The sequence below is a fragment of the Catenulispora sp. GAS73 genome, assembly GCF_041262085.1.
Classification (GTDB): Bacteria; Actinomycetota; Actinomycetes; order Streptomycetales; family Catenulisporaceae; genus Catenulispora.
Window position 1 is genome coordinate 459,509 of record NZ_JBGCCM010000001.1, and the last position, 55,725, is coordinate 515,233.

57 protein-coding genes and 2 pseudogenes (2 of these 59 only partly in view) are annotated in these 55,725 nt (G+C 70.0%); 34 read left to right on the forward strand and 25 right to left on the reverse strand.

Annotated features, from left to right (window positions below; all coding sequences use genetic code 11):
* A protein-coding gene (locus ABH935_RS01915; protein WP_370375993.1) for a DUF1345 domain-containing protein crosses the window boundary here: on the reverse strand, positions 1-65 show its start. Its footprint begins 577 nt before the window's first position; only the first 65 of its 642 coding nucleotides appear in the window; the start codon lies at positions 63-65; its stop codon lies off the left edge, out of view.
* A 143-nt stretch (positions 66-208) separates the two neighbouring features.
* Between ABH935_RS01915 and ABH935_RS01920 the strand changes: the two genes are divergently transcribed.
* From ABH935_RS01920 to ABH935_RS01930, 3 genes are all read left to right on the forward strand, one after another.
* The gene (locus tag ABH935_RS01920; protein ID WP_370375994.1) at positions 209-532 is read left to right on the forward strand and encodes a hypothetical protein; all 324 of its coding nucleotides are present in this window, start codon (positions 209-211) and stop codon (positions 530-532) included.
* A 31-nt stretch (positions 533-563) separates the two neighbouring features.
* Positions 564-1,148, forward strand: a complete 585-nt coding sequence (locus tag ABH935_RS01925; RefSeq protein ID WP_370375995.1) for a TetR/AcrR family transcriptional regulator — start codon at positions 564-566, stop codon at positions 1,146-1,148.
* A gap of 110 nt (positions 1,149-1,258) precedes the next feature.
* Positions 1,259-2,518, forward strand: a complete 1,260-nt coding sequence (locus ABH935_RS01930) for an MFS transporter (RefSeq protein ID WP_370375996.1) — start codon at positions 1,259-1,261, stop codon at positions 2,516-2,518.
* 114 nt (positions 2,519-2,632) lie between these two features.
* Here ABH935_RS01930 and ABH935_RS01935 read toward each other — a convergent pair whose 3' ends face one another.
* From ABH935_RS01935 to ABH935_RS01945, 3 genes are read right to left on the reverse strand one after another with little or no spacing between them, the layout of a single operon-like run.
* On the reverse strand, positions 2,633-3,028 hold the full coding sequence (locus ABH935_RS01935; protein ID WP_370375997.1) for a hypothetical protein: 396 nt from the start codon (positions 3,026-3,028) through the stop codon (positions 2,633-2,635).
* Between the two features lie 23 nt (positions 3,029-3,051).
* Positions 3,052-3,456 carry a hypothetical protein gene (locus ABH935_RS01940; RefSeq protein WP_370375998.1) on the reverse strand — a complete coding sequence of 135 codons (405 nt, stop codon included), beginning with the start codon at positions 3,454-3,456 and terminating at the stop codon, positions 3,052-3,054.
* Between the two features lie 26 nt (positions 3,457-3,482).
* Positions 3,483-4,532 (reverse strand): LacI family DNA-binding transcriptional regulator, encoded by a 1,050-nt coding sequence (locus ABH935_RS01945; RefSeq protein WP_370375999.1) that lies wholly within the window; start codon positions 4,530-4,532, stop codon positions 3,483-3,485.
* 383 nt (positions 4,533-4,915) lie between these two features.
* On the opposite strand from ABH935_RS01945, the pseudogene ABH935_RS01950 reads away from it, so the two are divergent.
* The 4 genes and pseudogenes from ABH935_RS01950 to ABH935_RS01965 all read left to right on the forward strand — a co-directional run.
* A pseudogene (locus ABH935_RS01950) lies at positions 4,916-5,314 on the forward strand (discoidin domain-containing protein); the annotation flags it as partial.
* A 75-nt stretch (positions 5,315-5,389) separates the two neighbouring features.
* A complete protein-coding gene (locus ABH935_RS01955; RefSeq protein ID WP_370376112.1) occupies positions 5,390-7,714 on the forward strand; it encodes a discoidin domain-containing protein in 2,325 nt (774 codons plus the stop codon).
* 104 nt (positions 7,715-7,818) lie between these two features.
* On the forward strand, positions 7,819-8,214 hold the full coding sequence (locus ABH935_RS01960; RefSeq protein WP_370376000.1) for a hypothetical protein: 396 nt from the start codon (positions 7,819-7,821) through the stop codon (positions 8,212-8,214).
* On the forward strand, positions 8,214-8,381 hold the full coding sequence (locus ABH935_RS01965; protein WP_370376001.1) for a hypothetical protein: 168 nt from the start codon (positions 8,214-8,216) through the stop codon (positions 8,379-8,381). The genes ABH935_RS01960 and ABH935_RS01965 overlap by 1 nt, the downstream gene beginning before the upstream one ends.
* A 753-nt stretch (positions 8,382-9,134) precedes the next feature.
* Here the strand turns inward: ABH935_RS01965 and ABH935_RS01970 are convergent.
* Positions 9,135-11,480 (reverse strand): glycoside hydrolase family 65 protein, encoded by a 2,346-nt coding sequence (locus ABH935_RS01970; protein ID WP_370376002.1) that lies wholly within the window; start codon positions 11,478-11,480, stop codon positions 9,135-9,137.
* Positions 11,477-12,241, reverse strand: coding sequence for a beta-phosphoglucomutase family hydrolase (locus ABH935_RS01975; RefSeq protein ID WP_370376003.1), 765 nt, complete (start codon positions 12,239-12,241; stop codon positions 11,477-11,479). Before ABH935_RS01975 ends, ABH935_RS01970 begins: the two co-directional genes overlap by 4 nt.
* Positions 12,242-12,384: 143 nt before the next feature.
* On the opposite strand from ABH935_RS01975, the gene ABH935_RS01980 reads away from it, so the two are divergent.
* Positions 12,385-13,872: an MFS transporter gene (locus tag ABH935_RS01980; RefSeq protein ID WP_370376004.1), complete on the forward strand. Its 1,488-nt coding sequence runs from the start codon at positions 12,385-12,387 to the stop codon at positions 13,870-13,872.
* 52 nt (positions 13,873-13,924) lie between these two features.
* Here the strand turns inward: ABH935_RS01980 and ABH935_RS01985 are convergent, their stop codons facing one another.
* Entirely contained in the window at positions 13,925-14,677 is a 753-nt protein-coding gene (locus ABH935_RS01985; RefSeq protein ID WP_370376005.1) for a sirohydrochlorin chelatase, read from the reverse strand.
* Between the two features lie 458 nt (positions 14,678-15,135).
* Between ABH935_RS01985 and ABH935_RS01990 the strand changes: the two genes are divergently transcribed.
* The 3 genes and pseudogenes from ABH935_RS01990 to ABH935_RS02000 all read left to right on the forward strand — a co-directional run bounded on the left by ABH935_RS01990 (position 15,136) and on the right by ABH935_RS02000 (position 17,658).
* Positions 15,136-16,602 (forward strand): trehalose-6-phosphate synthase, encoded by a 1,467-nt coding sequence (locus ABH935_RS01990; RefSeq protein WP_370376006.1) that lies wholly within the window; start codon positions 15,136-15,138, stop codon positions 16,600-16,602.
* Positions 16,599-17,360 (forward strand): annotated as a pseudogene (otsB, locus tag ABH935_RS01995) (trehalose-phosphatase); the annotation flags it as partial. The gene ABH935_RS01990 and the pseudogene otsB, both read left to right, overlap by 4 nt.
* Positions 17,361-17,397: 37 nt before the next feature.
* The gene (locus ABH935_RS02000; protein ID WP_370376007.1) at positions 17,398-17,658 is read left to right on the forward strand and encodes a hypothetical protein; all 261 of its coding nucleotides are present in this window, start codon (positions 17,398-17,400) and stop codon (positions 17,656-17,658) included.
* A 4-nt stretch (positions 17,659-17,662) separates the two neighbouring features.
* Here the strand turns inward: ABH935_RS02000 and ABH935_RS02005 are convergent, their stop codons facing one another.
* The 5 genes from ABH935_RS02005 to ABH935_RS02025 all read right to left on the reverse strand — a co-directional run bounded on the left by ABH935_RS02005 (position 17,663) and on the right by ABH935_RS02025 (position 23,535).
* Complete coding sequence (locus ABH935_RS02005; RefSeq protein WP_370376008.1) at positions 17,663-18,148, reverse strand: ricin-type beta-trefoil lectin domain protein; 486 nt, start codon at positions 18,146-18,148, stop codon at positions 17,663-17,665.
* Between the two features lie 270 nt (positions 18,149-18,418).
* Positions 18,419-19,906, reverse strand: a complete 1,488-nt coding sequence (locus ABH935_RS02010; RefSeq protein WP_370376009.1) for a sensor histidine kinase — start codon at positions 19,904-19,906, stop codon at positions 18,419-18,421.
* Positions 19,903-20,613: a response regulator transcription factor gene (locus ABH935_RS02015; RefSeq protein WP_370376010.1), complete on the reverse strand. Its 711-nt coding sequence runs from the start codon at positions 20,611-20,613 to the stop codon at positions 19,903-19,905. The genes ABH935_RS02010 and ABH935_RS02015 overlap by 4 nt, the downstream gene beginning before the upstream one ends.
* Positions 20,610-22,823: an MMPL family transporter gene (locus ABH935_RS02020; RefSeq protein ID WP_370376011.1), complete on the reverse strand. Its 2,214-nt coding sequence runs from the start codon at positions 22,821-22,823 to the stop codon at positions 20,610-20,612. Before ABH935_RS02020 ends, ABH935_RS02015 begins: the two co-directional genes overlap by 4 nt.
* 100 nt (positions 22,824-22,923) lie before the next feature.
* Positions 22,924-23,535 carry an NAD(P)-dependent oxidoreductase gene (locus ABH935_RS02025; protein ID WP_370376012.1) on the reverse strand — a complete coding sequence of 204 codons (612 nt, stop codon included), beginning with the start codon at positions 23,533-23,535 and terminating at the stop codon, positions 22,924-22,926.
* 154 nt (positions 23,536-23,689) lie between these two features.
* Here ABH935_RS02025 and ABH935_RS02030 point away from each other — a divergent pair, with 154 nt between their 5' ends.
* From ABH935_RS02030 to ABH935_RS02040, 3 genes are all read left to right on the forward strand, one after another.
* Entirely contained in the window at positions 23,690-24,373 is a 684-nt protein-coding gene (locus ABH935_RS02030) for a TetR/AcrR family transcriptional regulator (RefSeq protein WP_370376013.1), read from the forward strand.
* A 164-nt stretch (positions 24,374-24,537) separates the two neighbouring features.
* Complete coding sequence (locus ABH935_RS02035; protein ID WP_370376014.1) at positions 24,538-25,257, forward strand: mechanosensitive ion channel domain-containing protein; 720 nt, start codon at positions 24,538-24,540, stop codon at positions 25,255-25,257.
* Between the two features lie 121 nt (positions 25,258-25,378).
* Positions 25,379-26,176, forward strand: coding sequence for a Rid family detoxifying hydrolase (locus tag ABH935_RS02040; RefSeq protein ID WP_370376015.1), 798 nt, complete (start codon positions 25,379-25,381; stop codon positions 26,174-26,176).
* 25 nt (positions 26,177-26,201) lie between these two features.
* Here the strand turns inward: ABH935_RS02040 and ABH935_RS02045 are convergent, their stop codons facing one another.
* Together ABH935_RS02045 and ABH935_RS02050 are read right to left on the reverse strand one after the other, a co-directional pair.
* Entirely contained in the window at positions 26,202-26,876 is a 675-nt protein-coding gene (locus ABH935_RS02045) for a response regulator (protein ID WP_370376016.1), read from the reverse strand.
* The gene (locus ABH935_RS02050; RefSeq protein WP_370376017.1) at positions 26,873-28,105 is read right to left on the reverse strand and encodes a sensor histidine kinase; all 1,233 of its coding nucleotides are present in this window, start codon (positions 28,103-28,105) and stop codon (positions 26,873-26,875) included. The genes ABH935_RS02045 and ABH935_RS02050 overlap by 4 nt, the downstream gene beginning before the upstream one ends.
* Positions 28,106-28,307: 202 nt before the next feature.
* Here ABH935_RS02050 and ABH935_RS02055 point away from each other — a divergent pair, with 202 nt between their 5' ends.
* A complete protein-coding gene (locus ABH935_RS02055; RefSeq protein WP_370376018.1) occupies positions 28,308-29,264 on the forward strand; it encodes an ABC transporter ATP-binding protein in 957 nt (318 codons plus the stop codon).
* Positions 29,257-30,024, forward strand: a complete 768-nt coding sequence (locus ABH935_RS02060; protein WP_370376019.1) for an ABC transporter permease — start codon at positions 29,257-29,259, stop codon at positions 30,022-30,024. Before ABH935_RS02055 ends, ABH935_RS02060 begins: the two co-directional genes overlap by 8 nt.
* Positions 30,025-30,092: 68 nt before the next feature.
* Here the strand turns inward: ABH935_RS02060 and ABH935_RS02065 are convergent, their stop codons facing one another.
* Entirely contained in the window at positions 30,093-30,392 is a 300-nt protein-coding gene (locus tag ABH935_RS02065; RefSeq protein WP_370376020.1) for a hypothetical protein, read from the reverse strand.
* A gap of 23 nt (positions 30,393-30,415) precedes the next feature.
* Positions 30,416-31,366 carry a YihY/virulence factor BrkB family protein gene (locus ABH935_RS02070; protein WP_370376021.1) on the reverse strand — a complete coding sequence of 317 codons (951 nt, stop codon included), beginning with the start codon at positions 31,364-31,366 and terminating at the stop codon, positions 30,416-30,418.
* 179 nt (positions 31,367-31,545) lie between these two features.
* Here ABH935_RS02070 and ABH935_RS02075 point away from each other — a divergent pair, with 179 nt between their 5' ends.
* Positions 31,546-32,415 (forward strand): class II glutamine amidotransferase, encoded by an 870-nt coding sequence (locus ABH935_RS02075; protein WP_370376022.1) that lies wholly within the window; start codon positions 31,546-31,548, stop codon positions 32,413-32,415.
* A gap of 12 nt (positions 32,416-32,427) precedes the next feature.
* Here ABH935_RS02075 and ABH935_RS02080 read toward each other — a convergent pair whose 3' ends face one another.
* On the reverse strand, positions 32,428-32,826 hold the full coding sequence (locus tag ABH935_RS02080; protein ID WP_370376023.1) for an ATP-binding protein: 399 nt from the start codon (positions 32,824-32,826) through the stop codon (positions 32,428-32,430).
* 294 nt (positions 32,827-33,120) lie between these two features.
* Here ABH935_RS02080 and ABH935_RS02085 point away from each other — a divergent pair, with 294 nt between their 5' ends.
* Together ABH935_RS02085 and ABH935_RS02090 are read left to right on the forward strand one after the other, a co-directional pair.
* Positions 33,121-33,444 carry an STAS domain-containing protein gene (locus ABH935_RS02085; RefSeq protein ID WP_370376024.1) on the forward strand — a complete coding sequence of 108 codons (324 nt, stop codon included), beginning with the start codon at positions 33,121-33,123 and terminating at the stop codon, positions 33,442-33,444.
* 2 nt (positions 33,445-33,446) lie between these two features.
* Positions 33,447-33,776 (forward strand): helix-turn-helix transcriptional regulator, encoded by a 330-nt coding sequence (locus ABH935_RS02090; RefSeq protein ID WP_370376025.1) that lies wholly within the window; start codon positions 33,447-33,449, stop codon positions 33,774-33,776.
* Positions 33,777-33,780: 4 nt separating this feature from the next.
* Here ABH935_RS02090 and ABH935_RS02095 read toward each other — a convergent pair whose 3' ends face one another.
* Positions 33,781-34,263, reverse strand: a complete 483-nt coding sequence (locus ABH935_RS02095; RefSeq protein WP_370376026.1) for a DUF6328 family protein — start codon at positions 34,261-34,263, stop codon at positions 33,781-33,783.
* Positions 34,264-34,503: 240 nt separating this feature from the next.
* Positions 34,504-35,250, reverse strand: a complete 747-nt coding sequence (locus ABH935_RS02100; protein WP_370376027.1) for a TetR/AcrR family transcriptional regulator — start codon at positions 35,248-35,250, stop codon at positions 34,504-34,506.
* A gap of 126 nt (positions 35,251-35,376) precedes the next feature.
* Here ABH935_RS02100 and ABH935_RS02105 point away from each other — a divergent pair, with 126 nt between their 5' ends.
* Together ABH935_RS02105 and ABH935_RS02110 are read left to right on the forward strand one after the other, a co-directional pair.
* Positions 35,377-36,378, forward strand: a complete 1,002-nt coding sequence (locus ABH935_RS02105; protein WP_370376028.1) for an aldo/keto reductase — start codon at positions 35,377-35,379, stop codon at positions 36,376-36,378.
* Between the two features lie 65 nt (positions 36,379-36,443).
* Complete coding sequence (locus tag ABH935_RS02110; RefSeq protein WP_370376029.1) at positions 36,444-37,055, forward strand: flavodoxin family protein; 612 nt, start codon at positions 36,444-36,446, stop codon at positions 37,053-37,055.
* Positions 37,056-37,285: 230 nt separating this feature from the next.
* Here the strand turns inward: ABH935_RS02110 and ABH935_RS02115 are convergent, their stop codons facing one another.
* Positions 37,286-37,852: a hypothetical protein gene (locus tag ABH935_RS02115; RefSeq protein WP_370376030.1), complete on the reverse strand. Its 567-nt coding sequence runs from the start codon at positions 37,850-37,852 to the stop codon at positions 37,286-37,288.
* Positions 37,853-38,052: 200 nt separating this feature from the next.
* Here ABH935_RS02115 and ABH935_RS02120 point away from each other — a divergent pair, with 200 nt between their 5' ends.
* A complete protein-coding gene (locus tag ABH935_RS02120; protein ID WP_370376031.1) occupies positions 38,053-39,237 on the forward strand; it encodes a sensor histidine kinase in 1,185 nt (394 codons plus the stop codon).
* Complete coding sequence (locus tag ABH935_RS02125) at positions 39,234-39,899, forward strand: response regulator (RefSeq protein WP_370376032.1); 666 nt, start codon at positions 39,234-39,236, stop codon at positions 39,897-39,899. Before ABH935_RS02120 ends, ABH935_RS02125 begins: the two co-directional genes overlap by 4 nt.
* Positions 39,900-39,943: 44 nt before the next feature.
* Here the strand turns inward: ABH935_RS02125 and ppgK are convergent, their stop codons facing one another.
* The gene (gene ppgK, locus ABH935_RS02130) at positions 39,944-40,681 is read right to left on the reverse strand and encodes a polyphosphate--glucose phosphotransferase (protein ID WP_370376033.1); all 738 of its coding nucleotides are present in this window, start codon (positions 40,679-40,681) and stop codon (positions 39,944-39,946) included.
* Between the two features lie 151 nt (positions 40,682-40,832).
* Between ppgK and ABH935_RS02135 the strand changes: the two genes are divergently transcribed.
* Positions 40,833-41,195 carry a DoxX family protein gene (locus tag ABH935_RS02135; protein WP_370376034.1) on the forward strand — a complete coding sequence of 121 codons (363 nt, stop codon included), beginning with the start codon at positions 40,833-40,835 and terminating at the stop codon, positions 41,193-41,195.
* Positions 41,196-41,210: 15 nt separating this feature from the next.
* On the opposite strand, the gene ABH935_RS02140 is transcribed toward ABH935_RS02135, so the two are convergent.
* Positions 41,211-42,263 (reverse strand): polyprenyl synthetase family protein, encoded by a 1,053-nt coding sequence (locus ABH935_RS02140; RefSeq protein WP_370376035.1) that lies wholly within the window; start codon positions 42,261-42,263, stop codon positions 41,211-41,213.
* 246 nt (positions 42,264-42,509) lie between these two features.
* On the opposite strand from ABH935_RS02140, the gene ABH935_RS02145 reads away from it, so the two are divergent.
* The 6 genes from ABH935_RS02145 to ABH935_RS02170 are packed head-to-tail and all read left to right on the forward strand — an operon-like array spanning position 42,510 to position 49,671.
* The gene (locus ABH935_RS02145) at positions 42,510-43,166 is read left to right on the forward strand and encodes an isoprenylcysteine carboxylmethyltransferase family protein (RefSeq protein WP_370376036.1); all 657 of its coding nucleotides are present in this window, start codon (positions 42,510-42,512) and stop codon (positions 43,164-43,166) included.
* Positions 43,163-43,828 carry a nitroreductase family protein gene (locus ABH935_RS02150; RefSeq protein ID WP_370376037.1) on the forward strand — a complete coding sequence of 222 codons (666 nt, stop codon included), beginning with the start codon at positions 43,163-43,165 and terminating at the stop codon, positions 43,826-43,828. The genes ABH935_RS02145 and ABH935_RS02150 overlap by 4 nt, the downstream gene beginning before the upstream one ends.
* Positions 43,825-46,695 carry a PEP/pyruvate-binding domain-containing protein gene (locus ABH935_RS02155; protein WP_370376038.1) on the forward strand — a complete coding sequence of 957 codons (2,871 nt, stop codon included), beginning with the start codon at positions 43,825-43,827 and terminating at the stop codon, positions 46,693-46,695. Before ABH935_RS02150 ends, ABH935_RS02155 begins: the two co-directional genes overlap by 4 nt.
* Entirely contained in the window at positions 46,692-47,600 is a 909-nt protein-coding gene (locus tag ABH935_RS02160; protein WP_370376039.1) for a hypothetical protein, read from the forward strand. Before ABH935_RS02155 ends, ABH935_RS02160 begins: the two co-directional genes overlap by 4 nt.
* Positions 47,597-48,901 (forward strand): cytochrome P450, encoded by a 1,305-nt coding sequence (locus ABH935_RS02165; RefSeq protein WP_370376040.1) that lies wholly within the window; start codon positions 47,597-47,599, stop codon positions 48,899-48,901. The genes ABH935_RS02160 and ABH935_RS02165 overlap by 4 nt, the downstream gene beginning before the upstream one ends.
* A complete protein-coding gene (locus ABH935_RS02170) occupies positions 48,898-49,671 on the forward strand; it encodes an AfsA-related hotdog domain-containing protein (RefSeq protein ID WP_370376041.1) in 774 nt (257 codons plus the stop codon). Before ABH935_RS02165 ends, ABH935_RS02170 begins: the two co-directional genes overlap by 4 nt.
* Positions 49,672-49,713: 42 nt before the next feature.
* Here ABH935_RS02170 and ABH935_RS02175 read toward each other — a convergent pair whose 3' ends face one another.
* Complete coding sequence (locus tag ABH935_RS02175; RefSeq protein ID WP_370376042.1) at positions 49,714-50,664, reverse strand: hypothetical protein; 951 nt, start codon at positions 50,662-50,664, stop codon at positions 49,714-49,716.
* 278 nt (positions 50,665-50,942) lie between these two features.
* On the opposite strand from ABH935_RS02175, the gene ABH935_RS02180 reads away from it, so the two are divergent.
* From ABH935_RS02180 to ABH935_RS02190, 3 genes are all read left to right on the forward strand, one after another.
* Positions 50,943-51,515 (forward strand): papain-like cysteine protease family protein, encoded by a 573-nt coding sequence (locus tag ABH935_RS02180; RefSeq protein ID WP_370376043.1) that lies wholly within the window; start codon positions 50,943-50,945, stop codon positions 51,513-51,515.
* 7 nt (positions 51,516-51,522) lie between these two features.
* Positions 51,523-52,398 (forward strand): hypothetical protein, encoded by an 876-nt coding sequence (locus ABH935_RS02185; RefSeq protein WP_370376044.1) that lies wholly within the window; start codon positions 51,523-51,525, stop codon positions 52,396-52,398.
* A 185-nt stretch (positions 52,399-52,583) separates the two neighbouring features.
* Positions 52,584-53,456, forward strand: a complete 873-nt coding sequence (locus ABH935_RS02190; protein ID WP_370376045.1) for a hypothetical protein — start codon at positions 52,584-52,586, stop codon at positions 53,454-53,456.
* Between the two features lie 2 nt (positions 53,457-53,458).
* Here the strand turns inward: ABH935_RS02190 and ABH935_RS02195 are convergent, their stop codons facing one another.
* Positions 53,459-53,938 carry a MarR family winged helix-turn-helix transcriptional regulator gene (locus tag ABH935_RS02195; RefSeq protein WP_370376046.1) on the reverse strand — a complete coding sequence of 160 codons (480 nt, stop codon included), beginning with the start codon at positions 53,936-53,938 and terminating at the stop codon, positions 53,459-53,461.
* 84 nt (positions 53,939-54,022) lie between these two features.
* Here ABH935_RS02195 and ABH935_RS02200 point away from each other — a divergent pair, with 84 nt between their 5' ends.
* Positions 54,023-54,925, forward strand: a complete 903-nt coding sequence (locus ABH935_RS02200) for an alpha/beta fold hydrolase (protein ID WP_370376047.1) — start codon at positions 54,023-54,025, stop codon at positions 54,923-54,925.
* Positions 54,926-54,941: 16 nt separating this feature from the next.
* Here the strand turns inward: ABH935_RS02200 and ABH935_RS02205 are convergent, their stop codons facing one another.
* Positions 54,942-55,725: the 3' portion of an SDR family oxidoreductase gene (locus tag ABH935_RS02205; protein WP_370376048.1), read on the reverse strand. The gene runs 113 nt beyond the window's last position; the window shows 784 of its 897 coding nt (coding positions 114-897); its start codon lies beyond the right edge, outside the window; its stop codon occupies positions 54,942-54,944.

Sequence of the window (55,725 nt, forward strand, 5' to 3'; positions counted from 1 at the left end):
GCGGCCGCCGCGGCAGCCGAGACCAGCAGCTTCGTCCGTGCCGAGCTGAAGCGTCGCGCTGTCACGTTCCGCCCTCGGTCATCGACATCTGCGCCTCCGATACGGCCGTGCCCGGGTCGCGGGGTTGAACCGCGGAGCCTCCTGCTGCCCTGCCCGCCTGGGAGTAAACAGCCGCGGATCGCCCGGCGTAGCCGGCCGGCATGCCCCGATGTGTACGATCGTACGCATCCTGTACATCGCCGACGACCCCGACAGCTTCGAGCAGTTCAAGCGAGCCGTGCGCCTGCAGGCGCAGTACGCGGCCGCCTACGTCGAGGACCCCGGCGAGGACTGCCAGCTCGGCCCGAACGTGCAGCTCCTCACCCCCGTGCACCCGGTGGAGCCGCAGCCGCGCAAGGACCGGCTGGAGTCCGCACGGCCGATCACCATCGGCGACAACAGCGTGATCGGCGCCGGGGCGGTCGTGACGCGGGACATCCCGGTCGGCTGCCTGGCGCTCGGCTCGCCGGCCCGCGTGGTCCGCAAGCTCTAGCCGGGGCCGGCGCGGCAATACGATGGACGCAATGGACGCAGACGCGACACCCTCAGGCGTGCGACCGGCCGCCGCCCGCAGCCGTCGCTTCGACCCCGATCGGCGCGCGCGCATCGTCGACGCCACGCTCGACGTGATCGCCGAGGTCGGCGTCGCCGGCGTCTCGCACCGGAAGGTCGCCGCGCACGCCGATGTGCCGCTCGGGTCGATGACGTACCACTTCGACGACATGGACCAGCTACTGCGGGTCTCCTTCGAGAAGTTCGCCGACACCATCGCCACGCGCTACGAGCAGTGGTTCCGGCAGGCGGCTGACGCCGACGAGGCACGCGCCGCGGTCGTCGGGCTCATCCACGCCGATCTGCTCGACTCGCAGCGCGAACTCGTGCTCACCACCGAGCTCTACACCCTGGCCGCGCGCAAGCCCGAATTCCGCACCCTGACCTGCGAGTGGATGGCCCGCAGCCGCCGCGCGCTGCGCACCTTCTTCGACGAGCCGACCACGCACATGCTCGACGCGCTGATCGAAGGGCTCTTCATCCACGCCGCGCTGGACACCGTCCCGCCCGAGCGCGCTCGCACCGCTGAGGCCGTGCGCCGCATCACCGCGGGCTGAGTTCCGGAACCGGAAACCCCTTTCCCGCAGCGAAGGCCTCAGTGTACGTTCGTACGTATCGTGATACGTACGAACGTACACAGTGCGCAGTTCTCCAGGGGGATCCCACCGTGGCATCAGCACTCGCCGACGATGAGGTCGCGGCCGCCCCGTCCGCGCTGCGCACGGTACTCGCCTCGCCGTTGTACCGCGGCGCGACCGTCGCGCTGTTCCTGTCCGGGCTCGGGATCTCCGCCGCCGCCCCGCAGATCACCCTGTTCCTGGTCGACGATCTGCACACCTCGCTGACCACGGCCGGCCTGTACTACCTGACGAACATCACCGCACCGCTGGCCGGCTACCTGATCGGGACGCGCTCGGACCGCAGCGGCAAGCGTCTGGGACTGTTCCGGGCGTGCGCCGCGGCGGGTGCCGTCGGCTGGTTCGGCATGGCCGTCTCGACTCAGGTGTGGATGCCGTTCGTGATCAGCGCCCTCGTCCTGGCCTTCGCCGGCGCGGCGGGGTCGCAACTGTTCGCCGAACTCCACGACAGCCTCCAGGAGACGGCCGACACCGTCGGCGCCGCCGGGGACGGAGTCGTCTCGATCGTGCGGATGGCGCTGACGGCCGGCTGGATCGTCGGGCCGGTGCTGGGTTCGCTGTTGGCCGCGACCGCCGGACCTCGCGTGATGCTGGCTACTACCGGGCTGTGCACACTCGCCCAAATCTTCCCCATGGGCTTCGCGCGCACGGCACGCACCGAGCGCGTCCGCGCCAGGCCCCACGGGCCCCGCGCGCAAGCCGAGCACGTACGGCGGCGCCCCGGACCGCGTGCCATGCTGCCGCTGCTGGCCTTCACGGGGCTGTACTGCCTCGTCTACGCCGGAGAGCCGATCAAGTACGGCTACCTCACCATCTACATGCGCACCGACATGCATCTGCCGACCGCGATCAGCGGGGCGGTCATCGCGATTCAGCCCCTCATCGAGCTGATCCTCATGCCGGTGGCCGTGATCGCCGCGCGCCGCATCGGCATGATGCGGCTGATGGTCTTCGGCGCCGGCTGCGGCGTGGGCGCGAACCTCTGCTTCGCCCTGACCGGAAACACAGCCGGCATGTTCGCCGGCCAGATCCTGATGGGCGGGGTGTGGGGCGTGTTCGCCGCGCTGGGCATCATCGTGGCCCAGCGGCTGCTGCCAGAGGCCGTCGCCACCGCATCAGCCATCTTCATGACGTCCCCGGCGGTCGCCAGTGCGCTCGGCGGGGTCACCGGGGGTCTCGGTGTCAACCTTCTCGGCCTGCCGCATGTGTTCCTGCTCCCGGCCGTCTTCGGACTCCTCGCCACTGCCGGCTTCGCCGTCATGAGCGGGTCCCGGCACGCCGTGACTTAACTTTACTGACTGGTACAGCTAAGGCGGAGCGCAGCGTCCCGACTCACGCGTCCTCAAAGGAGGGCCGCTCCTCCGACCCTCCCCCTGCGCGTTCGACAGCGCGGCGCTATTGCGTCAGCTCGGCTCGCCGTTGAGATAGCAGTCGGGCACCCAGCCAATCTGCCCGCTCACCAGGTCCACGCCGTGGTACCAATAACTCGTCGTCACGCCGTTGTCGCAGGTCGTCGACCGGCCGTTGGAGACGTAGTCGAGAGTCTTGAAGACCTGCCCCGCCGTGCCGGTGGCCACCTGCGTGGTGGGACTGTTCGGATCGTTCCAGACCCCGACGTTCCCCTCGGAGTAGTTGGTCGTCTCATCCAGACAAGCGCCCGGCTGATTGTTCAGGTTGTCGTAGAAATAGCAGCTGCCCGACGCAGCCGCAGCCGCCGAGGCAGGAACGGCAAGCGCGCCAACCCCACCGAGGCTCGCAACAGCGACGAAGAGGCTCGCAGCGATTCTGGGACTCATCATGCACTCAGTGTGATCGCGGACGCTTACAGATCGCTTTCACTCTTTACCGGCTGGCACCGGGTGGCTCTGTGGGTGACTACAACCTCCGGCACCAGCCCGACATATTGCTGAGACCAGCAGTCCGAATACTGCGTCGCCACTTCCGCACCGCAGTTGTCGCAGACCAGGTTGGGGCCGCTCAGACCGTCGAGGCCACAGCAGCCGCCGCTGCGGCGGGGCTCGGGGTGAGCCGTCGTCGAGGAGACGTCGTCGGGATGCAGCACGAACTCGCCAGTGTGCTGATTCACTGCGTAGGTCCCGCGCTGCATCCACGGCGGGAGGAACGTCTCGGCGCTCGGTGCCTCCTCGACGACTGGCGGGGGCAGCGGGACTTCACGCAGGTCGGCGCTGAGGTGCTGCTTGCAGCGGGAGCAGGCGAAGACGGTCACAGTGTGGTCACTCTATCGACACGCGGTCACGCCGATTCGCGAACCACCAGCGTCGGCTCGAAGATCCGCGACGTGACGCGCGGCTGCCGGTCGTCGATCTGCGCCAGCAGCAGCTCGGCCATCGCCGCGGCCATGTCCTCGATCGGCTGGCGCACCGTGGTCAGGGGCGGTCGGCAGGCCGTGGCCGCGCTGCTGTCGTCGAAGCCGATGACCGCCACGCGGCCGGGCACCGCTATCCCCCGATCGTGGAGCGCCAGCAGCGCGCCCTGCGCCATCAGGTCGTTGGCCGCGAACAGGCCGTCGAGATCGGGGTAGCGGTCCAGCAGCTCCCGCATCGCCTGCTCGCCGCTGTCGCGCGTGAAGTTGCCCTCCACGGCCGGCACGAACGCGTGCCCGTGCCGGGCCATCGCCTCGCGGAAGCCGTGGAGGCGGTCCTGGCCGGCCGGCATGTCCAGCGGTCCGGAGATCGTGGCCACCTGCCGGCAGCCCAGCTGCGCCAGCCGGTCGGCCGCCAGGCCCGCGCCGGCGTGCTGCGCGGCGTCGACGTAGCTGATCGGGATCGGCGTGGTCGGGCGGCGGGAGAGCACCGTGGGCAGGCCGGACTCGATCAGCATCGGCGGCAGCGGGTCGTCGGCGTGCGTGGAGATGAGCAGGACGCCGTCGACGTGCCCCTGGCGCAGGTAGTCGATCAGCTGACGGCGCGAGTCGTCGGTCTCGGCGAGCATCAGCACCAGGCTCACCGCGCGCGGACGCAGGACGCTGATGATCCCGCTGACCACCCGGCCGAAGAACGGGTCGGTGAACACCCGGCCCACGAAGGGATCGTCGAAGGACCGGTGCTCGGCCTCCGACACGACCAGCGCCACCGACCCCGTCCGGCGGGTCACCAGCGACCGGGCCGCCTGGTTCGGCACGTAGCCGGTCTGCGCCACCGCGGCCTGCACGACCTCCCGGATGCGGCGGTCGACGTTGCGGGTGTCGTTCACGACCCGGGAAACGGTCGCCCGCGAGACCCCGGCAACCCGCGCGACGTCTTCGAGCGTCGGTGCGCGCGGTATCCCCTCCTCGGCGGCCATGTCTCGTTTATAGCACGGGACGGAGAGCGCTCTCCGTCCGAGGCGACCCCGAGCCGGTTCCGAGCCGATCCCGAGCTGAACCCGAGCCGGTCCCGAACCGCTCCTGAAGCGTTTCAGAGCCCTCCCATCGAGTTTCGGTCGCAGAATCCGTTGACATCCCGGAAACTTCAGCGCGACGATCGCCCTTGCGAGAGAGCGCTCTCCGTGTTCCACGCACGACGACGGGGACCCATCCGCGCCGCCGAATCCCGCGGCGCGCCGCCAGAACGACCCCTGACCAAGCAGGAGATGTCATGAAGGCCTTCTCCTCCGGTGGGACACTCCATCGGAGACCTCTGATCCGCCCCCTGCACGCCGCGTTCCTGCTCCTGCTCGTCCTGAGCATGGCCGCCTACGCGGTCGTCGCGCCGTCGGCCGCCCACGCCGCCGACAGCCTGCTCTCGCAGGGCAAGCCCACGACCGCCTCGTCGCAGGAGAACGCCGGGACCCCGGCGGCCGACGCCACCGACGGCAACACCGGCACCCGCTGGTCCAGCGCCTTCAGCGACCCGCAGTGGCTGCAGGTCGACCTCGGCGCGACCGCCTCCGTCGACAAGGTCGTGCTGAACTGGGAGACCGCCTACGCCACGGCCTTCCAGATCCAGACCTCGAACGACGCCACCACCTGGACCTCGGTCTACTCCACCACCACCGGCACCGGCGGCATCCAGACCCTGACGGTCGCCGGCAGCGGCCGCTACGTCCGCATGAACGGCACGGCCCGCGCGACCCAGTACGGCTACTCCCTGTGGGAGTTCCAGGTCTACGGCACGATCGGCTCCGGCTCCGGCGGCGGCTGCGGCACGGCCAACGCCGCGCTGAACCGGCCGGCCACCGCGTCCTCGCTGGAGAACGCCACCTTCCCGGCGTCGGCGGCCGTCGACGGCAACCTCGGCACCCGCTGGTCCTCGCAGTTCTCCGACCCGCAGTGGCTCCAGGTGGACCTGGGCAGCACGCAGTCGATCTGCCAGGTCGTCCTGAACTGGGAGGCCGCCTCGGGCAAGGCCTACCAGATCCAGACCTCGAACGACGCCACCACCTGGACCTCGATCTACTCCACAACGACCGGCCCCGGCGGCACCGAGACGCTCAACGTGAGCGGATCCGGGCGCTACATCCGGATGTACGGCACAGCCCGCAACACCGCCTACGGCTACTCGCTGTGGGAGTTCCAGGTCCACACCGGCAGCTCCACCGGCGGGCCCGGCGTCACGGTCACCAGCCCCGGAAACCAGACCACGACCGTGGGCACCGCCGCGAACCTGCAGATCCAGGCCTCGGACTCGACCTCGGGGCAGACCCTGACCTACACCGCCACCGGCCTGCCGACCGGCCTGTCGATCAACGCCGCCTCCGGCCTGATCACCGGGACCGCGAGCGCGACCGGCACCTTCACCACCACGGTGACCGCCACGGACGGCACCGGCGCCAGCGGGACGGCGTCCTTCACCTGGACGGTGAACAGCATCGCGACCGGCTGCACCAACCAGCCGAACACGCCGAACTTCGGACCGAACGTCTACGTCTTCGACCCGAGCATGTCCAGCGCGAGCATCCAGTCCACGCTCGACTCGGTGTTCAACACCCAGAAGCTGAACCAGTTCGGCACCCAGCGCTACTCCCTGCTGTTCAAGCCGGGCACCTACAGCAACACCGCCAACATCGGCTACTACACCTCGATCCAGGGCCTGGGTCAGAACCCTGACGACGTCACCATCAACGGGGACGTCACGGTCGACGCCTTCGACGGGACCGGCAACGCCACGCAGAACTTCTGGCGCTCGGCGGAGAACCTGGCGGTCAACCCGTCGGCCGGCAACACCCGCTGGGCGGTCGCGCAGGCCGGACCGTTCCGCCGCATGGACATCCACGGCGGGCTCCAGATGTACCCGGCCAGCTACGGCTACGCCAGCGGCGGCTACGTCGCCGACAGCAAGGTCAGCGGGCAGGCTTCGAGCGTCTCCCAGCAGCAGTGGTACACGCAGGACAGCAACCTGGGCAGCTGGAGCGGGTCGGTCTGGAACATGGTGTTCTCCGGCGTGACCGGAGCGCCGGCGCAGAGCTTCCCCACCCCGCCGATGACGACGCTGGCCACCACGCCGACGTCGCGTGACGTGCCCTACCTGTACGTCGACTCCTCGGGCGCCTACCACGTGTTCCTGCCGTCGCTGCGGACCAACGCCTCCGGTCCCAGCTGGGCGAACGGCCCGACCCCGGGCACGTCGCTGCCGATGAGCCAGTTCTTCGTGGTCACCCCGAACAACACCGCCGCGCAGATGAACGCCGCCCTCTCCCAGGGCTGCAGCCTGTTCTTCACCCCCGGCGTCTACAACATCGACCAGACGCTGAACGTCACCAACCCGAACACCGTCCTGCTGGGCACCGGCTTCCCGACGCTCATCCCGACCAACGGCAACACCACCATCCAGACCGCCGACGTCGACGGCGTACGCATCAGCGGCCTGCTGCTGGACGCCGGCACAACCAACTCCCCGTCCCTCCTGACCGTCGGCACACCCGGCTCGTCGGCCAACCACAGCACCAACCCGACCTCCGTCCAGGACGTGTTCTTCCGCATCGGCGGCGACATCGCCGGCAAGGCGACGGACAGCCTGGTGGTCAACGCCAACAACACACTGATCAACGACATCTGGGCCTGGCGCGCCGACCACGGCAACGCGGGCACGGTGGGCTGGACCACCAACACCGCCGACAACGGACTGACCGTCAACGGCAACAACGTGCTGGCGACCGGCCTGTTCGTCGAGCACTACCAAAAGAGCGAGGTCGTCTGGAACGGCCAAGGCGGCGAAACGATCTTCTTCCAGAACGAGAACCCCTACGACCCGCCGAACCAGGCAGCCTGGATGAACGGCTCGACCAACGGCTACCCGGCGTACCAGGTAGCACCCAACGTCACATCGCACCAGGCATACGGCATGGGCAGCTACTGCTACTTCAACGTCAACCCGGCGGTGGTCAACGACCACGCCTTCGAGGCGCCGAACACCCCCGGCGTGCAGTTCCACGACCTGCTCACCGTCTCCCTCGGCGGAGTCGGCGTGATCCAGCACGTCATCAACGGAACGGGAGCGGCGACTCCGTCCAACACGACGCCTTCGGACGTCACCTCCTATCCGTAACCAACGAGATCGATGACTGAGAAAGGATGACGGAGGCCGCGGATCTGTATCTGATCCGCGGCCTCCGCGGCAATGCTGTCAGACCTCCATGCGACGCTCACAGGATGCTGAATATCGAGACGCTGCGACCCCTGGTCGAGGCCGCCTGGGGCCTGGACACGTGCGATCCAGTGGCACGCGACGAGTGGCGGCCGGAGAACCCGTCGGGCAGCCAGTGCGGGGTGACCGCACTCGTCGTCCAGGACCTCCTGGGCGGAGACCTGATCCACGGCGAGGTCCACATGAACGGCGCCAAAGTCTGGAACCACTACTGGAACCAGCTCCCCGACGGCGCCGAAATCGACCTCACCGCCGACCAGTTCCGCTTCCTCAACGGCGCCACCGTCACCAACAGCCAGGTGGTACAGCGCCCACCGGAAGGCCCCCGACGCTGCCGTGAGGAGTACGAGCTGCTGCGCGAGCGGGTACTGGCCGCCCTGGCAGCGGAAGAAGCCGGCTGATGGAGATCGATCCGGACGCCGCAGTGTCCTTCGCCGCGACGCACGCGCCGGAGGTACTCGCCGCCATCCGCGACGACAGCAACCGCGTGGAGATCTGCGACTGGCTGGCCAGGCACACCATGCCCGATGGCGGCGAGAGCCGAGGCCTTAGCCGCTGCGGGCGGTGACGGGCCAGCGCGGCCGGTGGTGCGGTGAGGGGGTCCGAAGGACCATGCGGGGTGTTGGTTCTGGGTCCCTCGCCGCGTCGGCGGGCTCTGCCAACCAGCCCGGTTTGGCGGTGTCAAGCCGGACGGAGGGCGACCACAGCAACAGCGATGCGGCTTGATTCCGCCAAACCGGGCTGGTTCCGTCTACGGCGACGACGCGGCGAGGGACCCAGAACCTCGGTGACCACAAGCAGCGACCGCCACCGACCAGCGCAACGCAGGCAACAGCGGATAGAAAGCCGAGCAGTCGCGGGCCGCCGCCCCCGAGCAGGTCGCGCGGGTCGCCCCCTCGCTGTAGAGCGCCCGCCGGAGGCCTCAAGGTGCCCACCACGCACGACGATTGCCGCCTACGACATGCGCAGTGACTCGGACCGGCGCGTGGTCTTGCACGCGCAAACCGCCAGCCGCCAGCGCACTGCCGCAGAAGCCTGAACCACAGCGCGGTCGTGCCAGCGAAAACCGGCGGCCGCCAGCGCGACATGCGGGGCACAACCGAACTGCGTCCCCCTGCGAGGTCATCAAACCGTGCGCGAAGCCGTAAAGATCGCCTGTAAAACCACAGACCGACCGCACCACGCCCACGACACCCACACCCACACCCACACCCACACCCACACCCACACCAACACCAACACCAACACCAACACCAACACCAAACTCAGAGGCCCCCAAAAGCCCCTCCAACAACCTCGCCCGCACCCCTGAAAACCTCACCTACTCCCTACGAACCGGCGCCCGCCCCACCGGCTGTCGAGGCGGCGTACTCACCGGTATCCGCGCGATCCGCCTAGTAACCGGCGCGCCTTCACCAACCTCAACAGCTTCGTCATGGTGCAGAAGATGCAGCGTAGGCCCGTCAATCAGCTGATAACTAACAGCCTCAGCGGTGACTTCGACACGAAGTCTGCTCTCGCGCACGCACAGGTTGACGGCGAGGCGGGTGATGTCCGCAGGCAGCCGGGGTTTGAAGCACAGCGTGCCGTCGTGCTCGCGCATCCCGGCGAGTCCTGCGACGAGCGCGATCCAGGTCCCTGCAAGGGACGCCACGTGGAGTCCGTCGCGGGTGTTGTGTTCGAGGTCGCCGAGGTCCATGAGGGCGGCTTCGGCGAGGTAGTCGCCAGCCAACTGCAGGTGTCCGACTTCGGCGGCGATGACGGCTTGCGTGCAGGCCGACAGGGAAGAGTCCCGCACGGTGAGGGTTTCGTAGTAGTCGAAGTTGCGGGCCTTCTGCTCGTCGGTGAAGGCGGCGGATCGCAGGTGCATGGCCAGGACCAGGTCGGCTTGTTTCACGACTTGTTTGCGGTACAGGTCGAAGTAGGGAAAGTGCAGCAGCAGCGGGTACTGCTCCGGGGTAGTGCCAGCGAAGTCCCAGGTTTCGTGGGTGGTGAAACCATCAGATTGAGGATGAATGCCAGCGGCGGAATCGTAGGGCACGTACATCGCCGCAGCCGCGTCACGCCAGGATGCCGCCTCCTCGACGTCCACACCATGTTCCAGAGCCCGGTCAGGATAGCGTTCGGCGACCACAGCAGCGCAGGTCAGATTGTGTTGCGCCATCAGGTTCGTATACACGTTGTTGTCGGCGATCGCAGAATACTCATCCGGTCCGGTGACCCCGTCAATGCGGAACCGGCCCTGCGAGTCGTGATGCCCCAACGACCGCCACAGCCGAGCGGTGTGGATCAGCAACTCCAGACCGGTGGTCTTCTCGAACTCAACATCGCCGGTAGCGCCGATGTAGCGGGTGACCGCATCAGCGATATCCGCGCTGACGTGGAAGGCGGCAGTACCAGCCGGCCAGTAGCCGGAGCATTCGGCCCCGGTAATAGTCCGCCAGGGAAACGCAGCACCCTTCAAACCCAACTGCCCAGCCCGCTCCAACGCCTGCGGCAGCGTATCGCAGCGCCACCGCAAAGCATCGGCGGCGGCATGCGGAACGGTGTAGGTCAGCACCGGCAAAACGAAGGTTTCGGTGTCCCAGAAAGCATGCCCGTCATATCCAGTGCCAGTCAGCCCCTTGGCCGGAATGGCCCGCCCCTCAGCCCTGGCCCCAGCCTGCAACACATGAAACAACCCGAACCGCACCGCCTGCTGAATCTCCGCATCCCCCTCCACCTCAACATCAGCCCGAGCCCAGAAATCATCCAAATAAGCCCGCTGCTCCGCAACCAACCCATCCCACCCAGTCTGAACCGCACCAGTCAGCGCAGCCTCAGCCTGAGCCCGAACCGCAGGCTCAGACCGAGCTTGCGACCACCCATATGCGACGTACTTGACCAGCCGCAACCGCTCCCCCGGCTGAAGCATCGCCGTGACCGTATACCGAGCCAGATCCTCAAAACACTCCACGCTCTCCTTCAGCGACGGCAGCGCCTGCACCTGGTGATCCATGGCGGCGGCGACCCGCAGCCCGGAAACAGCGGTCTGATGCACCAGCACCGCCCCAGCCGGACGGCTGCTGTGCTCCTCCGGCCGCAACGGCGCCTCCAGCACGGCCGCTGCCCGGGGATCGCCGGCAGCTCGCGGGATCTCCTCGTTGGCCACCAGCTCCGACTGGATGACCACCCACAGCTCGGAATCGACAGCCTCCACCTCATAAACGATCGCCGCGACCGACCGCTGCACCAACGAAACCATGCGCGCCGAACGCACCTTCACCCGCTTGCCAGCCGGCGACTCCCACTCCACCTGACGCTCCAGCAGACCGGTCCGGAAATCCAGAACCCGCTCATGCCCCAGGCAGCGTCCGTAGCGCAGGTCGAACGGAGAATCGTCGACCATCAGCCGGATCACCTTGCCGTTGGTGACATTGATGACCGTCTGCCCCGCCTCCGGATCCCCATACCCAGCCTCGGCATACGGCAGCGGCCGGGACTCGTACACACCATTGAGATACGACCCGGGCAGACCATGCGGCTCGCCCTCATCCAGGTTGCCGCGCCAGCCGATATGCCCGTTGCCCAACGCGAACACCGACTCGCTCTGACCCAACACCTCCAGGCCCAGCTCCGTCTCCCGCAGACTCCACGGCTCCACCGCATACGACGGATGCTGAATCACGACGGATCCGCCTTGCCCAACAGCTCGGCCAAGTCGGTCACGACCGTGTCGGCACCGGCATCGCGCAGCGCCTGGGCCTGCGCCTGCCCCACGCGATCGACCCCCACCACGAACCCGAACTTGCCGGCCTCCCCGGCCTGCACGCCCGCCAAGGCGTCCTCGAACACCGCGGCCTGACCGGGCTCCACGCCCAACGCCTTGGCCGCAGCCAGGTACGTGTCCGGAGCCGGCTTGCCCGGCAGGTGCTCCTCTTCGACGGTGACCCCGTCGATGCGAACTTCGAACAGGTCAGCGATACCCGCCGCCTTCAGCACGCTTTCGCAGTTCGCACTGGAGGACACCACCGCCCGATGCAACCCCGCCGCCCGCACAGCCTTCAGATACCGCACTGAACCTGCGTAGACGTGCACACCATCGGAGTCCAACAGCCGCAGGACGATCTCATTCTTGGCGTTACCCAAGCCGTTGACCGTCTCAGCACCCGGCGGGTCATCAGAAGACCCATCCGGCAGCTCGATATGCCGCGAAGCCAGAAAAGACCTGGTCCCGTCAGCCCGAGTCTTGCCATCGACATACGTGTCGTAGTCCGCCACCGGATCGAACGGCACGAAAGGACCCGGACGCGACCGCAGGAAGGCGTCGAACATCTCCTTCCACGCCCTGGCATGCACCGTCGCCGTCTCGGTGAGCACACCGTCCAGATCGAACAGACACGCCCGGATCTGCTCCGGAAGACCAGTCGTCGTAGATGCGTCATCCATGGGCCCCTGTTGTCCAGACCCGGAAATTGCTAACACGCGCGACGCCGCTTTCCGGGTCAATCAGGCGACCGACCCGATTCGGATCCCGAACGCTGGGCATCCTTCGATCATTCTCGCCGCCGGGTCGATCGAAGGGGTGAACGATGAGCGCCACACAGGGAGCGCCGGCCAGAGCCGCCCATCGCAGCCTGGTCCCCGCCCGCATGGACCGACTGCCCTGGAGCAGGTTCCACTGGCTGGTGATCGTCGGCCTCGGCGTCTCCTGGATCCTGGACGGCCTGGAGATCCAGATCGTCTCGCAGGCCGGCTACCAGCAGTCCCTGGGCCTGACCACCGCCGAGGTCGGGGCGGTCGGCTCGGTGTACCTGGCCGGCGAGGTGGCCGGCGCGCTGGTCTTCGGCCGGATCACCGACCGTCTCGGCCGCCGCAAGCTGTTCATGGTCACCCTCGGTGTCTACCTGGTCGCCAGCGGCCTGGCCGGATTCTCCTGGGACCTGTGGTCCCTGCTGGTCCTGCGCTTCATCGCCGGCACCGGCATCGGCGGGGAGTACACGGCCATCAACTCCGCGATCGACGAGCTGATCCCGTCCCACTACCGGGGACGCGTCGACATCGCCGTGAACGGCACGTACTGGGGCGGAGCCGCACTCGGCGCCGCCGCGAACCTGTACCTGCTCTCCGACCAGGTGCCGCAGAACCTCGGCTGGCGCATCGGGTTCCTCATCGGCCCGGCGATCGGCATCGCGATCATCGCCCTGCGACGCCACATCCCCGAGAGTCCTCGCTGGCTGATGACCCACGGCCGCCAGGAGGAGGCCGAGAGCGTCGTCGACGACATCGAGGCCCGGGTGAAGGCCGACGGCGTGAGTCTGGAGGAGGTGCCGGACAGCAAGGCGATCGAGATCGTCCCCGAGAAGAACATCAGCTACCCGCAGATGGCGAAGGTGTTCTTCGGGCAGTATCCGCGCCGCTCGATCCTGGGCTTCTCGATGATGGTCACCCAGGCATTCCTCTACAACGCGATCTTCTTCACCTACGCCCTGGTGCTCCAGCACTTCTACGGCGTGTCAAAGGCCCACACCAGCTACTACTTCTTCCCGTTCGCCCTCGGCAACCTGGCCGGACCGCTGCTGCTCGGGCACCTGTTCGACACCATCGGCCGGCGCAAGATGATCCTGCTGACCTACGGCCTGTCCGGATTCCTGCTGCTGGTGTCAGCGTTCTTCTTCCACGCCGGCGTGCTCAACGCCACCACCCAGACGGCGTTCTGGTGCGTGATCTTCTTCTTCGCCTCCGCCGGAGCGTCCTCGGCCTACCTCACAGTCAGCGAGATCTTCCCGCTGGAGCTGCGCGCGCAGGCCATCTCCTTCTTCTTCGCGCTCTCCCAAGGCGCCGGCGGCGTAGTCGCACCGTTCCTGTTCGGCCACCTCATCGGCGGACAGAACAATCCGCACCCGGACCGCACGCCGCTCTTCTGGGGCTACGTCATCGGCGCGGTCGTGATGATGATCGGCGGCGCCGTCGGCTGGTTCCTCGGCGTCAACGCCGAGCGCCAGGGCCTGGAGGACGTCGCGCCGCCGATCTCCGCTGTCGGCAAGAGCGGCGCCGCCGCAACGGCGGCAACCGCGTGACCGTCGATCGGATGACCGCCGATCGCGTGACCGTCGATCAAATGGCCGTCGATCAGTCGGTGCCGTAATCGGCCTCGCGCCACGGGGTGCCGCCGTGTCCGTGCTGGTGATCGGCATCCAACCCGGCGGCGATCCCGTCGTCGCCCCGGCTGAGCCTGAGCAACGCAGTGGCGATGCGCGTGGCGAGCATCCCCGAGATCTCCGGAGGTGTCAGAATCGGCCAGCCATCGACGATCCCCTGCACCGGGGCGTCGACAGCGGGACCGAAGTCCGCGGGAACAACGACGACCTCGCGTGCCCCGAGCTGCCGGCAACGCTCGACGCCCTCGGCGACATCGGGCTCGCCGCCACGGAACGCCACCTCCACCCACGGCAGGTCGCCTCGCGACTTGACCAGGTGCGCGATCCGGAACAACTCAGCGTCGTCGAACGTATTGGCCGCCTTGGCCGTCAGCAACACCGCCATATCCGGCGCGTCGAACGGGTCGACGACCCGCGCCACCGCCACCCGCAGCCACCCGGTCAAAAGTGTCGCGTTCCCGAACGGCTCGGCCAACATCACCCGACCGGCCATCGGGCCGCGCGTCAGCCACGTCAGCGTCCGAGCGGCATCGGCCACCAGCTGCGGATCACGTCCCAACGTCATCGGCACCACACACACCGGCAGATCAGTACCGTCAAGCGCCTGATGTACAGCGTTCTCCAACAACCGTCCCGCCGACGACGCCCTCAGCAACGGCCCCTGCTCCACCAAAGGCTCCACCGCCACCTCGGCACCGCCCTCATGACCGCCGACGATGACCACGGCCGCGCGCGCCGCGTCCGACTCCGAGGGGGCCATCGCCACTCCTCGACCTGCGAAATCGGCGGTATCCGCGGGGTCGGCGGCATCACGAAGAGAAGAGTTCATATCCACTGCTAGGGCCTCAATTTCTGCTCTCACCGCTTGAACGGCCGACTCCTCATGACCGCTCCGGGCAGGCGGCCCGGCCGCCTACGCGCCTGCCCCGTATGACCGGTTATCCACAGGCCAAACCCCGCCGATCATACGGAACCGGTGTTTCGCGTCGGTTTCGTCTGACAAGAGTCGAACAAACCGAATCTTCACCGGTTGAATGGCACGATCATGGGTAGGGAGGTGTCCGCGCTGCGGTTCGTCCGGGATCGTCTACAGAGTCCGGAACCTGCGAAAACCGTCAGCGCCCGCGACGTGTCCGCAGCGACGCGCCGAGGACAATTGGCATAGCGAGAGGCGTTTGGCTTGTGGATGCGATAACGGAGCGCGGCGCGGATTTCCTGGTGGTCGCCAACCGGCTGCCGGTCGATCTGGAGCAGCTTGAGGACGGGACCGAGCGGTGGCGTCCGAGTCCCGGCGGTCTGGTCAGCGCGTTGGAACCGTTCCTGCGCCAGCGCAACGGCGCCTGGATCGGCTGGTCCGGCCGGGCCGATCAGGACGTGGCCTCGTTCGACGACGACGGCCTGCTGATGCTTCCGGTCAGGCTGTCCTCCGACGAGGTCCGGGACTACTACGAGGGTTTCTCCAATGCGACGCTGTGGCCGCTGTACCACGACGTCATCGTCCCGCCGGTGTTCGAGCGGTCCTGGTGGGACAGCTACGTCACGGTCAACCAGCGGTTCGCCGACGCCGCCGCGGCAGCTGCCGCCCCCGGGGCGACGGTGTGGGTACAGGACTACCAGCTCCAGCTCGTTCCGGCCATGCTGCGTGAACAGCGTCCCGATCTGAGGATCGGCTTCTTCCTCCACATCCCGTTTCCCCCGGTCGAGCTCTTCATGCAACTGCCCTGGCGCGCCGAGGTCGTCCGCGGACTGCTGGGCGCCGACGTGGTCGGGTTCCAGATGCCCGGGGGCGCGCAGAACTTCCTGTGGCTGGCCCGGCGGCTGCTTGATCTGGAACCGACGAGAGCAGCCGTCAGGGTGCGCAGCCGCCCCGGATCGGTGCCGTTCAACGGCCGACAGGTCCGGGTCGGCGCCTTCCCCATCTCCATCGACGCCGCAGGTTTCAACAAGCTGTCACGGAAAGCCCAGACCGCCGAGCGCGCCCGCCAGATCCGCTCGGACATGGGGAATCCCCGCCGCCTGCTGCTGGGAGTGGACCGGCTGGACTACACCAAGGGCATCGACGTGCGGCTGCGTGCCCTGCGCGAACTGCTGGTCTCCGGGCGGGTCGATCCGGAGTCCGTGGCCATGATCCAGGTCGCCACGCCGAGCCGCGAGCGCGTCGGACAGTACAAGGCGATGCGACGCAACATCGAGGAACAGGTCGGACGGCTCAACGGCGAGTTCGGCCGGGTCGGCCGACCGATCGTGCACTACCTGCACCAGCCGGTGGACCGCGACGAGCTCGTCGCGCTGTACTGCGCCGCCGACGTCATGGTGGTCACGCCGTTCCGGGACGGGATGAACCTGGTCTGCAAGGAGTACGTCGCCACCCGGCACGACCTCGACGGAGTGCTGGTGCTCTCCGAATTCGCCGGGGCCGCGGCCGAGCTGAGCGACTACGCCCTGCTGGTGAACCCGCATGACCTGGACGGCGTCGCAAAGGCTCTGGTCCGGGCGCTGACCATGGACCCGATGGAGCAGCGGGCGAGGATGCGGACGCTGCACCGGCAGGTAATGACTCATGATGTGGGTCGTTGGGCGCGGTCGTTCCTCGACTTCCTGGACCCCACCACGGCCACGCACACCGAAGCCCAGGCGGTACACCAGTGACCGCCGGGACGCTGCCGACCGGACTGCGGCAGGCCATCGACCGCATCGCGCGCGTGCCGCGGCTGCTCGTGGTCTGCGACTACGACGGGACGCTCGCGCCGATCGTCGCAGACCCAGCGCAGGCGGTGCCACGTCCGGAATCGACACAGGCCTTGGCGACGCTCGCCACGCTGCCGGACACCACCGCCGGCGTGATCTCCGGCCGGGCGCTGCGCGACCTGGCCCCGTTGTCCGGACTGCCGGCCGGCGTACACCTGATCGGCAGCCACGGCGCGGAGTTCGACGCCGGGTTCGCCCACGCGCTGGACCATCAAGCGCAGGCGTTGCGACGCCAGTTGGAGACCGACCTCGAAGGACTCATCGGCCGCACCCCCGGCGCGTCCTTGGAGCTGAAGCCTGCCAGTATCGCCGTGCACGTGCGCCGGGCCGAGCCGGCGGCAGGCGCCTCGGTGCTGGAAGCGGTCCGCACCGGCCCGGCCCGCTGGCGGGGCGTGCACGTGACCGAGGGCAAGGCGGTGATCGAGCTGGCGGTCGTCGAGACCGACAAGGGCGAAGCCCTGGACGTGCTGCGCCGCCGGGTCGACGCCACCGCGGCGGTGTTCGTCGGGGACGACGTCACCGACGAGAAGGCCTTCGCGCGCTTGACCGGGCTGGACGTCGGCGTGAAGGTCGGCAGCGGCGAGACCTTGGCCGAATACTCCGTACCGGATACCGAAGACGTCGCGATCATGCTCGCTTACCTCCTGTCGGAGCGCCGTCGTTGAGTCCAAGCTGAAGGACGACAGCGGCCTGAGCTTGCATCAGCTCGCGAAGAAGACCGGGTTCAGCGCCTCCTCCTGGGAGCGTTACCTCGGCGGCCGCGCGTTCGCCCCGGAGAGCGTGGTGCGGGGCCGTGTCTGGCACGGCGCGGTCGGCAGCCGGGTGTCGATATCGGTCGCGGGCAGGGACACCCGTTCCGCGGTGGTTCAGGACGGCTCGGAGAGCACTGATTTCGTGTACGAAAGCAAAACCGGTTGCAGAGAAGTCCCTGCAACCGGTATCCCATTCCGCAACTGAACCTTTACCCGAGCGAGAACCTCTGATAGTTCCCGCCGTTGCACGGGTCTATGTAGACCGAACCAACGTTGTTCCCTTCACCATCGGTGTTGCTGTCCAGACACCACGTGCCGGTGCTGAAGGTGTCGGTGCCATCGGAGTTGCTGATGACAGCGAAGTTCACCGCGTTACCGGCACATGATTCCGTCTTCATCAGGACGAGGTTGCTGTTGACCTGCGTTCCTGTGGTCAGGCACAGGTTGGTCTGGGCGTCCTCAAGGGCGCGGCTGCTCCCTTCGAGATTGATGGCGAGCCAGTTCTGGAAGTTGCCGCCGTTGCACGGAAGCGCGTAGGCGTTGCCTGAGGTGTTGCTGTCCAGGCAACGGCCTGTCGCCTTGTCGTGGAGTCTGATCGTGCTGCCGCCCGCCCACGCCGACCCGGTGAACGTCATCGTCAGAGCCGCGGCACCGACGAGGACACCGGCCGTCTTGATCAACTTGGTGCGGAACATGCATACCTCCATCGCGCGGTGCCGGCGCGCGATTCGGGCACGCACGGACACCCAGACTGCGCCGCGACCGTGTGGCCGGGGCACGGCCAGTCTCCAGGCAGGCAGGACCCGACCACAGCACGTCTCGGGACATTGCCGGAGACGCGGGACGGGACGGCGCCTGACCTGGGGTTTCCCATCGGCGTTTGACGAAATCGCGGGCCTTGGGACGTCCAGCCCGCCACGGGACTGGGACGCCGGCTCCCCTTTGCGTTGGACACCGGGCAGGCGCTACTTCGTCGAAGTCCGGGACCTGACCCCGGCGGCCCGAGTCTTGAGCAGTACCGAGACCGTGGTCCCGACGCCCACTTCGGACTCCACCGTCACCTGCCCCTGATGGGCGTGGACGATCGCCTCGACGATCGCCAGCCCGAGTCCGGATCCGCCGTAGGCACGGCTGCGGCTGGCCTCGGCCCGCCAGAAGCGTTCAAAAACGCGCGGGAGGTCCTGCGGGGCGATGCCGGGGCCGTCGTCGGCCACGTCGATCTGGACCTGGCCCGGACTCGTCGCGACGGCGACGTGCACAGCCGTCCCGGCCGGGGTGTGCTGGACAGCGTTGCCCACGAGGTTGCGCAGCACCTGCTGGAGGCGGGCGGCGTCGCCGCTCACCGGGGCGGGGCCGGCGGCGGTCAGGGTGATGGTGCGGTCCGGGTGGATGACGTGCGCGTCCTCCACCACGCCGGCGGCCAGCGACGTCACGTCGACCGGTGCCTGGTCCAGCGGCCGGCCAGCGTCCAGGCGCGCCAGCAGTGAGAGGTCCTCGACCAGCAGCCGCATCCGGCCGACCTCGTCCTCGATGTGGCCGAGAGCAGCGTCCAGGCCGGGCCCGGTGAGCGCGCCCTGACGGTGCAGATCGAGCCAGCCGGAGATCGTGGACAACGGGGTGCGCAGCTCATGCGAGGTGTCCGCGGCCAGCGACCGGACGGCGGCCTCGGCGCGCGCCTGGGCGTCGAAGGCCCGGTTGACCGCCTCGGCCAGCTGGTCGGTCTCGCTGCGGTCGCCGCGGATCGGGAGGCGTTCGGTCAGGTGCCCTTCGGCGATGGCGTCGGCGCTGTCGGCCATCTCGGCCAGCGGCCGCAGTCCGAGCCGCAGGACGAGGACGGCCAGCGCGAGCAGCACGGCCAGGGCGCAGGCGGCGATGGCCAGTTGGCGGGCGAACAGGGTGTCGGTGGTGGAGTCGTCGACGGAGGTGTCGATGACCAGGATCACGGCGGCCGGCTTCACAGCGGGTCCGTCCGCACGCACCAAGGTGATGCCGGGACTGGGGATGCGGATGGCGCTGAGGTCGTGGCCGTGGCAGGCCAGGCCGTCCCCCGCGCCGCCGTCCCCTGCGTTGTCACAGCCGACGACCTGGCCCGGCCGCACCGCCGCGGTGGCGCGGACCAGCGCTTCCGGAGCGAGATCGGCTGCTCCACCGGAGAGCAGGATGCGGTCCTGCGCGTCGACGGCGATGCTGCCGAGCGGCGGACCCAGCAACGCAGAGAGCTGATCACCGTCAGCGACTTGCGGGCCCCTGGCGATGACGGCTTCCAGACGAGCGGCGCTGTCTTGCAGGGTGTGGACGTACCGCTTGTGCAGGTAGTCCCCCAACAACACCGCGCCGGCCACCGAGCTCGCGGCCAGCCCGGCGACCAGCAGTCCCGCGAGTCCGGCGAGAAGGCGCAACCGGACGCCCGCCCGGGACGGACGAAGGCGCCCGTGCAGGCCCGCGAGGTTCATCGGACGGCCTGCTGCCGCAGCGTGTACCCGACGCCGCGAACGGTGTGCAGCAGCGGGACGCGGCCGGCGTCGATCTTGCGGCGCAGGTTGGAGACGAAGCGTTCGACGACGACCGAGTCGCCGCCGAAGTCGTACTGCCAGACGGCTTCCAGGATCTGCGACCGCGACAGCACCTGGCCTTGGTGGACCATCAGGTAGTGCAGGAGCCGGTACTCCGTGGGCGACAGTTCGATGAGCTCCCCGCCGCGGCAGACCTCGTGGCGCAGGTCGTCGATTTCCAGGTCGCCGCACCGCAGGATGGGATCCTGCTCGGCGGGCGGGCCGCCGCGGGCCCGGCGCAACAAGGCTTGCAGCCGGGCGCCGACCTCGACGACGCTGAACGGCTTGGTGACGTAGTCGTCGCCGCCCAGGCGCAGCCCTCGAACCCGGTCCTCCACCGCGTCGCGCGCGGTGAGGAAGAGCACGGGGACCGCGATGCCGCCCTCGCGCAGCAGCTGCAGGATCTCGAAGCCGTCGGCCCCGGGGAGCATCACGTCCAGGACGATCACGTCCGGCGGGCGGCGGGCGACCTGCGCCAGTGCCTCGGTCAGGCCGCCCGCCGCGTCCACCGCGAATCCGGCGAAGCCGAGCGCGGAGATCAGCAGCTGCCTGACACCGGCGTCATCATCGACGACCAGCACGCGGTCGGCTTCGGCGGAATCGTTCATCGGACCGCGGACTCGCTTTCCCGATCGCCGCCGAGCACCGCGCGGCCTGCGTCGTCGAAGGTTGCGCTGAGGGATTCGCCCTCGACGTCCAGGCGCGGCAGAACCCGGTCAAGACGGCGCGGAAGCCACCAGGCGCGGTCGCCGAGCAGCGTGAGGACCGCCGGCACCAGGGTCATCCGCACCGCGAACGCGTCGATGAGGACGCCGAAGGCCAGTCCGAAGGCGATCGGCATGACATCGGGATCCTTGCCCAGCAGGAAGGTGAGGAAGACCGCGATCATGATCAGGGCCGCGGCGGTCACCACCCGGGAGGCGTTGCGGGCTCCGACGAGGATCGCGCCGCGCGCGTCCTTCCGGTGGCCGTAGTCCTCACGCATCGCCGAGACCAGGAACACCTCGTAGTCCATCGCCAGTCCGAACAACACCGCCATGACGATGATCGGCGCGAAGCTGGCCACCGGGCCGAGGCTGGGAACGCCGAGCACGCCGGCGAGCCAGCCCCACTGGAACACCGCGACGGTCGCGCCGAAGGCCGAGCCCACCGAGAGCAGGAATCCCACGGTCGCCTTGACCGGGATGGCGACGGACCGGAAGGCGATCATCAACAGCAGCAGCGACAGACCCACCACGACCACCGCGAACGGGATCAGCGCGCCGTTGAGTTTGGTCGCGACGTCGATGCTGACCGCGGTCTGGCCGGTGACGGCGACCCGGCCGCCGAACTGCCGGGCCGCCGGCGCGAGCGCGGTGTTCAGACGTGAGACCAGGTCGCTGGTGTCCTGGCTGCGCGGGCCGGTCGTCGGGACGACCTGGATTCGGGCGGCTGTGCCGTCCGCGGCGGTGTCGACGCCGCTGGTCCGGGCGATGCCGTGGACGTCGGGGAGCTCCTTCGCCACCGCGGTCGCGGTCTGTGCCGTGACCGTCGTGTTCGGACCCTCGACCAGGACGACCAACGGGCCGTTGGCACCGGGGCCGAAGGCCCGGCTGATCGTGTCGTACGCCTGGCGGGTGGACGTCGACGTCGGGTTGGAGCCGTCGTCGGTCAGGGAGGTCTGCAACCGCAGCGCCGGGGCCGCCACGACCAGGAGCCCGACCGTCACCAGGACCAGGTTGCGGACCGGATGGCGCAGGACGCCGCCGACCCACTTGGTCCCCAGGGTCGCCCGGTCCGGATCGGTGCCACGAGCCGCCTTGGAGCCGGGCTTGGGAATCAGCCTGCGGCCGAAGGCGGCGAGCAGAGCCGGCAGCAGGGTCAGTGCCATGATCACGGCCATCGCGACGGCACCTGCCGAGGCCAGGCCCATGGAGGTGAGCATCGGCACGCCGGCGACCGACAGTCCGGCCAGGGCGATGAGCACGGTCGCCCCGGCGAAGACCACCGCGCCGCCGGCGGTGGCGGTGGCCTTGGCCACTGATTCGGGAACGGGCATGCCGGTGGCGAGTTGGGCGCGATGCCGCGAAACGATGAGCAGCGCGTAGTCTATGCCGACCGCCAGGCCGAGCATGATCGCCAGGGTGGGTGCGTTCTCGGAGACGCCGACTGCCGAGGCCACGGTCAGGATCGTCATCATGCTGCCCACGACGCCGAGAACGGCGGTGAGCAAAGGCATCCCGGCCGCGAGCATCGAGCCGAAGGTGATGAACAGGATCGCCAGGGCGACGAGGATACCGATCAGCTCCGTCGGACCTATCGGGGCGTTCGTCGGGACATACGCGTCACCACCGTAGACGACCGTCAGCCCGGCCTTCCGCGCGGCGTCGCCGGTGGCCTTCAGAGCGTCCAGCGTCACGGTGGGCACGTCTTTGTCCGCGGCGGTGGTGAAGTCCACATCGGCCACGGCGGTCCGCCCGTCGGGCGAGACCAGGCCGTCCGCGGCGGGATCGCCGACCGACGTCACGCCGACGACTCGGCCCGCGGCCGCCAGACTCGCACGCAGCGGTGCCTGAAGGCCCGGCTCGGCCAGCCTGTGACCGGCCGGCGCCTGGAAGACGATCCGCGCGGACTGGGAGTCGGGAGTCGGCCAGTGCCGGTCCATCCTCGTCAGCGCGGTCTGGGCGGCGGAGCCGGGGATGGACTTGGTGTTCTGGAGCGAGCCGCCGACCGAGATTCCCAGGCCGACGACGGCCGCCAGGACGATCAGCCATCCGAACATCATCGTGCGCCGTCGGCGCGCGCCGAAGGCGCCGAGCCGGTACAAAAGCGTTGCCATGACAGTCCCCTCATCAGGTGGTGGAAGTGACTCCACCGATCCTGAGCGGCGTGCTTGACACCCGACCCCCGCTGCGTTTGACGGTTTGCTGACGGTCGCATCAGCCGCGCGGCACGACGATGCCGCCGCCGTTCGCGCCCGCTTCGGCCTCGTCCAGCATCAGCGCGGCCACGGTGGCGCGGGAGATCCGGGGCGGCAGCAGAGGACGCCGATACTCGGCCAGCGGCACAACGCCGCGCCGAGGACTGATGGGACCGTTGCCGAGGTCCGGCGCGTGCAGCACGGTGGCCCCGGCCTGGAGCACGATGTGGTCGGCCTCGGCCTTCTCGACCAACTCCTTGCCGACGACCATCCGCATGATCGCCTGATAGAGCACGCCGCCCGCGCCGGTGGACGCGCCCGAGCCCAGCGCTCCCAGCCAGACTGTGCGAACACCACGTGCGGCCAGCACTCTGGCTCCGGCGACCAGCGCGCCGGGACCGTCGTCCTTGCGGACACCGATCGCCGAGGCGACCACGTCGACGTCGTCGAGGGCGGGAAAGTGCTGCGGCGACGTGACATCGGCTCGCCGGATCTCCAGCCGTCCGGACGCGGGCCTCGTGAACCGATCGGGGGCTCGCACGAGCGCGACTACGTGGTGGCCCCGCTCACTCGCATGGTCGACAAGCAGGCCGCCGACCCTCCCGGTCGCGCCGAGAACTGCGATCCGCATGGGATCCCTCCTCTAACTGAACAAGTGTTGGCCAAGTAAGTAAACAAGTGTTGGCTACGGCGCGTCAACCCGGGCCGCCGGGCACCGCGAAGCCGGAGACCGGTAAGCTGGGCGAGTTGTGAGGAGAGGTTGACGCAGGTCGGAAGGGGTAACGATGGCGTCTGCGGGACAAGGCGCGGAAGCGGGCACGGCCCGCCGCCGCAACCCGCGAGGGCAGGGGCAGCTGCTCAAGGCCCAACTCGTGGAGGCCGCCGCGCACCTGCTCGCGACCCTCGACCAGCCCGAGACCCTCACCCTCCGCCAGGTCGCGCGCGAGGTGGGCGTCGCCCCGGCCAGCATCTACGGCCATTTCCCGGACCTCGGCGCACTGATCGAGCACGTCCTGCGACTCCGCTACGACGAGCTGGCCGGGATCATGAACCAGGCGGCGGAATCCGCCGCGGACCCCCTGGCCGAACTCGTCGGCCGGTGCGGAGCGTACGTGCACTGGGGAGTCGAGCAGCCCGGCCCCTACCGGACGCTGTTCGGCGGCCGGATGCCCGCCGACCTCGTCCCCGGATCAGCTCACGGGGCCGGTGCCGAACTGCTCGACTCTGTCGTCGCGGCGCTGGCGGCGGTCGCCGAGCAGGACGGGACGCGGTCCACGGAGGCTCAGCGGTGGCAGGCCGGGCTCCTGCTCTGGACCGCGCTGCACGGCCTGGTCAGCCTCTACAACGACCACGGAAACATCCCCTGGCCGGCCTTGGACGACCTGCTCGCGAACCTGCTCAGCCTCCACACCTCGCGGCCGATCGAGCAGATCGCACCTCTCTTGGCACGAGGCGCCACATCGCCGTGAGCCCTGGATTCGTTCCGGGGCGACGCTGATCACGTTTCCCGCTGTGCGGTTTGATCATGCCCGATCGCGGATAACCGGCGCGTTCGACCGGCGACACCCGCGGCTTCGCCGCTGTCGGACCGCTGGTGATTCACTCGTGACTCGTTGTAACAGGGAGATGCGGAATGCAGGACAGGAGTGTGAGTTCGGGAACCGGTAGGGAGCAAGAACCACTCCTCATCGTCCCGCGCGACGTCCAGGTGCCGGACCTGCGCACGCGGGCCGGCCGGAGCCTGCGGCAGGTGCTGCTGCGACGTGGGGCTTTCGCTTCGGCGATCGCCGTCGCGGCGCTGGTCGTGTCCTACCACTACGGCGGCCTGCTCGGCACCAGCCAGCATCAGGTCCTGCACCGCCTCCTCGCGGTGGCCGGCGCGGGGGTGTTCCTCGTGAGCGCGGTGGTCGCGGTGCGCTGCGCGACCAACGACATCCTGGGGCTCGTGCACGTCCCGGGCCGGCTCAGCGACGCCCGGGCGAGCACGTTCCGCATCCTGTGCCTGCTGTGCGGCTACGTCCTGGTGGTCCTCGGCGCATTGAGCCTGCTGCAGGTCCCGGTGGGGCATCTGCTCCTCGGCGGGGTGCTGACCGGGGTCATCCTGGGTATCGCGGCGCAGCAGGTCCTCGCGAACGTCTTCGCGGGCATCATGATCCTGTTCGCCAAGCCGTTCGCGATCGGCGACGAGCTCCGGATCCGCTCGGGAGCCCTCGGCGGCCCGATCGTCGGCCGCGTGTCCGGGATGACGCTGACGTACGTGACGGTGTCGACCATCGCCGGGCCGGTGCTGCTGCCCAACAGCGCCGTGCTCGCCGCGGCCGTGGGACCGGCGGCGGAGTGGCTCGAACCGTGACTCGAACCGTGACTCGAACCGTAATCGGCCACGGGAGGGCCACCACTTACCGATTGGCCGTGTGATCTCCGGAGTGCGACCTCTGATACTGGCCAGAGGTTCGTCTGTGAAGGAGACCACTGTGCCTTTCGTCCGTATCGAAGTGCCCAAGAGCCCGGCGGGGTTCGCCGAGCAGACCGGTGAGGCAGTCCACCGGGCCCTGGTCGAGGCGCTCGGCATCCCCGACGGCGACCGTTTCCAGGTGCTCACCGAGTACGAGCCCGGCCGCCTGTCCGCGGACCCGTCGTTCCTCGGCGTCGACCGCTCCGACCGCGTGGTGCTGGTCGAGGTCACCCTCGTGGCGGGGCGCGACGTGTCGCTGAAGAAGGCGCTGTACGCGGCGATCGCCGACCGGCTCGCCGAAGTCGGCGTGCGGCGGGAGGACGTGCTGATCTGCTTGAACGAGGTGCGAGCCGAGGACTTCTCGTTCGGCGACGGGAAGGCGCAGTACGCCGACAGCCTGCCGCCACACTTGGCAGGCAAGCAGGCCCCGTCGCCGGTCCCGTCCTCCGTTCCCACGCCGGTCGCCTCCCTGCCCTTCACCGCCGCGGTCCCCCACGGCGGCTTCACATTCGTCAGCGGCCAGGTCGGCGTGGACCCGGCCTCCGGCGCGCTGCCGCCAGGGGGCGTCGTGGCACAGTTCGAGCAGGCGGTGGCGAACCTCGAAGCCGTGCTCGCGGCCTCCGGCCGGACGCTCGCCGATGTTCTGCGCGTCGGCGTCTACCTGACCGACATGGACGACTACCCCGCGATGAACGACGCCTACGGCAAGGCGTTCGCCGAGCCGTATCCGGCCCGCACCGCGATCGGCGTCGCGGCGCTGCCGCTCGGCGCGGCGGTCGAGATCGACGCGATCGTCGCCGACCGGGGCACCCGGTGAGCCGCCGGGGCGGGTCGGCGACAGCTCACCGAGCCGGGGTGACCAAGCCCGATTCGTAGGCCGCGATGACCAGCTGCGCCCGGTCGCGCGCGCCGAGCTTGGTCAACAGGTGGCTGACGTGGGTCTTCGCGGTGGCCGGGCTCAGGTGCAGGTGCGCGGCCAGTTCGGTGTTGGACAGGCCGCGGGCGACGAGCAGCAGGACCTCGCGCTCGCGCAGGGTGAGGCCGTCCAGCTCCGTGGCGGCGCGGTTGGCCGGGGCGGGGCGGCGGGCGAACTCCGCGATGAGGCGGCGGGTGACGCCCGGGGAGAGCAGGGCGTCGCCGGCGGCGACGACGCGGATCGCGGTCAGCAGGTCGGCCGGCGGGGTGTCCTTGAGCAGGAAGCCGCTGGCGCCGCCGCGCAGCGCCTCGTAGACGTAGGCGTCGATGTCGAACGTGGTCAGGATCAGCACGCGGGTCGCGGGGTGGGCGGCGGTGATGAGCCTGGTCGCCTGGAGCCCGTCGGTGTCCGGCATCCGGATGTCCATCAGGACCACGTCGGGCCGGTGCCGCTCGGCCAGGTCGACGGCCTCGCGGCCGGTCGCGGCCTCGCCGCAGGCGGTCATGTCCCCGGCGGTGTCGACCAGGACGCTCAGGCTGCCGCGGAGCAGGACTTGATCGTCCGCGATCAGGACCTTGATGTCCGGCAGGGCGTCGGTCATCGCGGACCGGAGGAGGTCGAGGAGGTCATCGGATCCGCGGCCGGAGCCCGCCGATCCAGCGGGAGCCACACGCTGACCCGGAACCCGCCGTCCGCGGTACTCCCGGCGTCCAACCGCCCGCCGCACAAGGCGGCCCGCTCGCGCATGCCGATCAGGCCGTGGCCCGAGCCGCGCCACAGGTCGGCCCGCGGCGCGAGCAAGGCGAGTGACCGCTCCCGCCGTCCGGGGCCGTTGCTGATCACCGCTTCGAGGCCGTTGTCCCGGTCGCCGACGGTGACGTGGGCTTCCGCCGCCCGAGTGTGCTTGATGACGTTGGTGAGTGCTTCCTGCACGATGCGGTAGACCGTCACCTGCACGCCAGCCGGCACGTCAGCGGCGGCCAGCCGCTGGTCCAGCGTGACGCGCAGCCCCGCCTCACCCGTCCGGGCCGCCAGCTCCGACAGCTCGGCGAGGCCGGGCGCCGGGGCGAGTTCGGCCGGGTCCGTCAGCTCCGCGTCGTCGGCCTCGGCGCGCAGGACGCCCAGCAGCCTGCGAAGCTCCACCAGCGCGGTACGGCTGGTGGACTCGATGGCCGCCAGAGCGGTCGTGGCCTGCTCGGGTCGGCGATCCATGACGTACCCGGCGACACCGGCCTGCACGGCGATCAGGCTCATCGAATGCGCCACGACATCGTGCAGGTCTCTGGCGATCCGCATCCGTTCCTGGAGCACATGTTCCTGGAGCCGGCCGGTGGCCTGAGCTGCGACCAACACCGTGTTGGCGCGATGCTGGCGGATCAGGAGTGCCAGCGCCCAGACCGTCGCCAACACGATCGCCGCGGACTGCAGATGCGTTCCGAGATTCGGGGCCGGATTCTGCAGCCGCATCCCGGCCGCCAGACACCCCAACGTGGCCGCACCGGCGATGAGGGCACGCCGGGCGGTGGCTGTCGTGGCGACGGTATAGGTCGCGTAGGAAAGGTTGACCAGGGGCGCGGCGTTGATGGCGGCCAGCCCCAGCGAGGCCGCGGCGACGGACAGCAGCACCGCCAACGGCCATCGCCGCCGCACCGCCAACGGAGCCGACGCCGCGACGGCCAGCGCGGCCAACAGCCACGCGGGCCGGTCGGGCGCGGCGGCACGCTCCCCCACATACGTCCCCACGCCGATCACCACGGCCGCGGCCTGATCCAGCGCGACCCAGTGGCGCGGCGCGACCCTGCTGATCAGCGGCCTGGATTCGGGCGTCACGTCATGACCGTACCTCCGCGCGACCGGTCCGCACATCAGCCCACAGACGCATTGGATCAGCTCATCCCCGGGATGGAGGAACGAGTACTTTCCCCTGGCGATCGCGCCCCTGGGAGTAGCCGGAAGACGCGACCCCGGCCCGATGTGCCCGACCCGACAACACCGCGAAAGTGGCGCATATCAACCAACCCGGGGAGGCACAGTGATCGAGATCAGGAATCTGAGTAAACGCTTCGGCCCCGTTCTGGCGGTCGACGGGCTCACCTTCGAGGTGACACCGGGCCGGATCACCGGCTTCCTCGGACCCAACGGCGCCGGCAAGTCCACCACCATGCGCCTGATCCTGGGACTGGACGCGCCCACCGCCGGCACCGCCGCCATCGCCGGCCGCCCGTACCGAGAGCTCCGCGATCCGCTCCGGGAAGTCGGCGCCCTGCTGGACGCCGGCGCGGTCCACGGCGGGCGGACCGCCGTCGCGCACCTGCGCTGGATCGCCGCCGGCAACCGGATCAGCCCGACGCGGGTCGCCGAGGTGCTGGACGCGGTGGGCATCGCGACCGCGGCCGGACGCCGGATCCGCACGTACTCGCTCGGGATGAGACAACGCCTCGGCATCGCGGCCGCGCTACTCGGCGATCCCGGCGTGTTGATGTTCGACGAACCGGTCAACGGACTCGACCCCGAAGGCGTCCGCTGGCTCCGCGTCCTGCTGCGCGGACTGGCCGACGAGGGCCGCACGGTACTGCTGTCCAGCCACCTGATGAGCGAGATGGCGCAGGTCGCCGACCACCTCGTCATCGTCGGCCGGGGCCGGCTGCTCGCCGACACCCCGCTCACCGAGCTGCTGGCCGCCGCCGGGGGCGACGTGCTGGTGCGGACCCCCGAGCCGCCGCGGCTGGCCGATCTGCTCACCGGGTCCGGGTCCGGGTCCGGAGCGACGGTCGACAGGCTCCCCGACTCGACGCTGGCCGTCCAGGGCCTGTCCGCCGAACGCATCGCCGACCTCGCCGCGGAGCACGGAGTACGGATCCACCAGCTCACCTCACGCCACGCCACATTGGAGGACGCTTACATGGAACTCACGGCCGACCACGCCGAGTTTCACGCAGGAGGCGTCGCCACAACGACCGACTGCGGGACGGAGCGTTCTGATGCGTGACATCCTGCGCAGCGAGTGGATCAAGCTCATGTCGATCCGCTCGACGCCTTCGACGCTCGCCGTGGCCGCGTTCATCTGCCTCGCCGGCGGCCTGGCCGCGACCGCCTCGGACGTCGCTTCCTGGCCGGCAATGACCACCGTGCAGCGCACCGCCGTGGACCCGGTGCAGGACAGCATCCTGGGCGCGGCCGTCGCACAGATCGCCTTCGGCGTGTTCGGCGTGCTCGCGGTCACCTCCGAATACGCCAGCGGGACCATCCGCACCAGCGTCGCGGCGGTCCCCGAGCGCCGCCGCCTCATGGCGGGGAAGGCCACGGTCACCGGCGGCGTCGCCCTGGTCTTCGCGACACTGCTGGTCGCCGGCAGCTTCTTTCTGGGGCAGGCGGTGCTGTCCCAACGCTCGCTCCAGGCAGGCCTTTCGACGCCGGGCGCCTTGCGCTCCGTCCTCTACGCCGGCTGCTACAGCGCCGTCGTCGCCCTGATCGGCTACGGCCTCGGCCTGCTCTTGCACCACACGGCCGCCGCCATCACCGCACTGGTCGCCGTGATCTTCCTGATCCCCCAGATCAGCCAGACACTGCCCGGCACCTGGGCCGACCGCATCGGCGAATACCTGCCCTACAACGCCGCACGCTCAGCCACCTCGACGCACCGCGTCCCGCACACCCTCACGCCCACCTGGTCGCTACTGGTCTGCGCGGCCTACGCCCTGGTCCCGACACTGGCCGGCATCTGGCTCATCGAACGCCGCGACACATGAGCGGCCGGGATGCTGGCTGCGTAGCTGCATCCTGCAGTTGCTCCGCAGAGCACGCAACGGCTCGGAACCTAACCTCCGTTGACCGCGATCCGGTCGATGGCGGCGGCCAGCGCTCCCATGGTCCGCAGGATCTCCTGCCGATCGGAGTGTTGCGACGCGTGGAAGGGACTCAGCAGCGTGTCGGCGTCCAGGCCGCGCAGGTTCAGGACGCTCGCAGCCATGGTGCGGGCCAGGTCCAAGCCGGTGACCGGATCGTCGGCGAACACCCCGTACGCGTTTCTCATCGCGCCGTCGAGATACTCGACGTCCTCGGCGGTCAGGCGGCGCGGCAGCGCCGAACCCGGGTAGACACGGAACCAAGCCGTCATATCTTCTCCTCAGTCTCTTCTCCTCAGTCCGTGGTCGGTGCCCGGTCCTGCGCCGCCATCGCCGAGTCCCAGGCCTTCCGGTCGCCCGCGACGACCGGCGGCGGGAACAGGCTGCGCGGCCACAGCTTGCGCGCGCGGACCACATCGACCTCGACGGCGTACAAGGTCACGCGGGCCTGGAGGTACAACCAGGCGATCAGGCCCAGGACCAGTCCGAAGGTGCCGTAGAGCGTCGAGGCGTGCCGCAGCTGGTGCGTGACGTAGTAGCCGCCGACCGCCTGCAGGATCTGCCAGCCGACGGCGCCGATCACGGCACCGGTCCACAGCTGGCGGCCGGGCACCTCAGCGGCGATCGCCAGACGCAGGGCCAGCCAGTACGTCAGGGTTCCGATCACCACCGCCGCCAGGAGTGCCGAGACCCGGATCCCGACCGAGAGCGGCCCGCTGCCGACACCGGCCGCCAGGTCGGCCACCAGGGTGGTGACCGCCATCCCGACGCCGACCACGGCGATGAACGCATAGCTGCGCAGCCAGGACCACGGGAAGCCCGGTTGGCGGTTGTACGGGACCGCCCACATGCGGTTCAGGACGTTCTGTGCGGCGTTGGCGAGCCCGCGCGCTCCGAGCAGGGATCCCGCCAGCCCGACCACGAGGCCGACGGGGCCGCGGCCGAGGGCGTGGATGTTGCCGCGCAACTGGTCGCCGATCACCGGGAAGTCCGCCAGCGCCGATCGCAGCACCCACTGTTGCAGCGCCGGGTCGTGGCGCAGCGCGAACCCGAGCACCGTCACCAGCAGGAGCAACAGCGGGAACAGCGAGACGAAGGCATAGAAGGTGAGCAGCCCGGTGAGGTTGCCGACCTGGTCGTCGGAGAGCTTGCGCCACACCGCCGCGGGGAAGGCCAGCCAGCGGCGCCGCTGCTGGAAGGCGTCGATGCGGCGGGTCAGGGCTCTGGTACGGTCGCCGAGGCTCATGACGCCGCGCCGGGTCGGCCAGACAAGGACGCGTTCATGCGAGCTCCTCCTCGTTCACGGCTTCGGGCCCTCCGCATGTCCATCGCGCCGCCGGTCAAACGCCCGTGGTTTGCGGCCGTCGGGTCCGGGCACATGCCGGACCTGGTCGAGCCACCGAGGGTACGAGGAGGATGCGAGACATGTGCCGGTTGTTCGCGATGACAAGCGCCCCGGAACGCGTGCGCGCGACGTTCTGGCTGTTGCAGGCCAAGGACAGCCTCGCCGTCCAGAGCAGGCGGGATCCGGACGGAACGGGGTTGGGCTACTTCCAGCCCGACGGCGAACCCGTGCTGCACAAGGCCCCGATCGCGGCCTACGAGGACCGTGCGTTCGCCGAGGAGGCGAGGACCGTGGAATCCTCGACCTTCATCGCGCACGTGCGCTACGCCACGACCGGCGCCTTGTCCGAGCGCAACACCCACCCCTTCTGCGCCGACGGCCGCATGCTGGCCCACAACGGCGTCATCGAGGGGCTGGACGAGCTCGAACGGCACCTCGGCGACGCCATGGCGGAGGTCCGGGGCGACACCGACTCAGAGCGCTTCTTCGCGTTGGTCAACCGCGAGACCGAGGCCGCCGACGGGGACGTGACCGCGGGTCTGGAGTCCGCAGCCCGGTGGGTCGCGGCTCATCTGCCGCTGTTCGCCCTCAACATCGTGATGACCACCGACGACCAGCTGTGGGCTCTGCGGTATCCCGCCACCCACACCTTGTACGTGCTGAACCGCCACCGCGGCGGCCACCACCGGGGGCGCCACCTCGATCAGTCCGGGGCGGACGGACGCCTGCGGGTGCGCGCCGAAGATCTCGCCGAGCTGCCGTCCGTCATCGTGGCCAGCGAGCGCCTCGACGACAATCCCGACTGGCGCGCGCTGCGCCCCGGCGAACTCGTGCACGTCGGCCCGGACCAGCACGTCACGAGCCGGATCGCGCTGCCGGACCCGCCTGCACACCCGCTCACGGCCGCCGATCTCGATCCGCACGCCGCCGCATCGCAAAGCACGGCTTGAGCGAGGAACTCCTCACGTCTCGGTCGCACGGCGCTTCAGGATCTCCACCTGCACCGTCGAGCCCTCGGTGCGCCAGACGATGTCGTCCACCAGCGCCGACAGGATCGCCCATCCGAACTCGTCACTCTGCGGTGGCGCCGAGTTCCGGGCCCGGCGGCCGAGCACGACTCGAAGCGTCGAGGCATCGAGGACGAAACGGCACTCCAGATCCCCGACCCCCGCGCCGTCGACGGCCGGCCCGTCCCGGACCGTGTGACGCAGCAGCAGACCGCAGGCCTCGTCGACCGCCAGCCGCAAGTCGGCGACCTCCGGAAGCGTGCAACCGAACCTCGTCGCGACATGCGCGGCAGCCGACCGGATGACAGCCAGGTAGTCGGGATCGGCGGGCACCTGGATCAAGACGGTCTCCACCACATCCTCGACCGCGGAAGACGTTCGCTCCGATTGTGCTTCAGGACCCATGTGTCTGCTCTCCGGCGGTGTCGCGTTCACAGGCGGCCGTCGATCAGCAGAGCGGCGACCACCTGCCGCTGTGTCCGCTTACGCCCGGTGTAAACCGTCGTCGCCCGGCAAGATCGACCCCGGAAACAAAAAACACGAGAACTATTTCATGTATCTGTTGACAGAGTCGGCGCCTGTGCCGAAAGCTGGAGTCACCATCACCGGCGATTCGGCGCCGGAGAAGCGGACTACCGGGAGTCGTCCATGGAGTTCTCCAGCACCGCCAGGCATGACGCCGCCCGCGTGGTGCTCACCGTCGCCGGCGACGTGGACCTCGCCGCCCACGCCCGCTTCGAGGCCGACCTCGACGAGGCCTGGGACGGCACGACGGACCTGGTCATCGACTGTTCCCAGGTCGAGTTCCTGGACTCCATGGGGCTCCGGGTCCTGGTACACGCCAGACAGCGCGCCGTCGACAACGGCCGCGACTTCACCGTCGCCGACCCGTCGCAGCCGGTACTGCGGGTCCTGGAACTGGCCGGCGTCACGGAGCTGTTCTCCGTCAAGGGGCCGGTCACGGACGCCTAGTCATGACGCGCGGCTCCGAGGGCGTGTGGACGTTGCTGACCGGGCACGGCCACGTACTGGTCGCGATCGCCAAGAACCCCGATTCCCGGGTCAGCGACCTGAGCCGCGAAGCCGGCCTCACCGAGCGCACGACCCTCGGGATCATCAACGACCTGGAATCGGCCGGCTACATCAGCCGCCACCGCACCGGCCGCCGCACGACCTACACCGTCCACGCCGACTGCGGCTTCCGCCACAGTTCCCAGGACGGGCTGGTCATCGGCCCGTTCCTGGAGGTCCTGGCGCAGACCCGGACCTCCGAGACCGATCCGGCGCCCGGTTCCGAGGAGTAACGGATCAGAACCGCCGCAGCGCCCACGGGAACACGAACCACAGCGCGAGGAACGCCGCCGCGACACATCCGGTGAGGACCGACGCCGCGGTTCGCCCGAGCACCACATCGATGATCAAGAAAACGGCGCAGTCCAGAGCGACCGACAGAAGAAACGTGCCGACCCGCGCGCAGTGGGTGGACACGATGACGACCTGTTCCTTCATCCCCCGCCGGAACAACCCGCGGTGGACGGCGACCGGTGTCGCGAGCACGGCGACCGACAGGACGGACGTCAGAAGCGCGGCGATGTAGACGTCCTGCTGCGTACCCGAGAGCTGGACGAAGCGCGGGGTGAACGCGATGCCGAGCAGGAAGGCGAAGATGATCTGAACGCCCGTCTGGAGCACACGGAGCTCCTGCAGGAGTTCCACCAGGTTCCGGTCGGCGCGCTCTTCCTGCGTCTCGTGGCGGTCTTGGTCCCCCGTTTCTCCCTTGGAAACAACCATGACGGATTCCTCAATAGCGCCGGAAGGGTCCCGACTTCCCCCAGAGACATCAAGGCACGGAAGGCGGAAGTCGGGGCGGGCTAGCGCCGCCGCATCATCATCACGACAAGGACGATGACGAGTATTAAGACAATGGCGCCTACGCTGATGTACATCTGAGCCTCCTGGGCAACTGGATTTCCGTCTCTGCGTTCGAACCGGCTCCTTATGGCCGTGAAACTGTCGAGTAAACAAGGCTCGTCACCGGCTCAGGACGCTCAGCCACTCCCGCAACAGCGCCGCCTCAGCAGCCCTGAACCCGGCGTCCACGACCGGGTCCTCCCCGCGTCCGTCACCGACGGCGGCCAGCAGCGCCAGCGCGCGCTCCGCCATCCTGGCTCGGACGTCGTCGGCCGCCGGTTCGGTGCTGACGATCGAGTCGATGACGGTGTCCCGCAGCCCGGTGAGCGGGGTCGGATCGCGCTCGTCCTCGGGCTGCGACAGCAGCTGCAGCACGGCGCCGGTGGTCGAGGCCTCGATGGCCCGTGCGGCCGTCTCGACCGGGACGCGAAGCCGGCCCTGCTCGCGGGCCCGCTCCAGGAGACGGCGCAGGATCTCGCCGTTCTCCTGGACCGCGGACGGGCGGCGGCCGGGGCGCAGGTTGCCGTACATCAGGGCGTAGAACGCGGGGTTGCGCAGCCCGAACTCGACGTGAATGTTCCAGCCACGCCGGATGTCCTCGATCGCGTCCTCGCTCGGTTCCAGGCCTCGCTTCTCGGCCAGGTAGCTCTCGAACCCGTAGCTGGCGAGGGCGTCGAGCAAGCCGTCCTTGTCCCCGAACAGGCGGTACAGCGCGGGCGTCTGCACCCCGGCGGCGGTCGCGACCGCGCGCGTCGAGATGGCGGCCGGCCCGTGTTCGGTCAGCAGCTCGGCCGCCGCCTTCAGGACCGCCTGCTGCTGGTCACGGCGCTCCGCACCGGTCTCGGAGGAGCCAAGGTCGCTGCGCATGTATCGATGGTACCAAGATTCCGTTGACGTTGACACTGACAGCGATATCGACTTAGCGTTGACACTGTCACCACCGGGCACGAGCCACCACCGGTACGAACACGGTGCCGATCGCTAGGAGATTCCATGCCCCCACCCATTCCGACTGTCCGACTCAGCTCCGACGGCCCCCTCGTCGGCGCACAGGGGCTGGGCTGCATGGGGATGAGCGAGTTCTACGGCGACACCGACGCCGGTTCGGCCCGCCAGACCCTCGACGCCGCCCTGTCCGCCGGTGTCACCCTGTTCGACACCGCCGACATGTACGGCCACGGCGACAACGAGCGCTTCCTCGCGCCGTTCGTCCGCGCGCACCGGGACGACGTCGTCATCGCGACCAAGTTCGGCAGCGTCCGAGCCGCCGACGGATCGATGTCGTTCAGCAACGACCCCGCCCATATCCGGCGGGCCGTCGATGCCAGCCTGGCGCGGCTGGGCATCGAGGTCATCGACCTGTACTACATGCACCGGCGCGACCCGGCCGTCCCGCTGGCCGACTCCGTCGGGACGCTGGCCGACCTCGTCCAGGCCGGCAAGGTCCGCCACCTGGGCCTGTCCGAGGTCACCGGCGAGGAACTGCGCGAAGCCCACGCGCACCACCCGATCAGCGCGGTGCAGTCCGAGTGGTCGCTGTTCACCCGCGACGTCGAACGCAGTCTCGTCCCCGCCGCGGCCGAACTCGGCGTCGGCGTGGTCGCCTACTCCCCCCTCGGCCGCGGCTTCCTCACCGGCGCCCTCCCCGACGCGTTCAGCGCCGATGACGTCCGCTCCCGATTCCCCCGCTTCACCGGAGAGAACGCCCGGCACAACACAGCGCTGCTGCACCCCGTCACCACGATCGCCGCCGACCGCGACGCCACGCCGGCGCAGGTCGCTCTGGCCTGGCTGCACCAGCGACGCACCGTCCACAACGTCACGGTCGTGCCGATCCCCGGCACCCGGCGTCCGAACCGCCTGAACGAAAACCTCGCCGCCCTCGAACTCACCCTCACCGCCGACGAACTGGCCCTCCTCGAACCCATCGCCGACCAGGTCACCGGCGACCGGTACCCCGACATGGCCGAGACGTCCAACGCCCGCGAGATCTGACCCACCGATCGCGCCCCCGACCTGCCACCAGCAAGAACCCGAACACGAAGAACGGAACAACGATCATGACCGGCATCACCGTCGCCATCGCCTACACCTCCGGCTACGGCCACACCCGCGAACTGGCGAACGCCGTCGCCGAGGGCGCCGCATCAGTACCCGACACAGTCGTCGAACTGATCGACGTCGCCACGATCACCGACGACGACTGGCACACCCTCGACCACTGCGACGCCATCATCTTCGGCAGCCCCACCTACATGGGCAGCGCCTCCGGCGCCTTCCACACCTTCGCCGAAGCCACCTCCGCACGATGGATGACCCGCGCCTGGCAGGACAAGCTCGCCGCCGGCTTCACCAACTCCGGCTCCATGAGCGGCGACAAGCTGCACACCCTGCAGTACTTCGCGATGTTCGCCGCCCAACACGGCATGCACTGGATCAACCTCGGCCTGCTCCCGGGCTGGAACACCACCACCGCCAGCGAACACGACCACAACCGGCTCGGGTTCTACCTCGGCGCCGGCGCCCAGACCTGGAACGACCAGGGCCCCGAAGCCGTCCACCAGGCCGATCTCACCACCGCCCGCCACCTCGGCCGGCGCGTGGCCACCCACACCAGCCGCTTCGCGGAGAGCCTCGACCTCGCCGACATACCGGTCACCACAGCCGGCTGAGCCGCACGAGGCAACCGCCGCGGGCCGGGCTGACTCAAGGCTCTGTCACACCGCAGAAAAGCGTCAGGCCCCGGACCCCGTCAGGAATGGGCGACGGGTTCCGGGGCCGGACGCTGTACGAGATGCCACCTTCTCGCCGTCAATACAGGCGTCGGCACGCGCTCTGGCGTTACACCCCTTGCTGACCTGGGGCGCGGGAGTTCCTTAGACCGCTGATGGAGTCGCGCGCGTCACTCCGCCACCGCCGTCTTGGCGGCGCGGGACAGACGGAGGGCGGAGACGAGGAAAAAGATGCCGCCGAGCGCGGCATAGCCGCCGAGGACCTTCAGCGAGGGATCAGTCTTGGCGGCGTCAGCGAGGAACGAGGCGCCGGCCAGCACCGAGAGGCCACCGCTGAGGATCATGGCCCACTGACCGCCCATGGACCGGCGCAGCAGCGCCACGACGAGCTGGACCAGACCCGAGGCGATGGCCCAAGCGCCCCAGACCCGTAGGACGTCGGCGATGCCGGCGGTGCCGGCGGCGGCCAGGCCGACTGCGGCGGCCGCGCTGATGGCCATGTTGGCGTAGAGGCCCTTGATGGAGCGAGCGGCCCGTGAGCTCTTGGCGTCGACGACGGCTGCGGCCACGTCGAACGCGGGATAGAGGACCAGCAGGGTCTTCGTCCCGGCCTTGAGATCCGGGCCGAGCACCAGCAGAAGAGCCGCCCAGACCGCGGCGAAGGCGAAGCGGACGATGTACAGCCGGCGCAGGCTGGGCGCCGAGGTGGCCTGGTCGGACGTGGCGGTGAGAGTCATGGCTGCTCCGTACGGTTTCGGTGGGGATGGGGATGTGCGGCGGCCGGTTGGGCGCCGCCCCTGCGAATGGAGTCTCGGCGCCTTCGGGCAGGCCCACGTACTTCGAACGAAGTAGTTCTTCGCCTCGGCTGGTCGAGCGGGTCCACCGTCTACTTCGTTCGAAGTACGCGACCGCGGCACACGTGAACGAGAATCAAGCCATGGCCACGCCACAGGACGATCACCGAGGCGCCGCGACGCCTCTGTGGATCCGGCGCCCCGAAGTACTGCATCTCGCCGCCTATTCCGTGGCCGCGCTGGTGTTCGCCGGTCAGATCGTGGCCGTGCTGGTGCGGGGCTCGGGCTGGCCGACGGCCCTCGCGGTGCTGCTCGCCGGCGGCGGTGTCGCGCTGTCGTGGCGGTGGCCGTGGGCCGGACTGGTCGTGACGAGCGCGGCGTCCTTCGCCGTCACCGCGGTGGGCCGGGATCCGCTGTCGGTGTGGATGATGGCGGTGCTCGTGCTGTTCTCGGTCACCTTCCGGGGACGTCGGGCGCTGATCGGAATCGCCGTCGTCGCAGCGTCCTTCCTGGGCGCGTTCATGACGGTGGGAGGGTTCCGCGGCGGCGCCGTCGTCGGCGCCGCGGCCCTGTTCTCAGCGATCGCGGGCGGAGCGACCGGGGCTGCGCTGCGCATCCACCACGACCGGTGGTGGATGCTGGCCGAACGGGCCGCGAGCGCCATCGCCACCCGCGAGATCGAAGCCACCCGGCGCGTGGTCGAGGAGCGGCTGCGGATCGCCCGGGACCTGCACGACGTCGTCGGCCACCAGGTCGCGATGCTGAGCATGCATCTGGGGGTCGCGGAGATCGGGCTTCCCGAGGGCTCCGAGGCGTCCCGGGCGGCGCTCGTCTCGGCCAGGTCCGCCGCGCGCACCGTGGTCGTCGAGACGCAGCGGATCCTCACGCTCCTGCGCCGCTCGGACGACGCGCCGGAGGCTGAAGCGCTCCGGCCGATCCCGGCGCTGAGCAGCTTGGAAGGGCTCATCGGCTCCTTCGAGAGCATCGGCTTGGACGTCCGGCCCTCGATCGACGTCCCGACCGTCTTCGTGGAGCCCAGCGTCGGTGTGACGGTCTACCGGGTCGTCCAAGAAGCACTGACGAACGCCCACCGGCACGGACAGGGGACGGCGACGGTCGATGTGCGTGAGCGCGACGGCAGGATCTGCGTCACCGTGGAGAACCGCGTCGGCCGGTCGTCCCGGGGCTCCAGCCTGGGCGGCGGACTCGGGCTCGTGGGGATGCGCGAACGCGTCGAGTCATCCAGCGGACGCCTGACGATCGACGACGACGGCGAACGATTCCGGGTCCGTGCGGAGTTCAGCCCGGTGGGGGCGGCATTGCGATGACGCGAATTCTGATCGTCGACGACCAGGACGAGATCCGGGCCGGCATCCGGGCGATGCTGCGGCTCGACCCGAGCCTGGTCGTCGCCGGCGACCTCTCCGACGGGCTCCAGGCCCTGCCGTTCCTCCGAACCCACGCCGTCGACCTGGTCCTGATGGACATCCGGATGCCCGGCATCGACGGTGTCGAGGCCACCCGCCGGATCCGCAGAGAACACCCGCCCGAAAGGCTGCGGGTGATCGTCCTGACCACCTTCGACCAGGACGAGATCGTGCTCGCCGCCCTGCGCGCGGGCGCCAACGGTTTCCTGAGCAAGACGGTGAGCCCCGCCGAACTCGTCGCCGGTATCACCGAAGTCGTCGCCGGTGGCGGGGCGCTCTCCGCCGTCGCGACGGCAGCGCTCATCGGTCACATGACCCACAATCCGCCGCCGATCGTCGACCGGGATCTGCTGCACCGCTTCGACGCCCTGACCCCCAGGGAGCGGGACGTGATCGTGCTCGTCGCGAGCGGACTGGGCAACGACGAGATCGCGGCCCAGCTGCACGTCTCGCCGCTGACCGTGAAGACGCACGCCGTGCGAGCCATGACGAAGGTCGGCGCGCGCGATCGAGCACAACTCGTCTCGTTCACCTTCCGAGCGGGGCTCTACCCGGGAGCCTGAATCCGCGGCGTCAGCGTGTCTTGACCTTGTCGCTGCGACAAGGTTCAGGCTTTCGACGCCGTCATCGCCGCCCCGACGATCCCCGCGTTGTTCCGCAGCGTGGCGGGGACGATCTCGGCCCTGATCCCCTCGATGAGCGGGAGGAACTTGTCGGCCTCGCGGCTGACGCCGCCGCCGATGATGAACAGGTCCGGGGAGAAGAGCATCTCGACGTGGGCCAGGTACTTCTGGACGCGGCGGGCCCAGTGGGCCCAGCTCAGGTCCTCGTCCTCCTTGGCCTTGGACGAGGCGTGCGTCTCGGCGTCGCGGCCGTGGAGTTCCAGGTGGCCGAGCTCGGTGTTGCGGACGAGGTGGCCGTCGGTGAAGACGGCGCTGCCGATGCCGGTGCCGAAGGTCAGCAGGATGACCGTGCCGTCGCGGCCGCGGCCGGCGCCGAAGGTCGTCTCGGCCAGGCCGGCCGCGTCGGCGTCGTTGAGCACCGTCACCGGCAGGCCCAGGCGGGCACCCAGCAGCGCGTGGGTGTCCAGGCCGATCCATTTCTGGTCCATGTTGGCGGCCGTGCGGGTGACACCCGCGGTGACGACGCCCGGGAACGTCATGCCGACCGGTCCGGTCCAGCCGAAGTGGCCGACCACCTCGGCCACGGCGTCCGCGACGGCGTCGGGAGCCGACGGACGCGGCGTCAAGACCTTGTAGCGCTCGGCCGCGAGGTCTCCACTGTCCAGGTCCACGGGAGCGCCCTTGATCCCGGAGCCGCCGATGTCCACGCCGAAAGTCTGCACGGACAAGACCATAAGGCCCGACGCCGACAGCCGCAGCCGGGCCGACTCCGGTGAGACCGTGTCACAAAGTCGCGGGCTGTCTCGACTCAGGTCTTGAAGACACCAGCTGGGTGAAGCCATCAGCTGGATCCAGACATCGAGGGAGAGACCCGTGAACGTGGCACTCTGGATCGCCGCCGCAGTGCTGGCGGCGGTCGCGCTTACCGGCGGCGTGCTGAAGACGGCCGTGCCCAAGGCCAGGCTGGCCGCGCAGCACGGCGGGGAGTGGACCGAGGGCGCCAGCGTCGGCTTCATCAAGGCCATCGGGGCCCTGGAGATCCTGGCCGCGGTCGGCCTGATCGCACCGCGGGCGGTCGGCGTCGCGCCGGCCATGGTGCCGGTCACCGCCGTGTGCTGGGTGCTGCTGATGGTCGGCGCGATGATCACGCACGGCCGGCTCGGGCAGAACAAGCTGGTGCTGGTGAATCTGGTCTACCTCGCGCTCGCGGTGTTCATCGCGGTGGGACGGGTCTGAACTGATAATTCCCTGTCAGCCAGGAAGCCCCAGCAAGAACTCCGGGTACAAGTTCACCGTCTCCTCGATCAGCCCGTGCAGCCCGGCCACATACTCGGCGCACTCGGCCACCCCGCCGAACTCGCCGGCATCAACCGCGCCGACCTCATCGACCGTCGCATGAAGCCCGTCGATCAGCGGCCTGACGATCCCCGCGAACGCCCGCAACCACCCCGGCTCGGTCAGCCGCGCCGCGAACTCGTCCCGGGCCGAGGCCGAGTCCGCGCACCCGACGAGCAGCTTCTCCGCCGCCCCTCGCTCCGTCTCGGACAGCGACTCCAGATACCGCACCACCATGTACGTGGCCGTACCGTTACGGAGGTCCTCGTACCGGCGCGAGGCGATGTCCCGCTGGTCGTTGACCACCTGCCGCAGGACTCCGAACCGCTCGCCGAAGTCGCGCAGCGCGTCCACCCGCGCCGGGTCGCAGCCGGCCAGCACCGCCCCCATCGCCGAGGCCATGGCGTACGGCGCGCCGGTCTTGCCGCGATAGCCGGCCATCACTTCCTCGGCGGTGGCCGTCGCCGCGGTCAAAGACAGGTCTGCGAGCTGCCCGGATATCGCGCGGTGCCAACACCGCGACAGCTCCTGGCGCAGCAGCAGTGCCCGCGCTGGATCGTCGCGGCAGGCGTCGTCCAGGACCGTGGCCGACAGGTGGCACGCGATCCCCACCACCGCGAGCAGGTTCCGGTCGGCGTCGGAGGCGGCGACGGCCCCCGGTGCGGCGTCGGACAGGTCGTCCAGGTAGCGCGCCGACACCCACCACAGCACATGCGCCATCGCGGCCGGCTCCGCGGCCGCCGGCTCGCCGGAGTACAGCCCGTGCACCAGGAACGGCAGGGCCACGATGCCGTCGACCGCCGGTCCCGAGCCGCGCGCGGCGATCCGGTCCAGGAAGCCGGTCAGCGCGTCGCCCATCGCGCGGTCGGCCATGCCGCCGGGGCCGGTCGAAGCGGTCAGCTGCTCCCCCAGCTCCCGCAATCGCCGCAGCACGCCGGCCGAATTCCAGGTGGGTGCCTCCGTTGTCATGTCCTTCTCCCCCGCCCGGGCCGGCGTGGAACCGGCCGCCCCGCCATGCGCGATGACAGGGTTCGTGAAATTTTCATCAATCCATCGACAATCAGTTCGCTGAGACGCTAGCGTACTGAGATGAATCAAGCCAGCAGACTCATTCACGTCAGTTGATGTAAAGCCCTGGCTTCAGTAAGGCCATGTCGCGACCCGGGGGGGTCTTGGCTCGGCGCCTTCGCGCGCCACAAGGGGGAGGTGACGCCGGTGGCCGACGAAGATCCGCGGTTCGACTGGCGCCAGGCGATCACACCCGCGCTGTTCGGGATCGGCCTGCTGGTGAACGTCACCGGGTTCGCCCTCGTCCTGCACCGCCACGACGAGCCCGGCCGCGCCTTCGCGCTGGTGTTCATCGGCGCCAATCTGCTGTGGCTGCTGGCCGAGGCCCCGGTCAGCCTTGGCAGGCCCGGCGCGCCGCCGCGCGAGGTGGCCACACTGGTCGCCTACGGCCTCACCCGGTTCGCCACGGTCGCCGCGGCCCTGTTCATCACGCCGCTGGGCACCGAGTCGCCGATCCGCGAGGCGGTCGCGATCGCGGTGTTCGCCGGCGGCGTCACGCTCCGCCTGGTCGCCATCAGAACCCTGGGACGCTTCTACTCCCACCACGTGATCCGCCACGACGAGCACGCGATCGTCTCCTCCGGCCCGTACCGGCTGATCCGGCACCCGGCCTACGCCGGCATGCTCCTCGGGCACGTCGGACTGATCGTGTTCTTCTTCAACTGGCCGGCGCTGGTGCTGCTGGCCGGGTTGGCCGGGGTCCTGTCCTGGCGAATCCGGGTCGAGGAGCGCACTCTGCTGGTGCTCCCCGCCTACAGCACCTACGCGGCCCAGCACGCGCGCCTGCTGCCGGGGGTCTGGTGAGCCTGCCGACCGGAGTGCCCTGGCTGGACGCGGACGTCTGCGACACGCTCCTGAGCACCACTCGCTCGGTCCGCCGAGGCCTGGATCTGGAACGCCCCGTCCCGCGAGCCGTCGTCGAGGACTGCATCCGCCTGGCACTGCAAGCGCCGAACGGCGCCAACCGACAGGACTGGCGCTGGATCCTCATCCGCGATCCGAAGCGCCGCGAGCAGGTCGCCGAGATCTACCGGAAGGCCTTCCACGGAAGGTACGGCGACACGACCGCGGAGAGCGGCGTCCTGCGTGACGCCGGCGAGTTGGCCGACCGCCTGCACCGCGTCCCGGTGCTGGTCCTGCCGTGTCTGCAAACCGGCAAGCCACTCCCGGCGGGCAATCAAGCCGGCGTCTGGACCTCGCTGCTCCCAGCCGCATGGAGCTACGCGCTCGCCGCGCGCAGCCGAGGCCTGGGGACCACGCTCACCACGGTCCACCTCGGTCTGGAGGCCGAGATGGCCGAGCTGCTGAGCCTGCCCGAGCACGTCCACCAGGGGCCACTCATCCCGACTGCGTACGCCCTCAAGACGACATTCGGGCCCGGACGACGGCGCCCGCTGAAGGAGGTTCTGCACGTGGACGGCTGGCAGCCCGAGCCCGTGACGGCGGCCGGGGAGCCGGACCGGTGACGGCGCCCGCCGAGACTCAGATCCCTGCCACACCGCAGGGCACGGACACCGGCACGGACACGGACAACACCGCGAACAACGGCACGGGACCCAGCACAGCCCCGGCCCTGCTCCGCGGCGAAGCTCTCGTCGATCCGGCCGCCGCCGGCCACAAGTTCTCCCGCCTCGCCGAGCTGCGCGCCGCAGGCTTCGCCGTCCCCGACCTGTTCGGCATCCCGGCAACCGCCTTCGATCGGGCGCTCGCGCCGGTGCTGGCAGACCTGGACGCGCCGCCGACCGCCGCGTCCCCCGAAGCCGTACGGCGCTGGAGCGAGAGGGCGCGCGCCGCTGTGCTCTCGCTCCAGGTGGACGAGGACCTCGCCGACGCCGTCCACACCGCGTTCGACGACGTCATCGGGCCCGACGGGCTCGCCGCCGTCCGCGCGTGCGTCGTGCCCGGGCCGGGCCAGCACGGCGAGGACAGTTCGGCCGATCCGTTCGCCGGGCTGAGTGACAGCTTCCTCTACGTCCCGCGCGCCGACCTGCTCCGGCGGATCGTCGAATGCTGGGCGTCCGCCTACAACGCCGAAGGGGTCCTGTACCGGCTGCGGCGCGGCGCCGACCCCGGTGCGGTGCGCGTCGCGGTCGGCGTCCAGCAGATGGTGCTCGGCGCCAGCTCGTTCGTCGCGTTCACCCGCGATCCGCGCGACGGCGCCGAGCGCATGGTCGTGGCTGCGGCATACGGCATCGGCGAGGGCGTCGTCCAGGAGCGTGCCGACGTCGACCACTATTTCACCGAGCGGGCCACCGGCGCGGTGCGCAAAGAGATCGTCGTCAAGCGCCGCATGGTCGGAGCGCCCAAACTCGGGAGCCCTGCCGCGCCTGCGGAGTGTGAGGTGCCGTCGGAGCTGGCCGAGCAGCCGGTCCTGTCCGACGACGCCTTGGCCCGGGTCGTAGAGACGGCCGCACGGATCGAGGAGTATTTCGGCCGTCCCCAGGACATCGAAGGCACGTTCGCGGCCGACGGCGAGCTGTGGATCGTGCAGTCCCGGCCGCTGGCGGACCTTCCCGAGCAGGTGGTGTGGAGCAACCACAACATCACCGAAAGCTATCCGGGAGTCTCGTGCGCGCTGACGTACTCGCTCGCGCGCGACTTCTACAAGACCATCTTCACCGACCTCTACCGCCGCATGGGCATCCCCGAGGCGCAGCTGCGGGAGAACGCGCACCATCTGGAGCGCATGGTCGGGTTGCGCGAGGGCCGGGTCTACTACCGGCTCGACGCCTGGTATGCGCTGCACGGCATGATGTCCGAGTTCGAATTCATCCGGGGCTGGTGGGAGCACTCGATGGGGCTACGGCCCCAGCCGGGGATGGACCTGTCCCCCGGTTGGCGTGGCCGGGCCCTGCGTACGGCGCCGGGTACCGTGCGGCGCAGCGCGAGCCACTTCCGCAGGGTACGTCGATTCCTCGCGTGGTGGGACCGGACCGCCGCCGAAGCCGGAGACCTGGAATCCCTCGACGCTGAGGCCCTGATCGCGTTCTATCGCGGTCTGTGGGCGGAAGTCGGCGTGCAGTGGGGTGTCACGCTGACCAACACGGTCCTGGGCATCTTCCCCGCCGCGGGCTACGAAGGCTTGCTGCGCCGCTGGACCGGCTCCCAGCACCGGGCACTGTTCGGCGCGCTGCTGGCCGGCGGACCGGAGAACCGCACGCTGGCCGGGCTTCGCAGCGCTCTGGAACTGGCGGACCTGATCTGTCTCTGTGCCGGGCCCAAGGCCCGGGACCGGATCCTGAACGCCACGACTGCCGCGGAGGACGCCGCGGTGTGGCAGGAGATCATCGACGGCAGGTACGGGCCCGAAGTCGCGGACGCGGCCCGGCGCCAGTTGCGCCTGTACGGTGATCGGGCCATCGGCGACCTGAAGCTCGAACAGCTCACCCCGCGCCAGAGACCGGGCATGATGCTCGACATGGTGCGCCCGCACCTGCGGCAGAGCACAAGCACAGGCTCAAGCACAGCCACAGCCACAGGCGCCGAGGCCAGCCGCGCGGACGAGCGGAAGGTTCGCGCGGACGGCGAACGCGAGCTGCGCGAGCACTGTCGCAATCCCTTGCGACGCGTGATCATCAGGGCCTTCGCTTCCCGGATGCGGGCCCACCTCAAAGCCCGCGAGGACACCCGGTTCTGCCGTACCGAGCTGTTCGGCCTGTCGCGGCGGGTCCTGCTGCGCCTGGGCGTCCTGCTGGCCGGCGCCGGGCGGCTCGACGACCCGCGCGACGTCCTGGACCTGACCGTGGAGGAGGTCCTCGGCGCGTTCGACGGGACCCTGCCGGGCAGCGACCTGCGCGCGCTCGCGGCCCTGCGCCGCGCCGACCGGGAGCGCTGGGAGGCGCTGCCGGCGCCGCCGCCCCGGCTGGTGAGCGTGGCGGGACGGCCGCTGGACCCGGCCCGGCCGGCGACCGCCGCACCGGTGGACGGCGACGCCGCCGACGGCGAGAACCTGTTGCGCGGCCTAGCGTCCAGCGCCGGCGTGGTGCGGGCACGGGCCCGCGTGGTGCTGGATCCGGACGTGCCCGCCGACACCTGCCGGGACGCGATCCTGATAGCGCGGGAGACCGACCCCGGCTGGCTGTTCCTGATGACCGCGGCCCGGGGGCTGGTGGTCGAGCGCGGGACGCTGCTGTCGCACACCGCCGTCACCGGCCGGCTTCTCGGGGTGCCGACCGTGGTCGCGGTCGAGGGAGCCACCGCCCGGATCCCGGACGGCGCCCTGATCGAACTCGACGGCGCGGCGGGCACCGTGCGGATCCTGGCCGAGACGGCGGCCGGTGACGGCGGCGCGCCGATCCTGGCCGAGAAGACAGCCGAGGAGACAGAGCCTTGATAGTCAGGCTGCGCCGCTACGTCCGGGGCAGCTTCCCTCCGGCGCTCTACCTGCCCTACGCCCTGGCTTGGGCGCTCGGCGGGACGGCCATGTTCGCCCTCGGACAGCGTGGGCAGCACGGCGCCAGATTGTGGCGGCCGGGCTGGGCCACGCTCGCGACGCTGGCGTCGTTCACTGTGCTGCTGCTCATGGTCCGCGCCGTCGACGACCTGCGCGACCTGGACTACGACCGGGTGCACAACCCGCGGCGACCGCTGGCCTCCGGCGCGGTCGCCGTGAGCGACCTCGGCGTGCTCATCGCTGCCGGAGCTGTCGTCGTCCTGCTGCTCAACGCCCCGCGCGGCCTGGCCTTGGCCGGTGCGGCCACGGCGCTGTTCTACCTGGCCGTTCTGCTGGCCGCCGACCGGCTGGCGCACTGGCCGTCCGGAGACGCGCTCATCGTCAGCGCCCTGATCAGCCTGCCGGTTCAGCTGCTGCTCGGCGGCTATCTCTACACCGCGCTGCTGCACGACACCCACCGCTCCGCCGAGACCGCCGCACTCCTGCCGCTGGCCACCATGCTCGCGGTCTTCACGCACCTCGAACTCGCGCGCAAGACCACCCGCGTGCCCAAGCCCGGCGAGCGCAGCTACGTGACCGTGTTCGGCGTCGAGGCGACGGCGCGCGCCGCCCTCGCCGCCGCTGCTGTGGCGACAGTTCTCGCGCTGCTGCTGGTCCGGCCCTGGGACTCGGGCGCCGCGGCCGGGTGGCTCGTCCTGCTGCCGGCCGTGCTGCCGGTGCGGGGCGCAGTGCGGTTCTGGCGCGGCGGCGCCGAGCGCTGGCCCGCGACCGATTCAGGGTTCTACATCCTTGCGGCGTTCACCGCCTTCCTCGTCGTCGATCTTTTGGAAAGGCACGCACCGTGACCGACGAACCTGACGAGCCGCCGGCCTTCCCGTTCCCCCATCCGCCCAGCTCACGACCGCCCGCGCGGTTCGCCGAGATGACCGCCGAAGCAGGGCTGCCCCGGGTAGTCCTGTCCAACGGCGCGTCGGCTCTGCTGGTCAGCCGCTACGCGGACGTGCGCGCCGTGCTGTCCGACGACCGTTTCAGCCGGGCCTCGTTCACCGGCAAGCCGATGTTCGCGCGCTCCAACGCCTCGCTGGCGCTGGCCACCAGCGACCCGCCGGTGCACAGCCGCCGGCGGCAGGCCGTGGCCGGTGAGTTCACGGCGCGGCGCGCCCGCGAGACGGCGCCGTGGCTGCGGGAACTCGCCGCGTCCGGTGCCCGGCGGCTGCGCACCCTCGCGCAGCCCGCGGACTTGGTCGAGGAGTTCACCGTCCCGTTCGCCCTGCGCACCGCGACCGAGCAGCTCGGCCTGCCGTACGACGACGCGGTCACGCTGCGTCCGGCCATGGCCGTGATGATGTCGTTCGGCAGCCACACCGCCGAGGAGGTGGCCGCGGCCCACGCCGAGGTGCACGGGTATTTCGGGGACCTGGTCGCCCGGCGCCTCGCCGACGCCGCCGCCGGCCGCCCGAGCGAGGACCTGCTCAGCCGGCTGCTCCTCGGCAAGGGGGCCGACCGCCTCAGCCACGAGGAAGTCGCGGTCTTCGGATCCGGGCTGCTGATGGCGGGTTTCGACACCACCTCGCGACAGCTCGCGATGGCGGTGCTGATGGTGCTGCGTGACCCGGCGCTGACCGCGCGCCTGCGGGAGCAGCCCGGGGCGCTGACGCCCGCGCTGGAGGAGATCCTGCGCTGGAGCTCGCTGATCGCGACCGGCGGCGCGGCCCATGTGGCGCTGGAGGACGTCCGGCTCGGGGACGTCCTGGTTCCGGCCGGGGAGGTGGTGGTGCCGCTGGCCGCCGCCGCGAATCAGGACGCGTCGGTCTTCGCCGAGCCGGACCGCTTCGACCCCGGCCGCGAGGACAACCCGCACATCGCCTTCGGCCACGGCCGCCACTACTGCCTTGGCGCGCCGTTGGCCCGGCTGCAGCTGGAGGTCGGGATGACCGCCTTGCTGGCGGAGTTCCCGACCCTGCGGCTGGCCGTGCACGAGGACCAGATCCGATGGACCGCGGGCCAGTTCATCCGCGGACCGCTGGCACTGCCGGTGCGTTGGGACGGCGCGGGGTGGCCCGGGGTGGCTTCCTCGACCGAGGAAACCACCGTGGGGGCGTCCGGATGCCCGTGGTCCCCAGACACAGGAAGCGAGGAACCATGAATCCTCCGTCCGCCGCGGCGCCGATCGTCCTGGTCGGCGACCGCTTCGACCACTTCATCGCCGCCGGCCTAGGGGTCAGCACCAGCGGTTTCGCCGAGGCCGTGGGCGGCGGCGCGTACGACGACCTCCCCGAGCCGGTCCAGGTCCACCTGGGGCAGGGCCTGGACGAGGCCGCGGTCGCCGACGCCGCCGAGGCCGTCGAGCGCCGGGGGCTCAGCGACCGCCTGCTGCTCGACCCCCGCGACCTGCCGACTCCGGTCGAGGCGCGCGCGGTGCACAAGCGCGACGCCCGCAACGTGCTGCTCGCGGACTTCGAGTACTGCGGGCCGGCCGCTTTCGAGGCCTCCTTGCGCCTCCACAACGACAACGAGCTGCTCCAGGACCACCAGGCCGCACCGCACCTGCAGGGTATGGTCCTGATCGAGGCCGCGCGCCAGATGTTCCTGGCGGTGTGCGAGCTCGCATACCTGCGTCCGTGGCCGGACCGGAAGTTCTCGTTCCTGCTGACGCAGGTCGACACCCGGTTCGAGCGGCTGGCGTTCCCGCTGCCGTTGCGGATGCGGCTGACCGCGCACCGCGCGGACACCGAAGACGTGAACCGGATGTGGTTCGACACGAAGACCTGCTTCACGCAGTGCGGGCGCGAGGCGGCCACGACCACGGTGGCCGCCTTGGTACAGCCGCAGGAGCGGACCGCGCTGACCGAGCGTCGCGGTGCGGAGACGGCGATCGCCGCTTTGGAGAAGGCTCGGCCGCTGGCGGGGCGGTAAGTCTGGCGGGGCGGTGAGGCTCGGCGGTCTCGGGCCTCAGCCTCAGATCCACTCCCACCGCGCGCCGAGGATCCCCGGCCGTATGTCGGGCACCACCATGTGAATGGCCCGATGGCTGTCCACGGTCAGCTCGGCGCTCTCCTCGATCGGTCCCTCGGTGCGGCGGGCTGCGAACCTCTCGCAGCGCACCGGGAGGGCGTCCGGGTGGAAGCGTACGTAGAGCACGAACATCCCTCCGGCGAAGCGGTAGCCGTTGAAGTGCCGGCAGCACTCGATGTCGTCGTGGGGGCGGATCGTGTAGGTGAGCACCTGCGTCTCGCCGGCTCTCAGAGAACGGTCGAACAGCAGCTCGGAGACGACTGAGCGGGTCTGCGCGTGGCGCCGGACGCGTCCGATCCGGCAGCCGTCGCCGACCACGATCTCGATGTCGTCAGCCACGGTCCCCGGGTCGCCGCTGTAGATCATCAGGGCCCGGTCCACGCCGTCGTAGTGCGCGCGGAGCACCCAGATGACGTCCACCTCGACCAGTTCGCGCCGGGCCCCGACGGTGACCGAGTTGTACTCCGCGACGATGTCCAGCTTGCCGGCGGCCGGGCTGTCCAGGTCGGCGATCTGGCGGCCGAGGTCGCCGCCGGGCACCCGGACGATGTCGGCGAACGGGTTCGGCCACTGGCCGGTGCGCACGGCGAAGCCGCGCGGTTTCGGCGGCCCGAGCAGGACGGTCAGCGAATGCGGCGGCAGGCCGAGGATGCCCTCCAACGCGGCCACGGCGCGCAGCGACTCGGGGCGTTCGGGGCGGCGGATGCCACGCTGCCAGTAGCTCAGCGTGGTCACGCCGACGTTCAGGCCGGTGTCGACGAGCCGGTTGCGGAGCCTTTCCAGGCTGAGGCCTCGGGCGGCTATCGCCGTGCGCAGCGCGACGTCGAACGGTCCCGTGTGCAACGCCGCCGCCACCGCGGCGTCCACGGCACCGGTCTTGTCGGGTGGGGCCATCAGACCTCCGATTCGCGGCCGGTGTGAATATACCGGCCTACCCGTGCTCCTTCCATGCACGCGCCTTGATCAATCGCGCATTGGCGCACGTCGGGACGGCCGGCGGCGTTCGCGGCGGCGGGCGGTCGTTCACAGGCGTTCCCGTTATGTGAACGGCGGCGTCGCAGGGTTCTGTTCGAGCCGCCCGCGCGTCCCTATCTTTCCGTCGAAGGCGGCCGGCCTCTTTCCACCGTTCGAATCCCCGTCAGCACATCCCCCGCCACCGCAAGGAGACTGGAATGGGAGCAAGAACTCCGCTGCGCGCACCGACCCGGCGCGGCACGTTCGTCGCGGCCTGCACCGCGGTACTGGCCTTCGCGTTCGCCACCACGGCGTCGGCCGCCGAGCTGGGCATCGACATGCAGGTCCAGCAGCAGGACGAATGGTGCTGGGCCGCCTCCGGCGACACCATCGCCACCTTCCTGGGCCACGGCACCGACCAGAACTCGTTCTGCGACCTCGCCATCGGCCAGGACACCTCGCAGCCGTGCCCGAACCAGCCGGGGCAGCTCGCCTGGGACCAGACCGCCTTCCAATCGCTGGGCATATCGCCCGGCGTGGAGAGCGGCGCGGTCGGCTTCGACCAGATCGTCGCGGACATCGACGCGGGACATCCGCTGGAGACCGGCATCTCGTGGACGGCCGGCGGCGGCCACGCCGAGGTCATCTACGGCTACGACTCGGCGAGCCAGACCATCAGCTTCGGCGACCCCTGGCCGGACGACCAGCGGATGAACCAGATGGACTACGGCAGCTACGTCAGCAACGACCAGTTCACCTGGGACGACACCCTCTCCCAGATCGGAGCGTGAGACGACCATGCGTGCCACCACTGTGTTCTCCCTCCGCACCCTGATCGGCGCCTCGGCCGTGGCCGGAGCGCTCGTCGTCGCCGTCGCGCCGGTGAGCTCGGCGGCCACCGCCACCCCGGGCGTCCCCGGCGTGTCCAGCACCGATGTCTCCGCCGCGAGTCAGGCGGCGGCGTCACCGGTGGTGGTGCAGCGGCTCGGCGGTTTCTTCGCCCAGCTGGGCCCGGCCGGCGCCCCGCTGGCGGTGCACGCCGCCGCCCCGGCGGCCGCAGCCGCCGCGGCCCAGGCTCCGCACCTGGTCGGCACCACGGTGCCGGTGTACTACCTCGATCCGGCGTTCGTGACGGCGAAGTACGGCACGGCCGCGGTCGCCAAGCAGGAGTTCATGGCCACCGCGGCGGTCTCGGCGTCCGGGCAGCGCGCCTCGGTCTGGACCGCTCGCAGCGCGGCCCACCCGCCGAACACCTGGACCGAGTTCAACATCGCCTCGGGCAGCACCGAGACCGACATGGCGGCGGCCGCCGCCAAGCTGGGCCCCGGCGCGATCGCGTTCTACGAGCCGCAGATCCACGCCTGGTACGGGCTGCTCAAGGACCACGTGACCCCGCTCAACAACGACGCGGTCCGCTCGGTGGGCTCCGCCGGGATCTCGCTCCTCGGTTACCAGCGCCTGGTGCACGGCCGCTACGCCGACAAGGTCCCCGGCACCGCGTACGCGGACAAGCACATGCTCGGCGGCTTCAGCCGCGGCCCGGTGAAGGCTTCGGGCAGCGGCGGCAGCACCGAGATCGCGGTCGGTGCGGCTAGTGCGGCGGCGTTGGCCGGTCTGTACGGGATCGGATTCGCTGTCCGTCGGCAGCGGGGCGCCACCTTCGACGCCGGCTAAGAGTATTGAGACGGGACGGCCGCGCAGGGAACTGCGCGGCCGCCTCTGCCTTCTCGGCAGTCTCGGCCGCCCACCAAACCCGTGCCGAAATCAGTGGTTTCACCGTGGAAGATCGCGGGTCCGCGGTGGTGGACTGTCCGCTTCAGCGTGCGGTGCTGATGTTGATGACAGGACAGGGGGCGGGGATGCGACGCGGGAAATCGGGACGTGCCGCACAGTTCGCGGTGGGCTCCGCGGTGCTGACGATGCTGGCGGCGGCCTCGACCGGCTGCTCCAGCGGTGGGAACGGCTCAAGCTCGGCGCCTGTGTCGCTGAGCCCGAGCAGCGCCTCATCGAGCAGCGCCCCCGTGGCGACCTCGCCGGTACCAACCACGGCGACCACGGCACCCGTCGCTCCCCCGACGACTCCCGCCCCGACGACCAGTACCCCCACCACCTCGGCCTCGGTATCGCAGTCGTCCGGCAGCTATCTCAAGACACTGCTGCCCGCCAACGCCATGGAAGCCATGCTCGGTCTGGGTCCCACGCTGCCGACCGGGTGGACGGCCCATCCCGAGAAGGAACAGGACAGCGGACCCACCGCCACAGCCGCGGCACCGTCGCTGGTCGGCGCGGGCGACTGCGACTACCTGATCCACCCGAAGGTCGCCCAGGCCGGAGGCCTCGACCTGGCCGGCGGTCTGAGCGTGGCCAGCGCCTCCGAGCCGGTGGGCTCCGGCACCGAACCGGTCGGGCTGGCCTTCTACGCCTACCGACCCGGCGACGCGGCCAAGTCACTCGCCCAGATCCGCCAGAATCTCACTTCGACGTGCGACAGATTCAGCGAGACCAGCGTCGGCAGCGTCACGGTGGACGTGGTCGTCTCGGCGACCGCCGTCAGCGGCCTCGGCGACGAGGCGCTGCTGGTCAAGGTCACGCCCCAGGGTGCCTACGTCGGCCAGGAGAACCTGCTGGTACGCCACGGCGACCTGATGCTCTCCTTGTGGTCGCTCAACGTGTACGGCGACCTCCCGGACCTGTCCCCGGCGGCCGCGGCGCTGATCCGTGGCGCCGGCTGACGCTACGACGACTCGCCGAGATCAAGCGCGAGCCAGCCGGGCGTGTCGAAGCGGATCGCGGGGACGCCGACCAGGGTTGCCAGCAGCTCTTCCAGGCGCTCCAGTTCGGCGGGGCCGATCTGTCGTTCCCAGCTGTCGCGCAGTTCGTCGAAGATCTGCTCGCCCTGGCGCAGGACGTCGAAGCCGAGGGCGGTCACTTGGAGGCGTTTGCGGCGGCCGTCGAGGGGATCGGTCTCGCGGGTCACGTAGCCGCGTTCCTGCAGGACCGCGATGGTCTTCGCCGCTGCTTGGCGGGAGACGGACAGGCGTTGGCTGAGCCGTGTGGCGTCGTCGGCGCCCGCGGCGATGCCCCGCATGGCGAAGTCGTGGACCGGGCGCACGTCGGGGTATCCGCGGCGGGCGAGTTCTTCGGTCGCGCCATCGACCAGCGTGCGGAAACCGCCGAGGAGGAGAAGCGCGAGATCGGCGCCGGAGCGGGACATTGCAGCAGTCTAAGGACCGGGTTGCGGTTAGGCAACCGGGTTGCCTACTATTGAGCAACCGGGTTGCCTAATTGAGGAGACGCCATGACGAACCCACCGATCCCACCGATCCCACCGACCGGTGCGACGATTCCCGAGGTCACGCACCACCGCGTCGAGCTGAACGGGACCACGCTGCACTACGTCGCCGCCGGCTCCGGCGGCACCCCGATCCTGCTGGCCCACGGGTTCCCCGAGACCTGGTGGGCCTTCCACAAGCTCATCCCGCTGCTCGCCGAGCACCACCGCGTGTTCGCCGTGGACCTGCGCGGCTTCGGCGACTCCGGCAACGGACCGGGCACGTACGACAGCGCCACCGCCGCCGAGGACCTGCACCTGCTCATCGAGCACTTGGGAGTGGGACCCGTCCACCTCACCGGCCAGGACATCGCCGGGGCGACCGTGTTCCGGCTCGCGACCGTCCACGCGCGCGACGTGCTCAGCCTCACCACGATCGAGACCGGGCTGCCGGGCTTCGGGATGGAGGCGCTGGCCGACGTCACCCGCGGCGGCGTCTGGTACATCGGGGTGCTCACCGCGCCCGGCATCCCCGAGATGCTCCTCGCCGGCCGCGAGCGCGAGTTCATGGCGCAGTTCCTGTTCCCGACGCTGACCGCGGTCCCGGGAGCGGTCACCGACGCCGACCTCGACGAGTTCGTCCGTACTTACGCCCGGCCCGACGGTTGGCGCGGAGCGACCGGCCTCTACCGGTCGATGCTCGGTGAGGGCGCCGACGTCAGGGCTCTGGCCCAGGCGCCCGGGCTGAACGTGCCCGTTCTCGCGGTCGGGGCCAGCGCGGGCTCCTTCACCCTGGCCACCCTGACTCAGGCCGCGTCGACCGAGGTCAGCTCGGTCTCGCTGGACGGTGTCGGCCACTACGTCGCCATGGAGGCCCCGGACGAGCTGGCCAAGGCCATCGTCGAGTTCACTGCGAGCGTCGACCGATGACACCGCGGCGCAGGGATCATGCCGCGTCGTAATCTGCTTCGTGCAGGTCGGTCAACAGGTCCGGTCCGGTGGGATCCCAACGCAGCTGCCGCCGGGTCCCAGCACCGGACGCCGGAAGATCCAACTGAGCAAGCTGCGCCAGCCACCCGTAGTAGCCGGGCGCCTCCTCGGGCGTGATCGACTCGACCGGCAGCTTCAATCCCACTCCGATTACCTCGGCGATCTCGCGCAGGGACACTCCTTCCTCGGCCACGGCGTGATACCGGGCTCCGGCCTCGCCGCGTTCCAGCGCCAGCCGGAACAGCCGGGCCGCGTCGGAGACGTGGACGGCCGGCACCCGGTTCCGGCCCGCACCGACGTAGGCGACGCGTCCCTGCTCCTTCGCGATCTGGATGTGCCACCTGATGCGGCCCTGCCGGCGGGTGTCGTGCACCTGCGGCAGCCGCATCACCATGACGTTTCCGCCCTCGGCGATCAGCGCGTCGGCCGCCTCCTCGGACGCCGCCCGCGGGAACACCGCCGACGTGGCGTGCGCGTCGCTCTCCCGCACCGGTTCTCCGGTCGCGGAGGTGACCAGGCCGGTGGCGGAGGTGACGATCAGCGGCCGGTCCGTGCCGGCCAGCGCCGCGCCGAGCGTCGCGACGACCCTGCGGTCGTTCTCAGCGTGCTGCTTCAGGTCCGACGTGTCGTGGTTGAAGGCGGTGTGGATGACACCCTCGGCGGCCGCGGCGGCGGCGCGCAGCGCGTCCAGGTCGTTCACATCGCCGCGGCGCACCTTCGCGCCGGCGCGGGTGAGCGCC

Coding starts and splice junctions, on each gene's coding strand:
- ABH935_RS02015 (WP_370376010.1), bottom strand. CDS start 20,613: ATGAACGATTCCGCCGAAGCCGACCGCGTGCTGGTCGTCGATGATGAC.
- ABH935_RS02140 (WP_370376035.1), bottom strand. CDS start 42,263: ATGACAACGGAGGCACCCACCTGGAATTCGGCCGGCGTGCTGCGGCGA.
- ABH935_RS02105 (WP_370376028.1), top strand. CDS start 35,377: ATGCCCCCACCCATTCCGACTGTCCGACTCAGCTCCGACGGCCCCCTC.
- ABH935_RS02175 (WP_370376042.1), bottom strand. CDS start 50,664: ATGGCCCCACCCGACAAGACCGGTGCCGTGGACGCCGCGGTGGCGGCG.
- ABH935_RS02085 (WP_370376024.1), top strand. CDS start 33,121: ATGGAGTTCTCCAGCACCGCCAGGCATGACGCCGCCCGCGTGGTGCTC.
- ABH935_RS01960 (WP_370376000.1), top strand. CDS start 7,819: ATGCTGAATATCGAGACGCTGCGACCCCTGGTCGAGGCCGCCTGGGGC.
- ABH935_RS02020 (WP_370376011.1), bottom strand. CDS start 22,823: ATGGCAACGCTTTTGTACCGGCTCGGCGCCTTCGGCGCGCGCCGACGG.
- ABH935_RS02195 (WP_370376046.1), bottom strand. CDS start 53,938: ATGTCCCGCTCCGGCGCCGATCTCGCGCTTCTCCTCCTCGGCGGTTTC.
- ABH935_RS02070 (WP_370376021.1), bottom strand. CDS start 31,366: ATGAGCCTCGGCGACCGTACCAGAGCCCTGACCCGCCGCATCGACGCC.
- ABH935_RS02185 (WP_370376044.1), top strand. CDS start 51,523: ATGCGTGCCACCACTGTGTTCTCCCTCCGCACCCTGATCGGCGCCTCG.
- ABH935_RS02125 (WP_370376032.1), top strand. CDS start 39,234: ATGACGCGAATTCTGATCGTCGACGACCAGGACGAGATCCGGGCCGGC.
- ABH935_RS02170 (WP_370376041.1), top strand. CDS start 48,898: ATGAATCCTCCGTCCGCCGCGGCGCCGATCGTCCTGGTCGGCGACCGC.
- ABH935_RS01945 (WP_370375999.1), bottom strand. CDS start 4,532: ATGGCCGCCGAGGAGGGGATACCGCGCGCACCGACGCTCGAAGACGTC.
- ABH935_RS02100 (WP_370376027.1), bottom strand. CDS start 35,250: ATGCGCAGCGACCTTGGCTCCTCCGAGACCGGTGCGGAGCGCCGTGAC.
- ABH935_RS02190 (WP_370376045.1), top strand. CDS start 52,584: ATGCGACGCGGGAAATCGGGACGTGCCGCACAGTTCGCGGTGGGCTCC.
- ABH935_RS01965 (WP_370376001.1), top strand. CDS start 8,214: ATGGAGATCGATCCGGACGCCGCAGTGTCCTTCGCCGCGACGCACGCG.
- ABH935_RS02115 (WP_370376030.1), bottom strand. CDS start 37,852: ATGACTCTCACCGCCACGTCCGACCAGGCCACCTCGGCGCCCAGCCTG.
- ABH935_RS02065 (WP_370376020.1), bottom strand. CDS start 30,392: ATGACGGCTTGGTTCCGTGTCTACCCGGGTTCGGCGCTGCCGCGCCGC.
- ABH935_RS01975 (WP_370376003.1), bottom strand. CDS start 12,241: ATGGATGACGCATCTACGACGACTGGTCTTCCGGAGCAGATCCGGGCG.
- ABH935_RS01980 (WP_370376004.1), top strand. CDS start 12,385: ATGAGCGCCACACAGGGAGCGCCGGCCAGAGCCGCCCATCGCAGCCTG.
- ABH935_RS02075 (WP_370376022.1), top strand. CDS start 31,546: ATGTGCCGGTTGTTCGCGATGACAAGCGCCCCGGAACGCGTGCGCGCG.
- ABH935_RS02005 (WP_370376008.1), bottom strand. CDS start 18,148: ATGTTCCGCACCAAGTTGATCAAGACGGCCGGTGTCCTCGTCGGTGCC.
- ABH935_RS01935 (WP_370375997.1), bottom strand. CDS start 3,028: ATGATGAGTCCCAGAATCGCTGCGAGCCTCTTCGTCGCTGTTGCGAGC.
- ABH935_RS02200 (WP_370376047.1), top strand. CDS start 54,023: ATGACGAACCCACCGATCCCACCGATCCCACCGACCGGTGCGACGATT.
- ABH935_RS01920 (WP_370375994.1), top strand. CDS start 209: ATGTGTACGATCGTACGCATCCTGTACATCGCCGACGACCCCGACAGC.
- ABH935_RS02110 (WP_370376029.1), top strand. CDS start 36,444: ATGACCGGCATCACCGTCGCCATCGCCTACACCTCCGGCTACGGCCAC.
- ABH935_RS02010 (WP_370376009.1), bottom strand. CDS start 19,906: ATGAACCTCGCGGGCCTGCACGGGCGCCTTCGTCCGTCCCGGGCGGGC.
- ABH935_RS02025 (WP_370376012.1), bottom strand. CDS start 23,535: ATGCGGATCGCAGTTCTCGGCGCGACCGGGAGGGTCGGCGGCCTGCTT.
- ABH935_RS01925 (WP_370375995.1), top strand. CDS start 564: ATGGACGCAGACGCGACACCCTCAGGCGTGCGACCGGCCGCCGCCCGC.
- ABH935_RS02045 (WP_370376016.1), bottom strand. CDS start 26,876: ATGACCGACGCCCTGCCGGACATCAAGGTCCTGATCGCGGACGATCAA.
- ABH935_RS02035 (WP_370376014.1), top strand. CDS start 24,538: ATGCAGGACAGGAGTGTGAGTTCGGGAACCGGTAGGGAGCAAGAACCA.
- ABH935_RS02120 (WP_370376031.1), top strand. CDS start 38,053: ATGGCCACGCCACAGGACGATCACCGAGGCGCCGCGACGCCTCTGTGG.
- ABH935_RS02180 (WP_370376043.1), top strand. CDS start 50,943: ATGGGAGCAAGAACTCCGCTGCGCGCACCGACCCGGCGCGGCACGTTC.
- ABH935_RS02030 (WP_370376013.1), top strand. CDS start 23,690: ATGGCGTCTGCGGGACAAGGCGCGGAAGCGGGCACGGCCCGCCGCCGC.
- ABH935_RS02060 (WP_370376019.1), top strand. CDS start 29,257: ATGCGTGACATCCTGCGCAGCGAGTGGATCAAGCTCATGTCGATCCGC.
- ABH935_RS02095 (WP_370376026.1), bottom strand. CDS start 34,263: ATGGTTGTTTCCAAGGGAGAAACGGGGGACCAAGACCGCCACGAGACG.
- ABH935_RS02090 (WP_370376025.1), top strand. CDS start 33,447: ATGACGCGCGGCTCCGAGGGCGTGTGGACGTTGCTGACCGGGCACGGC.